50 protein-coding genes and 1 pseudogene (1 of these 51 running past the window's edge) are annotated in these 57,126 nt (G+C 61.4%); 32 read left to right on the top strand and 19 right to left on the bottom strand.

Annotated features, from left to right (window positions below; translation table 11 throughout):
* From E1K68_RS24065 to E1K68_RS24055, 3 genes are all read left to right on the top strand, one after another.
* A protein-coding gene (locus E1K68_RS24065; protein WP_014720044.1) for a GNAT family N-acetyltransferase crosses the window boundary here: on the top strand, positions 1-42 show its 3' end. 528 nt of this gene lie to the left of the window's left edge; the window shows 42 of its 570 coding nt (coding positions 529-570); the start codon falls outside the window, past its left edge; its stop codon occupies positions 40-42.
* A 159-nt stretch (positions 43-201) separates the two neighbouring features.
* Entirely contained in the window at positions 202-1,071 is an 870-nt protein-coding gene (tesB, locus tag E1K68_RS24060; protein WP_003194379.1) for an acyl-CoA thioesterase II, read from the top strand.
* Positions 1,068-1,655 (top strand): HAD family hydrolase, encoded by a 588-nt coding sequence (locus tag E1K68_RS24055; RefSeq protein WP_003194377.1) that lies wholly within the window; start codon positions 1,068-1,070, stop codon positions 1,653-1,655. Before tesB ends, E1K68_RS24055 begins: the two co-directional genes overlap by 4 nt.
* A 133-nt stretch (positions 1,656-1,788) precedes the next feature.
* Here E1K68_RS24055 and E1K68_RS24050 read toward each other — a convergent pair whose 3' ends face one another.
* The 3 genes from E1K68_RS24050 to E1K68_RS24040 are packed head-to-tail and all read right to left on the bottom strand — an operon-like array spanning position 1,789 to position 4,110.
* Positions 1,789-2,763, bottom strand: a complete 975-nt coding sequence (locus E1K68_RS24050; protein WP_169900184.1) for an alpha/beta hydrolase — start codon at positions 2,761-2,763, stop codon at positions 1,789-1,791.
* Positions 2,764-3,651 (bottom strand): neutral zinc metallopeptidase, encoded by an 888-nt coding sequence (locus tag E1K68_RS24045; protein WP_003194372.1) that lies wholly within the window; start codon positions 3,649-3,651, stop codon positions 2,764-2,766. It lies immediately after the preceding gene.
* A gap of 45 nt (positions 3,652-3,696) precedes the next feature.
* Positions 3,697-4,110, bottom strand: a complete 414-nt coding sequence (locus E1K68_RS24040; RefSeq protein ID WP_003194371.1) for a lipoprotein — start codon at positions 4,108-4,110, stop codon at positions 3,697-3,699.
* A gap of 199 nt (positions 4,111-4,309) precedes the next feature.
* Here E1K68_RS24040 and E1K68_RS24035 point away from each other — a divergent pair, with 199 nt between their 5' ends.
* Positions 4,310-5,188 carry a DMT family transporter gene (locus tag E1K68_RS24035; RefSeq protein ID WP_003194370.1) on the top strand — a complete coding sequence of 293 codons (879 nt, stop codon included), beginning with the start codon at positions 4,310-4,312 and terminating at the stop codon, positions 5,186-5,188.
* On the opposite strand, the gene E1K68_RS24030 is transcribed toward E1K68_RS24035, so the two are convergent.
* A complete protein-coding gene (locus tag E1K68_RS24030) occupies positions 5,189-6,523 on the bottom strand; it encodes an MFS transporter (protein WP_003194368.1) in 1,335 nt (444 codons plus the stop codon).
* 226 nt (positions 6,524-6,749) lie between these two features.
* Here E1K68_RS24030 and quiC point away from each other — a divergent pair, with 226 nt between their 5' ends.
* Entirely contained in the window at positions 6,750-8,651 is a 1,902-nt protein-coding gene (gene quiC, locus E1K68_RS24025; RefSeq protein WP_003194367.1) for a 3-dehydroshikimate dehydratase QuiC, read from the top strand.
* Between the two features lie 77 nt (positions 8,652-8,728).
* Positions 8,729-9,394, top strand: coding sequence for a TetR/AcrR family transcriptional regulator (locus E1K68_RS24020; RefSeq protein WP_003194364.1), 666 nt, complete (start codon positions 8,729-8,731; stop codon positions 9,392-9,394).
* Positions 9,395-9,529: 135 nt separating this feature from the next.
* On the opposite strand, the gene E1K68_RS24015 is transcribed toward E1K68_RS24020, so the two are convergent.
* Positions 9,530-10,381, bottom strand: a complete 852-nt coding sequence (locus E1K68_RS24015; protein WP_212614926.1) for a shikimate dehydrogenase — start codon at positions 10,379-10,381, stop codon at positions 9,530-9,532.
* Positions 10,378-10,824: a type II 3-dehydroquinate dehydratase gene (gene aroQ / locus E1K68_RS24010; protein ID WP_003194361.1), complete on the bottom strand. Its 447-nt coding sequence runs from the start codon at positions 10,822-10,824 to the stop codon at positions 10,378-10,380. The genes E1K68_RS24015 and aroQ overlap by 4 nt, the downstream gene beginning before the upstream one ends.
* Positions 10,825-11,030: 206 nt before the next feature.
* Here aroQ and E1K68_RS24005 point away from each other — a divergent pair, with 206 nt between their 5' ends.
* The 9 genes from E1K68_RS24005 to E1K68_RS23965 all read left to right on the top strand — a co-directional run bounded on the left by E1K68_RS24005 (position 11,031) and on the right by E1K68_RS23965 (position 21,758).
* On the top strand, positions 11,031-11,552 hold the full coding sequence (locus tag E1K68_RS24005; RefSeq protein WP_003194359.1) for an RNA polymerase sigma factor: 522 nt from the start codon (positions 11,031-11,033) through the stop codon (positions 11,550-11,552).
* Positions 11,553-11,615: 63 nt separating this feature from the next.
* Positions 11,616-12,614 carry a FecR family protein gene (locus tag E1K68_RS24000; RefSeq protein ID WP_212614753.1) on the top strand — a complete coding sequence of 333 codons (999 nt, stop codon included), beginning with the start codon at positions 11,616-11,618 and terminating at the stop codon, positions 12,612-12,614.
* A gap of 200 nt (positions 12,615-12,814) precedes the next feature.
* The gene (locus E1K68_RS23995) at positions 12,815-15,469 is read left to right on the top strand and encodes a TonB-dependent receptor (protein ID WP_120248799.1); all 2,655 of its coding nucleotides are present in this window, start codon (positions 12,815-12,817) and stop codon (positions 15,467-15,469) included.
* An 81-nt stretch (positions 15,470-15,550) separates the two neighbouring features.
* Positions 15,551-16,171 carry a heme acquisition protein HasA gene (locus E1K68_RS23990; RefSeq protein ID WP_003194354.1) on the top strand — a complete coding sequence of 207 codons (621 nt, stop codon included), beginning with the start codon at positions 15,551-15,553 and terminating at the stop codon, positions 16,169-16,171.
* Positions 16,172-16,341: 170 nt separating this feature from the next.
* Positions 16,342-18,090 (top strand): type I secretion system permease/ATPase, encoded by a 1,749-nt coding sequence (locus tag E1K68_RS23985; protein ID WP_120248840.1) that lies wholly within the window; start codon positions 16,342-16,344, stop codon positions 18,088-18,090.
* Entirely contained in the window at positions 18,087-19,409 is a 1,323-nt protein-coding gene (locus E1K68_RS23980) for an HlyD family type I secretion periplasmic adaptor subunit (RefSeq protein ID WP_094774570.1), read from the top strand. The genes E1K68_RS23985 and E1K68_RS23980 overlap by 4 nt, the downstream gene beginning before the upstream one ends.
* Positions 19,406-20,734, top strand: a complete 1,329-nt coding sequence (locus E1K68_RS23975; protein WP_003194347.1) for a TolC family outer membrane protein — start codon at positions 19,406-19,408, stop codon at positions 20,732-20,734. The genes E1K68_RS23980 and E1K68_RS23975 overlap by 4 nt, the downstream gene beginning before the upstream one ends.
* Before the next feature lie 134 nt (positions 20,735-20,868).
* On the top strand, positions 20,869-21,297 hold the full coding sequence (locus E1K68_RS23970) for a DUF4160 domain-containing protein (RefSeq protein WP_032900884.1): 429 nt from the start codon (positions 20,869-20,871) through the stop codon (positions 21,295-21,297).
* Positions 21,294-21,758, top strand: a complete 465-nt coding sequence (locus E1K68_RS23965) for a DUF2442 domain-containing protein (protein WP_120248800.1) — start codon at positions 21,294-21,296, stop codon at positions 21,756-21,758. Before E1K68_RS23970 ends, E1K68_RS23965 begins: the two co-directional genes overlap by 4 nt.
* 114 nt (positions 21,759-21,872) lie before the next feature.
* On the opposite strand, the gene trmA is transcribed toward E1K68_RS23965, so the two are convergent.
* Together trmA and E1K68_RS23955 are read right to left on the bottom strand one after the other, a co-directional pair.
* A complete protein-coding gene (trmA, locus tag E1K68_RS23960; protein ID WP_212614752.1) occupies positions 21,873-22,952 on the bottom strand; it encodes a tRNA (uridine(54)-C5)-methyltransferase TrmA in 1,080 nt (359 codons plus the stop codon).
* Positions 22,949-24,244, bottom strand: coding sequence for an NCS2 family permease (locus tag E1K68_RS23955; RefSeq protein ID WP_003194342.1), 1,296 nt, complete (start codon positions 24,242-24,244; stop codon positions 22,949-22,951). The genes trmA and E1K68_RS23955 overlap by 4 nt, the downstream gene beginning before the upstream one ends.
* A 188-nt stretch (positions 24,245-24,432) precedes the next feature.
* Between E1K68_RS23955 and E1K68_RS23950 the strand changes: the two genes are divergently transcribed.
* The 4 genes from E1K68_RS23950 (at position 24,433) to E1K68_RS23935 (ending at position 28,666) form a co-directional block, all read left to right on the top strand.
* Positions 24,433-24,879 (top strand): DUF4879 domain-containing protein, encoded by a 447-nt coding sequence (locus E1K68_RS23950; protein WP_003194340.1) that lies wholly within the window; start codon positions 24,433-24,435, stop codon positions 24,877-24,879.
* Positions 24,880-24,975: 96 nt separating this feature from the next.
* Entirely contained in the window at positions 24,976-25,500 is a 525-nt protein-coding gene (locus tag E1K68_RS23945) for a (2Fe-2S)-binding protein (RefSeq protein WP_003194338.1), read from the top strand.
* Entirely contained in the window at positions 25,497-26,486 is a 990-nt protein-coding gene (locus tag E1K68_RS23940; protein ID WP_212614751.1) for a xanthine dehydrogenase family protein subunit M, read from the top strand. The genes E1K68_RS23945 and E1K68_RS23940 overlap by 4 nt, the downstream gene beginning before the upstream one ends.
* Positions 26,483-28,666: a xanthine dehydrogenase family protein molybdopterin-binding subunit gene (locus E1K68_RS23935; protein ID WP_212614750.1), complete on the top strand. Its 2,184-nt coding sequence runs from the start codon at positions 26,483-26,485 to the stop codon at positions 28,664-28,666. Before E1K68_RS23940 ends, E1K68_RS23935 begins: the two co-directional genes overlap by 4 nt.
* Positions 28,667-28,802: 136 nt before the next feature.
* Here E1K68_RS23935 and E1K68_RS23930 read toward each other — a convergent pair whose 3' ends face one another.
* Positions 28,803-30,041: an MFS transporter gene (locus tag E1K68_RS23930; RefSeq protein WP_034133747.1), complete on the bottom strand. Its 1,239-nt coding sequence runs from the start codon at positions 30,039-30,041 to the stop codon at positions 28,803-28,805.
* A gap of 316 nt (positions 30,042-30,357) precedes the next feature.
* Between E1K68_RS23930 and E1K68_RS23925 the strand changes: the two genes are divergently transcribed.
* Genes E1K68_RS23925 through E1K68_RS23915 form a run of 3 tightly spaced genes read left to right on the top strand, consistent with a single transcriptional unit; the run spans position 30,358 to position 32,983 of the window.
* The gene (locus E1K68_RS23925) at positions 30,358-31,797 is read left to right on the top strand and encodes a cytochrome ubiquinol oxidase subunit I (protein ID WP_034133746.1); all 1,440 of its coding nucleotides are present in this window, start codon (positions 30,358-30,360) and stop codon (positions 31,795-31,797) included.
* A 1-nt stretch (position 31,798) separates the two neighbouring features.
* A complete protein-coding gene (cydB, locus tag E1K68_RS23920; RefSeq protein WP_003194329.1) occupies positions 31,799-32,806 on the top strand; it encodes a cytochrome d ubiquinol oxidase subunit II in 1,008 nt (335 codons plus the stop codon).
* Positions 32,807-32,818: 12 nt separating this feature from the next.
* Positions 32,819-32,983, top strand: coding sequence for a DUF2474 domain-containing protein (locus tag E1K68_RS23915; RefSeq protein WP_003194328.1), 165 nt, complete (start codon positions 32,819-32,821; stop codon positions 32,981-32,983).
* 3 nt (positions 32,984-32,986) lie between these two features.
* Here the strand turns inward: E1K68_RS23915 and E1K68_RS27960 are convergent.
* The 3 genes and pseudogenes from E1K68_RS27960 to E1K68_RS23905 all read right to left on the bottom strand — a co-directional run.
* Positions 32,987-33,079, bottom strand: a pseudogene (locus tag E1K68_RS27960) (outer membrane lipoprotein carrier protein LolA); the annotation flags it as partial.
* 29 nt (positions 33,080-33,108) lie between these two features.
* A complete protein-coding gene (locus E1K68_RS23910) occupies positions 33,109-34,233 on the bottom strand; it encodes a class I SAM-dependent methyltransferase (RefSeq protein WP_212614749.1) in 1,125 nt (374 codons plus the stop codon).
* A 140-nt stretch (positions 34,234-34,373) separates the two neighbouring features.
* The gene (locus E1K68_RS23905) at positions 34,374-35,084 is read right to left on the bottom strand and encodes a LuxR family transcriptional regulator (protein ID WP_003194324.1); all 711 of its coding nucleotides are present in this window, start codon (positions 35,082-35,084) and stop codon (positions 34,374-34,376) included.
* Between the two features lie 445 nt (positions 35,085-35,529).
* Here E1K68_RS23905 and E1K68_RS23900 point away from each other — a divergent pair, with 445 nt between their 5' ends.
* Complete coding sequence (locus E1K68_RS23900; RefSeq protein ID WP_003194322.1) at positions 35,530-36,306, top strand: ferredoxin--NADP reductase; 777 nt, start codon at positions 35,530-35,532, stop codon at positions 36,304-36,306.
* 43 nt (positions 36,307-36,349) lie between these two features.
* On the opposite strand, the gene mscL is transcribed toward E1K68_RS23900, so the two are convergent.
* The gene (mscL, locus tag E1K68_RS23895; RefSeq protein WP_003194320.1) at positions 36,350-36,766 is read right to left on the bottom strand and encodes a large-conductance mechanosensitive channel protein MscL; all 417 of its coding nucleotides are present in this window, start codon (positions 36,764-36,766) and stop codon (positions 36,350-36,352) included.
* Positions 36,767-37,053: 287 nt separating this feature from the next.
* On the opposite strand from mscL, the gene katB reads away from it, so the two are divergent.
* Genes katB through radA form a run of 3 tightly spaced genes read left to right on the top strand, consistent with a single transcriptional unit; the run spans position 37,054 to position 40,595 of the window.
* Positions 37,054-38,595: a catalase KatB gene (gene katB, locus E1K68_RS23890; protein ID WP_169913685.1), complete on the top strand. Its 1,542-nt coding sequence runs from the start codon at positions 37,054-37,056 to the stop codon at positions 38,593-38,595.
* 57 nt (positions 38,596-38,652) lie between these two features.
* Positions 38,653-39,192 carry an ankyrin repeat domain-containing protein gene (locus tag E1K68_RS23885; RefSeq protein WP_034133741.1) on the top strand — a complete coding sequence of 180 codons (540 nt, stop codon included), beginning with the start codon at positions 38,653-38,655 and terminating at the stop codon, positions 39,190-39,192.
* Positions 39,193-39,227: 35 nt separating this feature from the next.
* Positions 39,228-40,595 (top strand): DNA repair protein RadA, encoded by a 1,368-nt coding sequence (gene radA, locus E1K68_RS23880; RefSeq protein ID WP_003194313.1) that lies wholly within the window; start codon positions 39,228-39,230, stop codon positions 40,593-40,595.
* Positions 40,596-40,723: 128 nt separating this feature from the next.
* On the opposite strand, the gene E1K68_RS23875 is transcribed toward radA, so the two are convergent.
* Positions 40,724-41,092 (bottom strand): PilZ domain-containing protein, encoded by a 369-nt coding sequence (locus E1K68_RS23875; protein ID WP_212614748.1) that lies wholly within the window; start codon positions 41,090-41,092, stop codon positions 40,724-40,726.
* 174 nt (positions 41,093-41,266) lie between these two features.
* On the opposite strand from E1K68_RS23875, the gene E1K68_RS23870 reads away from it, so the two are divergent.
* The 3 genes from E1K68_RS23870 (at position 41,267) to yjiA (ending at position 44,686) form a co-directional block, all read left to right on the top strand.
* Positions 41,267-43,333 carry a carbon starvation CstA family protein gene (locus E1K68_RS23870; protein ID WP_003194310.1) on the top strand — a complete coding sequence of 689 codons (2,067 nt, stop codon included), beginning with the start codon at positions 41,267-41,269 and terminating at the stop codon, positions 43,331-43,333.
* Between the two features lie 15 nt (positions 43,334-43,348).
* Positions 43,349-43,546 (top strand): YbdD/YjiX family protein, encoded by a 198-nt coding sequence (locus E1K68_RS23865; protein WP_003194308.1) that lies wholly within the window; start codon positions 43,349-43,351, stop codon positions 43,544-43,546.
* A gap of 183 nt (positions 43,547-43,729) precedes the next feature.
* The gene (yjiA, locus tag E1K68_RS23860) at positions 43,730-44,686 is read left to right on the top strand and encodes a GTPase (RefSeq protein ID WP_003194306.1); all 957 of its coding nucleotides are present in this window, start codon (positions 43,730-43,732) and stop codon (positions 44,684-44,686) included.
* A gap of 189 nt (positions 44,687-44,875) precedes the next feature.
* Here yjiA and glyA read toward each other — a convergent pair whose 3' ends face one another.
* Together glyA and E1K68_RS23850 are read right to left on the bottom strand one after the other, a co-directional pair.
* Positions 44,876-46,129 (bottom strand): serine hydroxymethyltransferase, encoded by a 1,254-nt coding sequence (gene glyA, locus E1K68_RS23855; RefSeq protein ID WP_003194304.1) that lies wholly within the window; start codon positions 46,127-46,129, stop codon positions 44,876-44,878.
* A gap of 235 nt (positions 46,130-46,364) precedes the next feature.
* On the bottom strand, positions 46,365-50,216 hold the full coding sequence (locus E1K68_RS23850; RefSeq protein WP_169856634.1) for a bifunctional diguanylate cyclase/phosphodiesterase: 3,852 nt from the start codon (positions 50,214-50,216) through the stop codon (positions 46,365-46,367).
* A 285-nt stretch (positions 50,217-50,501) separates the two neighbouring features.
* On the opposite strand from E1K68_RS23850, the gene ettA reads away from it, so the two are divergent.
* Positions 50,502-52,166: an energy-dependent translational throttle protein EttA gene (gene ettA, locus E1K68_RS23845; protein ID WP_003194297.1), complete on the top strand. Its 1,665-nt coding sequence runs from the start codon at positions 50,502-50,504 to the stop codon at positions 52,164-52,166.
* Positions 52,167-52,232: 66 nt separating this feature from the next.
* Here ettA and E1K68_RS23840 read toward each other — a convergent pair whose 3' ends face one another.
* Positions 52,233-53,162, bottom strand: coding sequence for a LysR family transcriptional regulator (locus E1K68_RS23840; protein ID WP_212614747.1), 930 nt, complete (start codon positions 53,160-53,162; stop codon positions 52,233-52,235).
* Positions 53,163-53,257: 95 nt separating this feature from the next.
* On the opposite strand from E1K68_RS23840, the gene E1K68_RS23835 reads away from it, so the two are divergent.
* Together E1K68_RS23835 and gdhA are read left to right on the top strand one after the other, a co-directional pair.
* Positions 53,258-54,451, top strand: a complete 1,194-nt coding sequence (locus tag E1K68_RS23835; RefSeq protein WP_212614746.1) for an MFS transporter — start codon at positions 53,258-53,260, stop codon at positions 54,449-54,451.
* A 303-nt stretch (positions 54,452-54,754) separates the two neighbouring features.
* Positions 54,755-56,092, top strand: a complete 1,338-nt coding sequence (gene gdhA / locus E1K68_RS23830; RefSeq protein ID WP_003194280.1) for an NADP-specific glutamate dehydrogenase — start codon at positions 54,755-54,757, stop codon at positions 56,090-56,092.
* Here the strand turns inward: gdhA and E1K68_RS23825 are convergent.
* Together E1K68_RS23825 and E1K68_RS23820 are read right to left on the bottom strand one after the other, a co-directional pair.
* Positions 56,089-56,586 carry a GreA/GreB family elongation factor gene (locus tag E1K68_RS23825; RefSeq protein WP_212614745.1) on the bottom strand — a complete coding sequence of 166 codons (498 nt, stop codon included), beginning with the start codon at positions 56,584-56,586 and terminating at the stop codon, positions 56,089-56,091. The genes gdhA and E1K68_RS23825 overlap by 4 nt on opposite strands.
* A gap of 163 nt (positions 56,587-56,749) precedes the next feature.
* On the bottom strand, positions 56,750-57,106 hold the full coding sequence (locus E1K68_RS23820; RefSeq protein WP_003194277.1) for a hypothetical protein: 357 nt from the start codon (positions 57,104-57,106) through the stop codon (positions 56,750-56,752).
* Positions 57,107-57,126: the final 20 nt, after the last annotated feature.

Below are 57,126 nucleotides of genomic sequence, written 5' to 3'. Positions count from 1 at the left end.
CGCATCACCCGCGCCCAATGGTTGGACACGCTGCACGGATAAGCAGGCGGTCATGCTCAACAGAAACCTGTAGGAGCGAGCTTGCTCGCGAAGAACGCAAGAGCGCTGCGGTAAACCAGAAGCGCTGCGTCATCGTTAACGACCTTCGCGAGCAAGCTCGCTCCTACCGGTAGATACCGTTTTGCTTTGAGGAGAGTTTCAATGAGCCAAGTATTGGAAGATCTGGTGGACTTGCTGACCCTGGAGCCGATCGAGGAAAACCTCTTTCGCGGCCGCAGCCAGGACCTGGGCTTTCGCCAGCTGTTCGGCGGCCAAGTGCTCGGCCAGTCGTTGTCGGCGGCCAGCCAGACCGTAGAAGAAGCGCGGCATGTGCATTCCCTGCACGGCTATTTCCTGCGCCCTGGCGATGCCGCGTTGCCGGTGGTGTATTCGGTGGACCGCGTGCGCGATGGTGGCAGTTTCAGCACGCGTCGTGTCACCGCGATTCAAAAGGGCAATCCGATCTTTACCTGTACGACCTCGTTCCAGTACGACGAAGAAGGTTTCGAGCACCAGACCACCATGCCGGTGGTGGTAGGCCCGGAAAACCTGCCGTCGGAGCTGGAGCTGACCCAGCAACGTGCGCACCTGATCCCCGAGCACATGCGCGACAAGCTGCTGTGCCCCAAGCCCATCGAAGTGCGCCCGGTCACCGAAAAAGACCCGTTCAACCCCCAGCCATCCGACCCGGTCAAGTACGTGTGGTTTCGTGCCGACGGTGCGTTGGCGGACACGCCGGCGCTGCATAAATACCTGCTGGCCTATGCCTCGGACTTTGGCCTGTTGACCACCTCGCTGCTGCCCCATGGCAAGACCGTGTGGCAGAAAGACATGCAGGTCGCCAGCCTCGATCACGCGCTGTGGTTCCACGCTGACCTGCGTGCCGATGACTGGTTGCTGTACGCCATGGACAGCCCGTGGGCCGGCAACTCCCGGGGTTTCTCCCGGGGCAGCGTGTACAACCGCGCCGGGCAACTGGTGGCGTCGGTGACCCAGGAAGGTTTGATTCGCCATCGCAAGGATTGGGCATGAGCCTTTGCGACGTTAAGCACTGGGTGTTCGACATGGACGGCACCCTCACGGTGGCGGTGCATGACTTTGCTGCCATCCGCGAGGCGCTGGACATTCCACCCGAAGACGACATCCTCACGCATCTGGCGGCCTTGCCGGCGCCGGTTGCAGCGGCCAAGCACGCCTGGTTGCTGGAGCACGAGCGCGAGCTGGCCCTGGGTTCGGTGGCGGCGCAGGGCGCGGTGGAGCTGGTACAGGAATTGGCCGCTCGCGGTTATCGCCTGGGCATCCTGACCCGCAATGCGCGGGAGCTGGCCCATATCACCCTGGAGGCGATAGGCCTGGCGGACTGCTTTGCCATTGAGGATGTGCTGGGGCGCGATGATGCGCCGCACAAGCCGGATCCGGGTGGGTTACTGAAGCTGGCGGCGGCTTGGGACATATCACCCAACGAAATGGTGATGGTGGGGGATTATCGCTTTGACCTGGATTGTGGTCGGGCAGCGGGGGCCAAGACGGTGTTGGTGAACTTGCCGGAGAACCCGTGGCCGGAGTTGGCGGATTGGCATGCCGAGGATTGTGCGGCGCTGCGCCGAATGATCTAACCCAGGCGACAGAGATCAAATGTGGGAGCTGGCTTGCCTACGATGACGGACTGTCAGTTGATAAAGTGTCAGCTGACCCACCGCTATCGCAGGCAAGCCAGCTCCCACATTTTGATTGGGTTTCCTTCAGGCGCTACTGGGCAAACAGCACCTTTTCTCCCTCTGGCGAGGTAAACATCTTGTCCCCGTCATGCCCCACCCCCGGCACTTCCACCAGCCTGTGACCCAACTGCGGATGCCGCTGCTTGAGGTAATCAAAGTAGTTGTGCCCACGTATCAGCCGATACGCGCCCTGGGCCTCGGCCTCGCAGCTTTTATCCAGCGCCGGGTGGTTGGGGTCGGTGTCCTGCTGGCCCAGCAGGTAAGTGATATCCCGTGACACGTAGGCCTGTTCCAGTTGCTGGGCGCCTCGGTCACCCACGTAATCCGGCAGGTTTTGCATGCCGTACTTCCAGTCGTTGAAGCCTGGGCAACTGGTCGCATCGAACTTCACCGGGCGTTGCGGGCTGAAATACGCATAGGACGACGGGTTAGCCACCACATACCGCAGGCGGATGCCTTCGGTGTTCAGCAGCGGGTGGTCGTGGCCGGTGAGGGCGAAGCGCTGCACCACTTGGCCGCCACCGGAATGCCCGGCGACCACGATTTCTTTCAGCGCCGGGAACAGTTTGCGGTTGCCCAAGTGCTTGATGATCTGGTCCAGAGCGCCATAAGAGCTGATCTGCCCTGGGCCGGTGGACGCTTCGCCGGCCATCCAGTCGTTGCCCTTCCAGCGCAAAACCTGATCGTCCAGGTGGTTACGCTTCACGTCCGTTTGATTGAGAAACTGCGGTGCGATCACCAGCGTACTGCCGCCCACCCCGGCATGCTCGGCGGCATTGATGCCGCTGTGCAGGTAGGTTTGCGCATTACGCAGGCGCCCATGCACGATGATCAATGCACGTGTGACCTTGGGCAGCGGTTGGCGCCAATCCTGGCTCAGGCCCAGGCTGAGTTCGCCGGCCTCCAGATGAAAGCGATCGGGGCTGACCACCTTGACGCCGTGTTCGGCCGCGAAGGTGCAACAGGACACGAGCACACCCAGCAGTAACCCCAATCGTTTGATCATTTAGAGACTCTTGGCCGCGAAGGTATCGCATTGAGTGATCTGGCCCTGGGCGAAGCCGGTCTTGAACCAGCGCACGCGTTGGGCCGAGGTGCCGTGGGTAAAGGAGTCCGGTACCACGCGCCCCTGGCCCTGCTGCTGCAAACGGTCGTCGCCGATGGCATTGGCTGCGTTCAGGGCTTCTTCGATATCGCCGGGTTCCAGCCAGTTCAGGCGCTTTTGCGCATGGTTGGCCCACACGCCGGCAAAGCAGTCGGCTTGCAGTTCCTGGCGAACCAGCAGGCCACCGTCGCCTTCCATCTGCCGACCCTGTTGGCGCGCCGCCTGGATCTTGGACGAGATGCCCAGCAACGTTTGTACGTGGTGCCCGATTTCGTGGGCGATCACGTAAGCCTGGGCGAAGTCACCGGCGGCCTGGAAGCGTTGCGACATTTCCCGGAAGAAGTCCAGGTCCAGGTACACCTGCTGGTCAGCCGGGCAGTAGAACGGGCCGCTGGCTGAGGTGGCGCCACCACAGGCTGAATTTACCCGGCCACGGAACAGGATCAGTTTCGGGTTCTTATACGCCAGCCCATTTTGCTGGAACACTTGGCCCCAAGTGTCTTCGGTATCGCCCAGCACAGCGCGCACAAAGTCGGCTTGCTCATCGTTGGCCGGCGGTGCCTGACGCGGCTGAGTGCTGACCGACGGCGCCTGCTCCATCTGCCCGGTCAATTGGCCGAGGATCTGCATCGGGTCCTGGCCGGTCAGCCAGCCAATGCCGACGATCAGCACGATGGCCGTGAGGCTCAGGCCCTTGCCGCCGCCGAAGCGCATACCGCCACCGCCGCCGCCACTGTCATTACGGGCATCCACCACGTTGTCGCTGCGTCGGCCTTTTTTCCATAGCATGGGAGCAATCCTCTGTGTGCTAACCGTGATTGATTATGGTCGGTATTAACGGCAATAGCCTTCGCCAGTGGCAACGACCAGGCAGTCTTTTTTATCTGCCAGCCACTTCAAACCGGTGGCGGCGCCATCGCCAGCGCGCAACAGCTGCGGGCCGTCGGGGCGGGTGAAGGCGATGCCGTCGTCAGTGGCCTCACCTTTGAACGTACCGGTGTCATCGGCGTCGAGGCCGTATTGCATGGTCAGCAGATAGTGGCCGCGGCCAATGCTGTCGTCTTTGGCGATGGTCAGGTGCAAGCCTTCGACACCGATCCACTTGCCGACCCATTTATCGGTGGGCGGGGTCTCGGGCACCAGGGTCGCTTGCACGGAAGCGGGCGCGGGCTTGGGGGCTTCTTTCGGGGCTTTATCGCAGGCAGCGAGCAGGGCGAGGGCAGACAGGGCAAAGAGGATTTTTTTCATAGCGGCAAGGCCTTGGTTAAAAAGTGTGCAACGCCGGGGCGAGCGTGCAGCGTTGGACTCGGATCCATCGATTTAGTGCGCTGTTCGCCCGGTGTTTGGTTATGCTCTTGGGGCAGACTCCGGCCCGGCTGCTAGATTACCGGGTTGAGCGCTACTTGGTTCAGTGCTCAGCGTCCCGCTCGCCACACAAGAGAATTCAATGACTGTCAGTACCCCGCTCTCCGGCGTCAACCATCCGTTCAAAGGCATCCTGCTGATTGTGCTGGCGACGTTTCTGTTCTCCAGCCACGACGCCTTGTCCAAATACCTGGCCGGGTTTTACCCGATCGTGATGGTGGTGTGGGCGCGTTACATGGTGCACACCTTGCTGATGGCCGGGATCTTCCTGCCGCAATCGGGCCTGCGCGTGTTGCGCAGCAAGCGGCCGGGCATGCAGGTGGTGCGGGCGTTATGCCTGTTGGGCACCAGCCTGTTCTTCACCACGGCGCTGCATTACATCCCCTTGGCCGAAGCCACGGCGGTGAACTTCCTGGCGCCGATCCTGGTGACGGCGCTGTCGGTACCGTTGCTGGGTGAGCACGTGACCCGTGGCCAGTGGCTGGCGGTGATCTGCGGGTTTATCGGCGTGGTGATCATCATCCACCCCGGCGGCGAGTTGTTTACCCCGGCGGTATTGCTGCCGCTGTGCTCGGCGTTGTTCTTCTGTTTCTACCAGTTGCTCACGCGCATCCTCAGCCAATACGACAGCCCGACCACCAGCAATTTCTTCGCCGGCCTGTGCAACACCCTGGTGATGAGTGCAATGGTGCCGTTCTTCTGGCAAGTGCCGACGCTGTGGCATGCGGTGATGATGCTGGCGCTGGGCACCTGCGGGATGACCGCGCACTTGATGCTCACCCAGGCGTTCCGCTTCGCGGCGCCGGCCTTGCTGGCGCCGTTTGGCTATTGCCAGATCGTGTTCGCGGGGTTGTTGGGCTGGCTGGTGTTCAGCCATACCCCCGATATGACCACGGTGGTGGGTATCGGGGTGATCTGCATGAGCGGGTTGGCCGCTGCCTGGCAGCAGCGGCGGCGTTAGTTAAACGTCTACGGTGGGGATCTTGCGCGGCGCCATGAAGTACATCCACACCAGGGCGATGAAGTACATCGCCGGGATCAGGGTGAACAAGATCGTGTAGTTGTTGTTGGTCACCGTGAGGATGTGGCCGACGATCTGGGTCATGAACATGCCGCCGATGGCCGCGCACATGCCGCCAAAGCCGAATACCGTGCTCATCATGTGCTTGGGCGTGTAGTCCATCACCAGGCTCCAGATGTTGGCGGTCCAGGCCTGGTGCGCGCCGATGGCCAGGGAGATGGCAAACACCGCGACCCACAGCTGGCTGGAGCCGGCCGCCATGATCACGCCGACGATGCAGCAGGCGAACAGCAGCATCGACAACAGCCGCGCCTTGATCGAATTCATGCCACGGCCAATCAGGAACGACGACAGGATCCCACCGCCCACGCTGCCAAAGTCGGCGGTGAGGTAAATGATGATCAGCGGAATGCCCATCTGCGTCACGTTGATGCCCAGGTTGTATTGCTGGTTCAAGAACGGCGGCAGCCAATACAGGTAGAACCAGAACACCGGCGCGGTGAGCGAGTAGGCGAGGGCGAAGGCCCAGGTGCCACGCATGCGCAGGATGCGGCTGAACGGCACACGGGGTTGTTCCGGTTCGACTTCCTGTTGCACGTAGTCCAATTCGGATTGTTTAACGGTGGGGTGGTCTTCCGGGTTGTAGTACTTCAAGCCCCAGAGCACCAGCCAAATACCGCCAAGTGCCGACATGCACAGGAACGCCGCCTGCCAGCCCCACACGTGCAGGATCAACGGCAGCAGCATCGGCGTCATCATTGCGCCGACGTTGGTGCCAGCGTTGAAGATGCCGGTGGCCACTGCACGTTCACCCGCTGGGAACCACAAGCGTGTGGTCTTGACGCAGGCCGGGTAGTTGGCGGCTTCGGTCAGCCCGAGAATAAACCGGCAGACCATAAAGCCGACTGCCGAAGTGGCCAGGCCATGGGCGCCGGTGGCTAGGCTCCACAGCAGCACGGCGCAGAAGAACACGCGCTTGACGCCAACCCGGTCGATCAGGCGGCCTTGCAGCACAAAGCCGATGGCGTAGCCGACCTGGAACCAGAAGTTGATGTTGGCGTAGTCCATCGCCGTCCAGCTCATTTCCTTGGCGAGGATCGGTTGCATCACGCCCAGGGCGGCGCGGTCGATGTAGTTCAAGGTGGTGGCGAAGAACACCAGGGCCAGCATGCCCCAGCGCGTTTTACCCACGGCCAGGGCACCGCGGATCTTGTCGCCGATACCGGCGTGCGGGTTGCCCGGGCGCGCGGCCAGGGCTGGATTTTGCAGAGGCATGAGGTTTGTACCCGTTTTTTGAAATTCTTATGGTGTGTTCTGGGTCTTTGTTACGTGAACGAATTGCCCGGTCGATGGTGCGCAGTGGTTAAAAAGTCGTCAATTCGCCAAAGGGGCTTAGTGTTCGATAATCGCACCAAAAACTAACCGGTTCGTACATTTTAATTGCTGCCTGTAGGCTGGGGGCGAATAATTTGCCACAAACAACAATTGCCGGGAGTCTTCCATGCAACGTTCTATTGCCACTGTGTCCTTGAGCGGCACCCTGCCGGAAAAACTCGAAGCCATTGCCGCCGCCGGGTTTGATGGGGTGGAGATCTTTGAGAACGACTTGTTGTATTACGACGGCAGCCCGCGCGAGGTTAGGCAGATGTGCGCCGACCTGGGCATCGCCATCACTCTGTTCCAGCCGTTTCGCGATTTCGAAGGCTGCCGCCGCGATCGCCTGGCGCGCAACCTGGAGCGCGCCGAACGCAAATTCGATTTGATGCAAGAGCTAGGCACCGACCTGGTGCTGGTGTGCAGTAACGCCTCGGCCGACAGCGTGGGCGACGAACGTATTCTGCTCGATGACCTGAGCCTGCTGGCCGAACACGCGGGCAAGCGCGGCCTGCGCATCGGCTATGAAGCCCTGGCCTGGGGCAAGCATGTGAACACCTGGCAGCAGGTGTGGAACCTGGTGCGCCAAGTCGACCACCCAAGCCTCGGTGTGTTGCTCGACAGCTTCCACACCTTGTCGCTCAAGGGCGACCCGAGTGCCATCGCCCAGATCCCGGGCGACAAGATTTTCTTCGTGCAGATGGCCGACGCGCCGATCCTGGCCATGGATGTGCTGGAGTGGAGCCGGCATTTCCGTTGCTTCCCAGGCCAGGGCGAATTTGACCTGGCGGGCTTTCTTGCGCCGATCATCAAAAGTGGCTACAGCGGGCCCTTGTCCCTGGAAATTTTCAACGATGGTTTCCGCGCCGCGCCCACCCGCGCGAATGCGGCGGATGGCTTGCGCTCGTTGCTGTACCTGGAAGAGAAAACCCGCCAGCGCCTGGCGCAAGAAGCGCCCGCTGCGCCAGTGGACATTCTGTTTGAAACCCCGGCGGCCAGCGAGTACGACGGTATCGAGTTCCTGGAGTTTGCCGTGGATGAAAGCCTCGGTGCCAAGCTGAGCAATTGGCTGGAGCGCCTGGGTTTCGCCAAGGCCGGCCAGCATCGCTCGAAGAATGTGAGCCTGTTGCGCCAGGGCGATATCAACCTGATCCTCAACTGCGAACCCTATTCCTTTGCCCATAACTTTTTCGAGGCCCATGGCCCGTCGTTGTGTGCCACGGCGGTGCGGGTCAAGGACAGTGCCAAGGCCCTGGAGCGGGCGGTGGCTTATAAAGGCCAGCCTTACCGCGGCCTGGTCGGCCCCAACGAGCTGGAATTGGCCGCCGTGCGGGCGCCGGATGGCAGCCTGATTTACCTGGTCGATCCCAGCGAAGGCGGGCTTTACGACACCGATTTCAACCTGCAAACGGCCGCACTCGCCAGCGGCGGCTTGCTGCGCATCGACCATATGGCCATGGCGCTGCCGGCCGACAGCCTCGACAGTTGGGTGTTGTTCTACAAAAGCCTGCTGGATTTCGAAGCCGATGACGAAGTGGTGCTGCCCGACCCTTACGGCCTGGTGAAAAGCCGGGCGTTGCGCAGCCGTTGCAGCTCGATCCGCCTGCCGCTGAATATCTCCGAAAACCGCAACACCGCGATTTCCCACGCGCTCTCCAGCTATCGCGGTTCGGGCGTGCACCATATTGCGTTTGATTGCGCGGACATTTTTGCTGAAGTACGCCGGGCCAAGGAAGCCGGTGTGCCGCTGCTGGATATCCCACTCAACTACTACGACGACCTGGCGGCGCGCTTCGATTTTGACGATGAGTTCCTCAGCGAGCTGGCGTACTACAACGTGCTGTACGACCGCGACGCCCAGGGCGGTGAGCTGTTTCATGTGTACACCGAACCGTTCGAAGGGCGGTTTTTCTTCGAGATCATCCAGCGTAAGCACGGCTATGCCGGCTACGGCGCAGCCAACGTGGCGGTGCGTCTGGCGGCGATGGCCAAGTCACGCAGCGGTGCGGCGCGCCAGGCCCGTTTATAAGGGCAGGGCGGGTGCTTCCTTCGGGGAGCGCCTCGGCCCATAATCGGGCCTGCCCAAGCAATCGCCGTGAGCGCAACATGACCCTGACCCCTGACCTCTGCGCTGTGTCAGACACACCGCGCAAGAGTCGCAAGAACAATCCGGAAAAGACCCGCGAAAATATTCTGCAAGAAGCTATTGTCGAGTTTGTTCAGCAGGGCCTGGCCGGCGCACGCGTGGACGCCATCGCCGAGCGCATCCATACCTCCAAGCGCATGATCTATTACTACTTCGGCAGCAAGGAGCAGCTATACGTCGAGGTGCTGGAGAAGCTCTACGGCGATATCCGCAACACCGAAACGCGCATGAACCTCACGGCTCTGGAGCCGCGTGAGGCGATTCGCCGGTTGGTGGAGTTCACCTTCGATCACCACGACCAGAACGTGGATTTCGTGCGCATCGTCAGCATCGAAAATATCCACAACGCCGAGTACGTCAAGCGCACCGAGACCATCAAGGCGATGAACAGCAAAATCCTCGAAGGGCTGGGGGAGACCTTGCGCCGCGGGGCTGAGTTGGGGCTGTTTCGCGAAGGGCTGGAGCCGCTGGATGTGCACTTGCTGATCAACTCGTTCAGCTTTTATCGGGTGTCCAACCGGCACACCTTCAGCGAGATTTTCCAGATCGAGCTGTCGGATGAGGCGATCAAGCAGCGCCATCGGGAGATGATTTGCGAGTCGGTGTTGCGCTACCTGCAAGCCTGAGAACTGATCGTTCCCACGCTCTGCGTGGGAATGCCGACATGGACGCTCTGCGTCTGCTGTCAAAGTCGTGACGCGGAGCGTCACGGGAGGCGTTTCCACGCAGAGCGTGGGAACGATCATGATGGGGTTGCATCCCTAGGTATTCATGCTCTGGAAATGCGCCAGCATCCTGTTTGCATCCGCCACTTCGCCGCTGAACAACTCAAACGCCTTCACCGCCTGAAACACCGCCATATTGCCGCCGTCCAGGGTACGGCAACCCAAGGCGCGAGCGTCACGCAGCAGTTGGGTTTCCAGTGGGAAGTACACGATTTCCGCTACCCACAATTCGGCCCGCAATAACTGCGCTGGCACCGGCGTGCCAGGCAACTTGGCCATGCCCATCGGCGTGGTGTTCACCAGGCCATCGGCCTCGGCCATGGCGTTTTCCAAGTGGCTGCCAACCTGAGCGCGACCGATGCCGAAATGCTCGGTGAGGTTATCCACCAGGTCCTGGGCACGGGCGCTGTCGACGTCGAAGAGGCTCAGTTGCTCCACACCCTCGGCCAGCAGTGCATGGGCCACCGCCGCACCCGCGCCACCGGTACCCATCTGTACCACGCGGTGGCGTGGCACGTTGTGCAAGTTGCGTCGAAAACCTTCGGCGAACCCCAGGCAGTCGGTGTTATGGCCGATGCGCTTGCCGTCCTTGAACACCACGGTATTGACCGCGCCAATGCCCCGGGCCTCATCGGAGAGTTCATCGAGCAGCGGCAGGATCGCCTGCTTGCACGGGTAGGTAATGTTCAGCCCAGTGAAGTGCATCAGCTCGGCGGCCCGCAGGAGTTCCGGCAGGGCGCTGAGGTCCAGATGCAGCGGCTCCAGGTCGATCAGGCGATACAGGTAGCGCAAGCCCTGGGCGTCGCCTTCCTGTTCGTGCAGTGCCGGGGTGCGTGAGGCCTGGATACCGGCTCCGATCAGGCCGGCGAGAATGCGTGGTTTCATCAGGTGCGTCCCTTCAGCGTATGGCTGAAATGTTCCAGGGCCAGGTGGTAGCCATGGCTGCCAAACCCGGCCAACACGGCCTTGGCGATTGGCGACACAAACGAGTGATGACGAAAGGCTTCACGGGCGTGCACGTTGGATAAATGCACTTCGATCACCGGCACTTCACTGGCCACCAGGGCATCGCGGATCGCGACCGAGGTGTGGGTCCAGGCCGCCGGGTTGATCACGATACCGGCGCAGCGGTTGCGGGCGGCGTGGATCCAGTCGAGCAATTCGCCCTCGTGGTTGGTCTGGCGAAATTCGATGGTCAGCCCGAGTTTGTCGGCGCTGCGCCCACACAGGGCGGCAATGTCGGCCAGGGTTTCATGGCCATAAGTGGCAGGCTCGCGGGTGCCGAGCAGGTTGAGGTTGGGGCCGTTGAGCACCAGCACGATGGGCGGCATAGAGGCTTCTCCACAGTTCTTATTGGTTGTGGAGTCAAAATGTACTGGTTGGTTAATTTGGTCAATGGATGGCTGCGGATCTGTTCGGTGATCGAACGTTTAATCAAGGCAAACGCTAGGCTCAATCGGATTAGATATCAATTGAAAATCATTCTCGACAACGCTTAAGATGCCCGCCTGTTTCCTCAACATTCCAGGGAGTCGGTTTGTCGGACGTGGATCTCAAGGGCCTGTTTCTCAAGCACGCCGATACGCTGCGCGGGTATCTGGCCCGCAGAGTACGGGACCCGCAATTGGCCGCAGACCTGGTGCAGGAGAGCTTCCTGCGCCTGGCAGAAAAACCGGCCGGTGAGCGTATCGACAACTCCCAGGGTTATCTCTATCGAACGGCGAGCAATCTGCTGATCGACCATATTCGCCAGGAAGCACGGCGCAAGACCGACACCGTGCCCCACGAGGCGCTGGCCGAGATTGAAGATGACGTGGCCGGGTTGGAGGCTCAGGCAATGGCGCAGCAACAGCGGCAGGCATTGAAGCAGGCGCTTTCGGAATTGCCGGCGCGCACCCAGCAGATTTTCCGCTTGAACCGTATCGAAGGCATGACCCACGCTCAGGTCGCCCGGCATCTGGACATCAGCGACAGCAGCGTGCAAAAGCATCTGGCCAAGGCCCTGGCCTATGTGATGCAGCGCTTGCAGGAAGGCGAGGTGACGCCATCCGACGAATGAATTACCGAAAAACGCCAGGCCAGACGTCACAGCGTCTATATAACGAGAATTCGAGATTCACACGTGAATAGCCAGGGACCGCAACAGCACAGCATTACCGAGGCGGCCGCCGAGTGGGCGGTGCGCCTGCACGCCGGTGCCTTGAGCGAACAGGAACAAGCCGAACTGCGCCAGTGGATCGCCCGCGACAGCCGCCACGAAGCGGCCCTGCGGTTTGCCGAGCAGACCTGGGCGGCGCTGGGCGAGGTGCACACGGACGAGGCTGTACACCGACAGCGCCCGCCCGCGCCCGCTATACCCTTGCGCCGCGCCAAACGTCGAAGGCCGTGGCAACGTGCGGCCGCCGTGGCGCTGGTGCTGGTGGCGGCGGGCATCGGCTGGGTACGCGGGCCGGATGCCTTGCTGCGCTTGCAGGCCGACTACGTCACCCACAAAGGCGAAGTGCGCACGGTGCACCTGGCCGATGGCAGCGTGGTGGAGCTGGATTCCGATAGCGCCATTCGCCTTGAGTACGACGGCGTACAGCGCGGCGTCAGCCTGCTCCAGGGCGCGGCGATTTTTCAGGTGGCACCGATGGCCGGCGAAGAAACCCGACCGTTCGTGGTGCACAGTGCCGGCGGCCAGACCCGGGCGCTGGGCACACGGTTTGTGGTCGAACGTGAACGCGAGAGCCAGGCCTGGGTCGGTGTGCTGCAACACAGCGTCGAAGTCTCAGTGCCGGCGTCACTCAGAAACGGCCCTGCCGAGCAGGTCCTGCAACCGGGCCAGGCTGCGCGCTACAGCCCCCAGGATGGGGTGGTCAGCCTGGATCAGTTTGATGTGGATCGCGCCACCAGTTGGCGCCGTGGTGTGTTGATCTTCGACCGGCAGCCGCTGGCCAAGGTCATCGAGCAACTCAACCGTTACCGCCCCGGGCGGGTGGTGTTGGCCAACGCAGACCTGGGCGAGCGCGAAGTCAGCGGCGTCTTCCGCCTGGACATGCTCGACAGCGCCCTGGCCACCCTGACCCAAGAGCTTCAAGTGCAACGCCTGGAGCTGGCTGGCCTCAGCCTGATCTACTGACCTTCCCCCGTTAAAAACCGATGCCCCTGTAGGCGCGAGCTCGCTCGCGAAAATACCCAGGGCACCGCGTTTTCGTTGACGTTCTTCGCGAGCAAGCTCGCTCCTGCAAAAAATATTACTGACTTCCCGCGCCTCGCACGTCTTGCTAGGTGAGAAGTATTCGCATAAACAAAAAATGCTCAGCGCAGGGATCACCACCAATGTCAGCACTCACCAAGGGGCGTACCACCGGCAGCCGCTTAGCCCTGGCCATTCACCTGGGGTTGTCCGCCGTGGCCGTACCGGCCTATGCGCAGCCTCCAGCTGCCACGGCTCAGTCCGCCGTGTTGACGTTCGATATCCCTGCGCAATCCCTCGGCAGTGCGGTGCTGGCCTTCGCTGACCAGGCCGGCCTGCAAGTGTTGTTCGACAGCCAGCGCCTGCACGGGCTGAGCAGCACCGCGCTCAAGGGGCGCTTTGACGTGCAGGAAGGCTTGGGCCGCCTGCTGGGTGCCGCCCCGGTGGAGTATCGCTTTACCGGCGATCGCCAGGTCACCCTGACTCGGGTGGAACAACAAGCCGGTGCCCTGGCCTTGGCCACCACCACGGTCACCGGCCTGCACCCGCAGGATTGGGTGTATTCAACGCCGCGCGCGGTGAGTGTGGTGGGGCGCGAACAGCTGGATCGCAACCCGCCGCGTCATGCCGCCGAGATGCTGGAAGAGGCGCCGGGCGTCTACTCCGCCGTCAGCCAGCAAGACCCAGGGTTGTCGGTGAATATCCGCGGTATCCAGGACTATGGCCGGGTCAATATGTCGGTCGATGGCATGCGCCAGAATTACCAGCAAAGTGGTCACCAGCAACGCAATGGCACGCTGTATGTCGACCCGGAGTTGCTGTCCGAGGTGGTGATCGAAAAGGGCGCGACCTCCACCCAGGGCGGTGCGGGGGTGATTGGCGGGGTGGCCAATTTCCGCACCCTGGAAGCCGCTGACCTGCTCAAGGATGGCAAGCAAATCGGCGGGCGCATTCGGCTCACCTCGGGGCTGGGTGGGCGCAGCAACGGCACGCACTTTATCGGCAGTTCGGCGTTTGCCGTGGGCACCGATGTCTGGGACATGCTGGTGGCCGCCAGCGAGCGTCACCTCGGCGACTACAACCCCGGCACCCGGGGCAGCATTGGCGAGTTGCGTAGCGGCGCGGCGTACATGCCGGCCAGTGAGGAGCGGATCAAGAACACCACCGTTGCCTATTCGGGCTCGGTGATGCGTTCACGCTTGCTCAAGCTGGGGCTCAATCTTCCGGTTGAGCAGCGCCTGCAACTGAGCTACCTGGTCACCGAGGTCGACTACGACGACGTCAATATGATGACCGCCGAAAAGCCCCAGTTATGGGAAAAGCTCGGCAGCAGCAACGTCAAGGCGCAGAACTTCGCGCTCGATTACAGCTATGCGCCAGACAACCCGCTGATCGACTTCAAGGCCAAGCTCTACCATGTAGATACCCGCAACGACCAATCCACCCTGGCCCGGGGTATCAGCAAGGCGTACGACGTCACCTATCAAACCAATACCTACGGCGCGCAGGCGCAGAACATCTCGACCTTTGCCCTGACGGAACTGGCCACCCTCAAGGCCAATTATGGGTTGGAGTTTTTCTACGACAAGGTCCGGCCGGACTCCAACCAGGGGGTAGAGGCGGGCTCGGCGCTGACGGCCTCGGCGGCGGAGAGCATCACGCCCAAAGGTGATCGCGCCATGGGCAGCCTGTTCGGGCGCCTGGACTTCGACTACGACGGTTGGCTGAACCTTAACGCCGGCTTGCGTTATGACCGTTATCGGCTGCGCGGCGATACCGGTTTGAACACCCGTACCTTCATCATCGGCACCACTCGCCAGATCAGTGTGCCCACCACTTATGATGTGGATCGCGAGGAGGGCCGTTTTTCGCCGACGTTTGGCTTGTCGGTCAAGCCGGGTGTGGACTGGCTGCAACTCTTCGCCACCTATGGCAAGGGTTGGCGCCCGCCGGCAGTGACCGAAACCATGGTCAGCGGCCGGCCCCACGGCGGCGGTTCGGAGTCGATTTTCCCCAACCCTTACCTGAAGCCGGAGCGGTCCACGGCGTGGGAAGTCGGCTTCAATGTGCTCAAGGAAGACCTGCTGTTTTCCGATGATCGCATGGGCATGAAGGTGTCCTACTTCAACACCCGGGTCGATGACTTTTCCTATATGGCCCTGGGCGTGCAGCCGCCGGGTTATGGCAACGTCAATATCGGCAGTGCGGCCTATGTGAACAACCTGGAGACCACGCGTTTTCGGGGGCTTGAATACCAACTCGATTACGACGCCGGTTTTGCCTACGGCCAGTTCAACTACACGCGCATGCTTGGCAGCAATCAGTTCTGCAGCAAAACCGCGTGGCTGGGTGGCGTGACCAAGACCCAGAAACGCCCGGGTAACCGTGCCCCGGTGGACGCGATGGTGCCGGACGACGCAGCCAATGCCGGCGTGGGTTGCAGCGCGATCCTCGGCTCCTCCGAACACATGCCCATGGACCGCGGCACCGCCACGCTGGGCGCGCGGTTCTTTGAGCGCAAGCTGGACGTGGGTGTGCGTGCCCGCTACAGCGCCGGCTACTACGTCAAGGGCGCCGCCGGGGTAACCACCTCGCAAACCGGCGTCTACCCCGCTGACTGGAAGCCCTACACCGTCTACGACCTGTATGGCAGCTACCGCGCCACCGACCAATTGACCCTGCGCCTGGCCATGGAAAACGTCACCGACCGCGCCTACCTGGTGCCGCTCGGGGATGTGCTGGCCTTCACCCTGGGCCGTGGGCGCACCGTGCAGGGCACCGTTGAATATCAGTTCTGACCGCTTTTGCCCTGTGACGGGCAAAACCACAGCAGGCACCGGCTTGCTGGGGAGTGACCACCCAATGACTTGGAGTTTTGCATGAGCATTTCTATTTCATACAGCACGACCTACGCCGCCAGCACCGTCGCCCAATACCTGAACGACTGGTCGGCTTACTTTGGTGATCTCAACCACCGTGAAGGTTCGGTGAAAGAGGGTGTGAACACCGGTGGTTTCAACCCGGGGCCGTTCGACGGCACCCAATATGGCGTGACAAGCAGCGTCAGCGATGCGGCGGTGGTGGCTGAAGGCAGCCTGCATTACACCCTGTTCAATCCGCCGACCCACACGCTGTGGGGTTCGCTCGACGGCCTGACCCTGGGCGATACCCTCGCCGGCGGCGCGAGCAGCGGTGGCTACACCATCGCCAACCAGGAAGTCAGCTTCACCAACCTGGGCCTGTCGAGCCTGCAATCCGAAGGCCGCGATGGCCAGGTGCACAAAATCGTGTACGGCCTGATGAGTGGCGACAGTTCGGCGCTGGCCTCGGCCATCGACACCCTGCTCAAGGGCATCGACCCAAGCCTGTCGGTCAACTCCACCTTCGATCAACTGGCCGCTGCCGGTGTGGCCCATCAGGAGCCCGCTGCATTTGCAGCTGCCGATGTGGGGCTGGTGGGTATTCAGGACGCGCCGCACGACTTCGCCCTGGCCGCCTGATGCAAAAAAGCCGATGAAAGATCGCTCTTTCATCGGCCTTGCTCGAACACCGTCGCCGCCCGAGTGCTTGCAGGCCAGGGCGGCGGCGGCTGCAAATTCTGTGGGCGCGCCACAGGTGCTGTCAACGCACCGGGCGGGCCCTTGCTTGACTCTTCAATGGGATGCCCTTCATGACTCGGCCCGGTGCCAAGCGCGCGAATGAGATGCTGGCTGCACTCACCGCCTATAAAAGCGCCTTCTTTAACATTGGCCTGTTCTCGGCGGTGATCAACCTGCTGATGCTGGCCCCGGCGCTGTACATGTTGCAGGTGTACGACCGCGTATTGGCCTCGGGCAACCAGATGACCCTGCTGATGCTGACGCTGATGATCCTCGGCCTCTTCGGCTTGATGGGCGCGCTGGAGTGGGTGCGCAGCCAGGTGGTGATTCGCCTCGGCACGCAGATGGACATGTGCTTGAACCAGCGTGTATTCGACGCCGCCTATGAAGCCCAACTCAAGGGTGGCACCCAAGCGGCGGGCCAGGCCCTGCACGACCTGACCACCTTGCGCCAGTTCGCCACCGGCCAGGCGTTGTTCGCCTTTTTCGATGCGCCGTGGTTTCCGGTGTACCTGCTGGTGATCTTCCTGTTCCACCCCTGGCTGGGCCTGCTGGCATTGGGTGGGGCGTTGCTTCTGATCGCATTGGCCTGGGCTAATCATTATGTCAGCCAGGCACCGATGGCCCTGGCCAGCCAACTGTCGATCAGCGCCAGCCAGCAGGCCACGGCCAACCTGCGCAATGCCGACACCATTGAAGCCATGGGCATGCTCGCTACCTTGCGCGGCCGTTGGTTCAGCCAGCATCAGGCGTTTCTGGTGCAGCAGAACCTGGCGAGTGAAAAGACCGCGATGGTCACCGCGTGGTCCAAGGGCGTGCGCCTGGCTCTGCAATCACTGGTGCTGGGCTTGGGCGCATGGCTGGCGGTGCAGGGCGATATCACCCCGGGGATGATGATTGCCGGCTCGATCCTGATGGGACGTGTGCTCAGCCCCATCGACCAGTTGATCGGCGTGTGGAAACAATGGGGTTCGGCGCGCCTGGCCTATGAGCGCTTGTCGCTGATGCTGCAGGACAACCCGGCGCGGCCGGTGCGCATGAGCCTGCCCGTGCCCAAGGGCCAGGTGAGCGTGGAGCAGATCAGCGCCTGCGCGCCCGGCAGCCGACGTCCGGCGTTGGCAAACCTGGGTTTCAGCCTGCCGGCGGGGGATGTACTCGGTGTTATCGGCCCGTCGGGGTGCGGCAAGTCCACCCTGGCCAGGGTGCTGGTGGGGGCCTGGGCACCCTTGGCCGGCAAGGTGCGCCTTGATGGCGCCGACCTGGCCCTGTGGGACAAGCAACAACTCGGCCCGCATATCGGTTACCTGCCTCAGGACATCCAGTTATTCGCCGGCAGCATCGCGCAGAACATCGCGCGTTTTGAAGCGGTGGAGGCCGATACCGTCCTCGCCGCCGCGCAGATGGCTGGCGTGCATGAGTTGATCCTGCAACTGCCCCAGGGCTACGACACGCAACTGGGGGAGGGCGGCGCGGGCTTGTCCGGCGGGCAAAAGCAACGGGTGGCCCTGGCGCGTGCGCTGTATGGGTTACCGGCACTGATCGTGCTGGACGAACCGAACGCCAACCTCGACGAAGTGGGCGAACAGGCGTTGTTGCAGGCCATTGCCCAGCTCAAGCAGCAGCGCCGCACCTTGATCCTGATTACCCACAAACCCAACGTGCTGAGCCTCACCGACCAGTTGCTGATCCTCAAGGACGGCCAGATGCAGGCCTTCGGCCCCACGGCGCGAGTGCTGGAGGCGCGGCAAAAAACTGCGGCAAACAAACCGGTCTCGACCATGAGCATGAGCTACCGCCTCGGTGCAGGAAAACCCGCATGAGCCAGAGCAAGCCCATTTTGCTCAGTGACCCGTCTAACGTGCTGGCGCTGGATGACAAAAAATACTCACGCCTGGGTTGGTGGCTGGTGCTCGGCGGCTTTGCCGGGTTCCTCGGCTGGGCGGCATTGGCTCCGCTGGACAAGGGCGTGGCGGTGCCGGGCAAGGTCATGGTGTCGGGGCATCGCAAGACGGTGCAGCACCCGGCGGGCGGGATCATCGAGCGTATCCAGGTGCGTGACGGTGACCGGGTCAGCGCGGGCCAGGTGCTGTTGCGTTTGAAGCAAACCCCGTTGCGCGGGCAGATGCAGTCATTGCGCAGCCAATACCTGGCGTCGCTGGCCAGCGAAGCGCGCTTGAGTGCCGAGAGTGAAGGCTTGCAGACCATTGTGTTTAGCCCCGAGCTGCTGGCCGATCCCGACGCCGCGAACACCCTGAGCCTGCAACGCCAGCTATTCAACAGCCGTGCCCAGGCACTGGCTACCGAACAGGCGGGCCTGCGTGAAACTATCGCTGGCTTTGAAGCGCAGTTGCGCGGCACGCGGGCCTCCCAGGCAAGCAAGGTTTTGCAGCGCGCGGCGTTGAATGAGCAGCTTCAGGGGCTGCGCGAGTTGGCGCGTGAGGGTTATATCCCGCGCAATCGCCTGCTCGACAGCGAGCGGCTGTACGCGCAAATCGACGGTGCCATCGCTGAGGATTTTGGCCGTATCGGCCAGTTGCAGCGCCAGGTACTGGAACTGCGCCTGCGCATCCGTCAGTTGGGTGAAGATTTTCAGAAGGACCTGCGCAGCCAGTTGGCCGAGACCCGCACCCGCAGCGACGACTTGCGCAATCGCCTGGCCTCTGCCGAATTCGAACTTGCCAACAGCCTGGTCCGCGCACCGGCGTCCGGCGTGGTGGTGGGGCTGCAGGTGTACACCGAAGGCGGGGTGATTCAACCCGGCCAGACGCTGATGGACATCGTGCCCGAAGGCGAGCCACTGCTGGTGGAAGCACGGGTGCCGGTGCAGATGATCGACAAGGTGCACCCAGGCTTGCCGGTTGAATTGATGTTCTCGGCGTTCAACCAGTCCACTACGCCACGGGTGGCGGGCGAAGTCACCTTGGTCTCGGCCGATCGCCAGGTCGATGAGCGCACCGATGAACCGTATTACACGCTACGGGCCCAGGTCAGTGCGGCGGGCATGCAGCAACTGCACGGCGTGCAGATCCGCCCGGGCATGCCAGTGGAAACCTTCGTCAAGACCGGTGAGCGTTCGATGCTCAACTACCTGTTCAAACCCTTGCTGGATCGCACCCATATGGCCCTGGTGGAAGAATGAAGGCGTTGTTGTTCACCCTCTGTTTAAGCTGTACACCGGCGGCGCACGCCCTGGGGTTGTTGGATGTGTATGACTTGGCGCTGCGCAACGATCCAACCTTTCAAGCGGCGATTCAGGAGCGGGAGGCCGGGCAAGAAAACCGCGTGATCGGGCGGGCGGCATTGCTGCCGAACCTGTCATGGAGCTACAACAACTCGCGCAATGAGTCCGAAGTCACCCAGAGCACGGCGCTGGGTAACGTTACCAGCGACCGCAATTACCGCAGCTACGCCTCGGCCCTGACCTTGCAGCAACCGCTGCTCGATTACGAAGCCTATGCGCGTTTTCGCCAAGGCACCGCCCAGGCGTTGATGGCCGATGAGCGTTTTCGCGGCAAGAGCCAGGAGCTGGCCGTGCGGGTGCTGGGCGCCTACAGCCAGGCATTGCTGGCACAAGAGCGCATCGAATTGAGCCGTGCCCAGAAACGAGCGTTTGCCGAGCGCCTGCAACTCAATGACCGCTTGCTCAAAGGCGGTGAAGGCACGCGTACCGATGTGCTCGAAACCCAGGCGCGACTGAGCCTGGCCCAGGCCGAAGAGATCGAAGCCGTGGATGCCCAGGACAGTGCCTTGCGTGAGTTGGAAGCCATTGTTGGCCAGCCGCTGCAAATCGAAGAACTGGCGCCCCTGGCGCGCCCATTCGAGATCGCGCCGCTTGAGCCCAACCGATTCGAAACCTGGCGTGAACTGGCCATGGCCAACAACCCTGAACTCAAGTCCCAGCACCACGCGCTCGACGTGGCCTCTTATGAAGTGGAGCGCAAGCGCGCCGGGCATTTGCCCAAGGTCAGCCTGTACGCCACCAGCCGCAAGACCCATTCCGATTCAGAAAGCAGCTACAACCAGAAGTACGACACCAACAGCGTCGGCATCCAGGTCAGCCTGCCGCTGTTTGCCGGTGGCTCGGTCTCGGCCTCCACCCGTCAGGCGGCCAACCAACTGTCCCAGGCCCAATACGAGCTGGACGCGCAAACCGCTGCCACGTTGGTGGAGTTGCGCAAGCAATTCAACCTCAACACCAGCGGCGCAGCCAAGGTGCGGGCCTATGAAATGGCAGTCAGATCCGCCACGGCACTGGTCACCGCCACCCAAAAAAGCGTCAGTGGCGGCGAGCGGGTCAACCTCGACGTCCTCGACGCCGAACAACAGCTGTTCACCGCCCGGCGTGATCTGGCCAATGCCCGGCATGCCTACCTGCTGGCGCGTATTCAGTTGAAGTATTACGCGGGGTTGCTGAGCGAGCAGGACTTGCGGGCGCTGGCCGGGTATTTCCAACCCTCGGCATGAGTGGTTACAACCCGGCATTCGCCGGGTTTTTTGTGGTGACTAATCTGTGAAACAGCTTCGGGAATAGGAGCCGGTTGTCGGGTGGCAGAGGGAAATTGTTACCTGGCGGAAAATAACCTAACGGATGGGTTACGATGAGAGTAGGCGCTTACAAAGGCTATGTCATTTCGGTGTTTATCAGGGATGAGCATTGCCCGCCCCATGTGCATGTCAGGGGCAAGGGATGGGATGCGCGGTTTCGTTTCAGTTTCCTGGATGGGGAAGTTGAGTTGTGGGACGTAGAGCCTGAACGGAGGCGGCCGCCCATAGCACTTCTGAAGGAGATACACGGGGCGATCATGCAGCGGCACTACTTGGCGCGGGCACGCAGGATCTGGTGGGAAAAACTGCAGACGGTTTGCCTGGAGAATCATTCCTGGAATTGGGACGCTGGCGAGTTGGTCCCGGGGTTGGTCATTCGACAAGGTGTCTACGTCATCGCGAGCGCCAGGCACGACGTCGTAGCGCAACGGACAATTTTGAATCTGGTAAGAGCGCCAGATTGCGTGGGGATTAATTTATGAAAATCATAAAAGCCAAAGTCACACCTTATGTACCTCTCACTGAAGCCGACGTTGACAAGGCAATCGCCCGTGGGCGCAAGTTGAAACGCCTGTACGCCAACGCCAGCAACGTACGTTATGAAAACGACTGCCTCTCCATTGGCTTCAGCGATGGCAGCCGCGTCGTGTTGCCGGTGGCTGGCCTGCCGGAGTTCGAAGGGTTTTCAGCGAAGGATTTCCAGCAGTTGGAAGTGACGTTCGGTGGCAAGGCGATTAGCTGTGAGGCGCAGGACCTGGATGTTTCGATCACAGGGTTGATCGCTACAAGCCAGCCGCTGATGGACCTGGCAACCAGCCTGGTGGCATCGCGCAATGGCCGCAAAAGCAGCGCGGCCAAATCCGCAGCGGCTCGCGCCAATGGCAAGAAGGGTGGCCGGCCACGCAAGGAAGCCCCGCAGCCCCCAGAGACAACAGACACTTGAATAAACTGCAGGAGCGAGCTTGCTCGCGAAAAACCCACAGGCACCGCGTTCATCCAGGAAGCACGCGTTATCGTTGACGTTTTTCGCGAGCAAGCTCGCGCCTACCTTGCAGGTTTATCGGCGGGTCAGCAACACACCCGATTCCATATGGTGCGTCCACGGGAACTGGTCAAACATTGCGCACTGGGTAATCCGGTGCGTGTCGTGCAGTTGCGCGATGTTCGCCGCCAGCGTCTCCGGGTTGCAGGAGATGTACAGGATGTTGTCGAAGCGCCGGGTCAGCTCGCAAGTGTCCGGGTCCATGCCAGCGCGGGGCGGGTCGACGAAGACGCTACCGAACTCGTAGCTTTTCAGGTCGATGCCGTGCAGGCGGCGGAACGGGCGCACTTCATTCAGGGCTTGGGTGAGTTCTTCGGCGGAGAGGCGCACCAGGGTGACGTTATCCACGCCATTCTCATCCAGGTTGCTCAGGGCCGCATTCACCGAGGTCTTGCTGATCTCGGTGGCCAGCACCTTGCGCACGCGGGTCGCCAGCGGCAGGGTGAAGTTGCCGTTGCCGCAATACAGCTCCAGCAAATCGTCCGGGCGGTCGCCCAGCGCTTCATAGGCCCAGTTGAGCATCTTCTGGTTCACCGTGCCGTTGGGCTGGGTGAACGCGCCTTCGGGTTGGCGGTAGCTGAAGGTGCGGCCACCGACGTCGAGTTTTTCCACCACATAGTCATGGCCGATCACATCGCGCTTGCCCTTGGAGCGGCCGATGATGCTCACATTCAGCTCAGCGGCCAATTTGTTTGCGGCGCTGTGCCAGTGCTCATCCAGCGGGCGGTGATAACACAGGGTGATCATCGCGTCGCCGGCCAGGGTGGTGAGGAACTCCACCTGGAACAGCTTGTGGCTCAGGGCAGCGCTGGCTTGCCAGGCGGCCTTGAGTTGCGGCATCAACTGGTTGATGCGCTGGCTGGCGATGGGGAATTCTTCGATGAGGATCGGCGTGCGCTTGTCCTCCTGGGAGAACATCGCGTAGTGGCGCTCGCCGCCTTCGCGCCACATGCGGAACTCCGCACGCAGGCGAAAGTGCTGCAGCGGCGAGTCAAAGACCTGCGGTTCGGGCGCGTCGAACGGTGCCAACAGGTCACGCAGGCGCGTGACCTTGTCTTGCAGTTGAGCGGTGTAGCTTGCGGCGTCGAAAGTCATGCGTTGAACCAGCCCAGCTTGATCACAAACAGGATCGACAGGATCACCAGTGCCGGGTTCAGCTCACGGTAGCGGCCCGAAAGCAGCTTGATGGCGGTCCAGGCGATGAAACCGAAGGCGATGCCGTTGGCGATGGAGTAAGTGAAGGGCATCGCCAGGGCGGTGATCACCACCGGCGCTGCCACCGTAATGTCGTCCCAGTCGATTTCGGCCAGGCCCTGGCTCATCAGCACCGCCACAAACAGCAAGGCTGGCGCGGTGGCATAGGCCGGTACGCTGGCGGCCAATGGCGAGAAGAACAGCGCCAGCAAAAACAGGATCGCGACCACGATGGCGGTCAAGCCGGTACGGCCACCGGCGCTCACGCCTGCGGCCGATTCGATGTAGCTGGTGGTGGTCGAGGTACCCAGCAGGGAACCGGCCATGGCAGCGGTACTGTCGGCAATCAGCGCACGGCCCATTTTCGGCATATGGCCGTCCTTGCCCATCAGGCCGGCGCGCTTGGCGACGCCGATCAGGGTGCCTGAGTTGTCGAACAGGTCCACGAACAGGAAGGCGAAGATCACGCTGACCAGGCCGATGTCCAGCGCGCCCTTGATGTCCAGCTGCAGGAAGGTCGGCGCCAGGGACGGCGGTACCGAGGTCACGCCGATGAACGGCGTGAAGCCCAGGACGATGGAGGCAACGGTCACCGCCAGGATGCCGATCAGCACCGCGCCGCGTACGGCCAGAGCCTCCAGCGCGACGATCAGCACGAAGCCCAGGGTGGCCAGGATCGGCGCCGGTTGTTTCAGGTCGCCCAGGCCGACCATAGTGGCTGGGTTGCTCACCACGATACCGGCGTTATGCAGGGCGATCAGCGCCAGGAACAGGCCGATGCCGGCAGCAATCGCCGAGCGCAGCGGCAGCGGGATGGCATTGATGATCCACTCACGAATGCGGAAGATCGACAGCAGGAAAAACAGCACCGCCGAAATGAATACCGCGCCCAGCGCCACCTGCCAGGTGTGGCCCATGTGCAGAACCACGGTGTAGGTGAAGAAGGCGTTGAGGCCCATGCCCGGTGCCAGGGCAATCGGGTAGTTGGCGATCAGGCCCATCACGGTCGAACCGATGGCCGCCGCCAGGCAGGTGGCAACAAACACCGCGCCCTTGTCCATGCCGGTCTCGCCGAGGATGCTCGGGTTCACGAACAGGATGTAGGCCATGGCCAGAAAGGTGGTGATCCCCGCGAGAATCTCGGTGCGCACATTGGTGTTGTGGGCTTTGAGTTGAAACAGCTTTTCCAGCATGCCGGCTCCCTGTGACGCTAGTGTGCGTCGTGATTTGTTGACCTCTAAGTCAAAGCACAAACTGCGCCAAACGCTTGTGGTTTCAGAGAGGATCGGAAAAAGCGGCGCATCATACCAGCAGCCGAGGCTGTGTGGCGCATGGGCTTGAGGCATACTGCGCCGACGTTCAACAGCCGGTCATCGACAGCATGAAAAAAGCCAACCCGTGGAGTCTAGCTCTGATCGTCAGTATCAGCCTGTGGCTGGGCGCGGCACCGGCATGGGGCGCGGCTGCACCGGCCTTGAGCGAGGTGCGGGTGTTCAAGGTGGAATCGGCCAAGTGCAGCGAAGCGATCCCGGAGCGGGTCAACACTACCCAGATGTGCGAGCACCGCGGGCCCACCCAGGTCTCGGTGATGGAAGTTGGCCTGGGCAACAGCCCCATGGGCCGCTTCAACGGCGCAGAGTTGAATGGGCAACGCACAGCGGTGTGCCAGGTCGGCAACATCAGTGAGGCGTGCAACGGCGTCGGCACCTTGATGGGCTACATCTATGTGTTCGACCTGAACGTCCAGGCCCAGGGCTGGTTCGAATTCACCAATACCTCGATCAACCCGCCGCAAAACACCCTGAAAGCCCAGCTCAATATCCGCTGATCAATCATCTTGAACGCTCAAAAAACCGGGAAGTCGTACCCCTAAGACGGCGATTTTCCAGAACGCCGCGGACGTACACCAACCCGTGAGGTGTTTATGAGCGCGACCCCCAATGGCGCGGCGGCCCAGCCGTTCGTCACCCACCCGATACGCCTGACACTCAACGGCCAGGCTCGCCAACTGAACGTGTTGCCCTGGACCACCTTGCTGGACTTGCTGCGCGAGCAGTTGGACCTGGTGGGCAGCAAAAAAGGCTGCGACCACGGCCAGTGCGGCGCTTGCACCGTGTTGCGTGACGGCAAACGCGTGAATGCCTGCCTGACCCTGGCCGTGATGTGCGACGGCGCCGAATTGATCACCATCGAAGGCCTGGCCGACGGCGACCAACTGCACCCCATGCAACAGGCCTTTATCCAGCACGACGCTTTCCAGTGCGGCTATTGCACCCCCGGCCAGATCTGTTCTGCCGTGGGCCTGGCCAATGAAGGCCGCGCCCACGACCGTGCGCAGATCCAGGAATTGATGAGCGGCAACCTGTGCCGCTGCGGTGCCTACAACAACATCCGCGATGCCATCGAAGACGCGCTGCCGGCCTGCCGTCGCCAGGGAGGTGAGTCATGAATCCCTTCCACTACAGCAGGCCGACCGATGTGCAGCAGGCCGTACAGCTGAGCAGTGCCGCCTCACGCTTTATCGCCGGTGGCACCAACCTGCTGGACCTGATGAAAGAAAACATCAGCCATCCCGAGCACCTGATCGACATCAACGGCTTGCCGCTGCATGACATTCAAGAGACCGCCGAGGGTGGCCTGCGTATCGGTGCGCTGGTGAGCAACGCCGACCTGGCCTGGCACCCGCTCATTGAGCAGCGTTACCCGTTGCTGTCCCAGGCCATCCTCGCCGGGGCGTCGCCGCAGTTACGCAACATGGCCAGTACCGGCGGCAACCTGTTGCAGCGCACCCGTTGCTATTACTTCTACGACGCCGCGGTGCCGTGCAACAAGCGCCAGCCCGGCAGTGGCTGCCCGGCGCGCAACGGCTTGAACCGTATCCATGCGATCCTCGGCGCCAGTGAGCAGTGCGTGGCCACCCATCCATCGGACATGTGCGTGGCCCTCGCGGCGCTTGCAGCGCGGGTGCATGTAGAGGGACGTGGCGGTGCGCGGGTGATCGAGTTCGCCGACTTCCATCGCTTGCCAGGCGATGCGCCGCAACGTGACAACCAATTGGCCGACGATGAGCTGATCACGGCCATTGAGCTGCCCGCCGATCACCTGGCCCGCCACAGCCATTACCTGAAAATCCGTGACCGTGCCTCCTATGCCTTCGCCCTGGTTTCGGTGGCCGCCGCCTTGGAGCTGGACGGTGATGAAATCATCGACGCCCGCCTGGCCCTCGGCGGTGTGGCGCATAAACCCTGGCGTGACCGCGCAGTGGAAGCCTTGCTGATCGGCCGCACGGTCAGCCGCGAAACCTTCAGCGCCGCCGCCGACGCCCTGCTGCAAGACGCCGAACCGTTGGAACACAACGGCTTCAAGGTCAAGCTGGCGCGACGCGCAATCATTCGTGCCCTGAGCGACGCCGCCGTCGCAGGAGAACAGCCATGAGCGCCATCGGTAAACCCCTGGACCGTGTCGACGGTCTGCTCAAGGTCACCGGCCAAGCACGCTACGCCGGTGAATTTCCCGAGGACGGCCTGCTGCATGGCAGCGTGGTGTCGAGCACTATCGCCAAAGGCCGAGTGCTGCGCATCGATGCGTCCAAGGCGTTGGCGTTGCCGGGTGTGGTGGACGTGATCCATCACCTCAATCGGCCGAAAATCGCCAGCTATGATGAGGCGTTCGCCGATGCCGATGCGGCCGATGGCTCGCCTTTTCGCCCGCTGTATAACGACCGCGTACTCTACAGTGGCCAGCCCCTGGCCTTGGTGATTGCCGATAACCTCGAACTGGCGCGGCACGCTGGCTCGCTGGTGCAGATCGACTACGCGCCTGAAGCCTTCGAAACCGACCTGCTCACCCAGCAAGCGGCGGCGCACCCGTCGCCCCAGACCCCACCCAAACCGCGAGGCAACTTCGAGGCTGAATGGGCCGGTGCCGCAATCAGTCTGGACTTGCACTACAGCACGCCCATCGAGCACCACAACCCGATGGAGCCCCACGCCAGCACCGTGCTGTATCAGCCCGACGGCACCCTGCATATTCACGACAAGACCCAGGGCCCGCAGAACTGCCAGGCCTATGTGCAAAAAGTCTTCGGCCTGGATAAGAACCAGGTGCGCATCTTCGCTGCCTTTGTCGGGGGCGCCTTCGGTTCGGGCTTGCGCCCGCAATACCAATTGCCGCTCGCGGTGATGGCGGCCATGGCGCTCAAGCGTTCGGTGCGGGTCACCCTGACGCGCCAGCAGATGTTCACCTTCGGCTATCGTCCGCGCACCTTGCAGCGTTTGCAGATGGGCGCCGCCGCCAATGGGCGCTTGCTGGCGCTGGGGCATACCGCGATTGGCCAGACGTCGCGCTTCGAAGATTTCAGCGAGCACGTGGTGGAGTGGAGCGGCATGCTCTATCACTGCGACAACGTGCAGCTGACCTACAAGCTGGCGCCGTTGGATGTGTTTACCCCGCTGGATATGCGTGCTCCCGGTGCAGCACTTGGCGTGCTTGGCCTGGAGTGCGCCATGGACGAACTGGCCTGCGCCCTGGCCATCGATCCGGTGCAATTGCGCCTGATCAACTACGCCGAACGTAACCAGAACGAAGACAAACCCTGGTCGAGCAAGGCCCTGCGCGAGTGCTACAGCGAAGGCGCCGAACGCTTCGGCTGGCACCAACGCAACCCGGAACCGCGCAGCATGCGTGACGGCCGCCAGTTGATCGGCTGGGGCATGGCCGGCGGCGTGTGGGAAGCCATGCAGATGAAAGCCAGCGCCAAGGCGCGCCTCGACGCGGACGGCAAGCTCACCGTCAGCAGCGCCACCACCGACATTGGCACCGGCACCTACACCGTGATGACCCAGATTGCCTCCCAGGCCAGTGGCGTGGCGATGGCTGACGTGCGCTTTGTGCTGGGCGATTCGTCGTTGCCCACTGCGCCGTTGCAGGGCGGCTCGTTTACCGTCTCGTCCGTCGGCACTGCCGTGCAGCAAGCGTGCGAAGCGCTGAATGCCAGGTTACTGAAGATCGCCCGCCAGACTTACCCGGTATTCAAGGATGCCGATTCGGTTCGGTTTGAAGACGGCCAGCTACACAGCGGTGATGTGAGCGTGTCGTTGGCGCAATTGGTCAAGGACAGCGGTGAAGACACCCTGGAGGTACAGATCGACAGCCAGCCTGACAAGAAGCGCGAGGGTTATGCCAGCGCTACTCACTCGGCGGTGTTCGTCGAAGTGCGGGTGGACGAAGACCTGGGCACCATCAAGGTCAGCCGTGTGGTCAGCGCCATTGCCGCTGGGCGCGTGGTCAACCCCAAGATGGCCCGCAGCCAGATCCTCGGCGGCGTGGTGTGGGGCATTGGCATGGCCCTGCATGAAGAGACCCAGGTGGACCATGAGCTGGGGCGCTACATGAACCACAGCCTGGCCGAGTACCACATCCCGGTGAACGCCGATATTGGCGAGATTGACGTGCTGTTTGTCGAAGAGCACGACGAGATCGTCAATGCGCTCGGGTCCAAGGGCGTGGGGGAAATCGGCATTGTCGGGGTGGCGGCGGCGGTGGCGAATGCGGTTTACCACGCCACCGGCAAGCGGGTGCGGGAGTTTCCGATTACCTTGGATAAGGTGTTGTAGCGCAAACCGTCAGGTCAATGAAGTTCCAATGTGGGAGCTGGCTTGCCCGCGATAGCGGTGTATCAGCCACCAGAAAGTTGCCTGATACACCGCTATCGCGGGCAAGCCCGGCTCCCACAGGGTATGGCGGTGACGCCTATAACTTGGTTTCTTCCACCGGCACATGCATGCGATCCCGGTTAGCCAGGGTCGGGAACAGCTTGATCCACACCCCGGTCACCACCAGCGTACCAACCCCGCCCATCACCACCGCAGGCACGGTCCCAAACCAGTGGGCGGTTATCCCGGATTCGAACTCGCCCAATTGATTTGAGGCGCCGATAAACAGGCCATTGACCGCACTCACCCGCCCGCGCATTTCATCTGGGGTTTCCAACTGCACGAACGACGCACGGATCACCATGCTGATCATGTCCGCCGCGCCCAGTACCACCAGCACCGCCAGGGAAAACCAGAACGAGGTCGACAGGCCGAAGGCAATGGTTGCCACCCCGAACACGCCGACGGCAGTGAACATCACGCGGCCCACCTGGCGGTCGACCGAAAAGCGCGCCAGCCATAGTGACATCAGCAACGCGCCCACGGCCGGTGCCGACCGCAGCAGGCCCAGGCCCCAGGCGCCGGTCAGCAGGATGTCCTTGGCGAACACCGGCAACAGCGCGGTGGCGCCGCCCAGCAGCACGGCAAACAGGTCCAGGGAGATGGCGCCGAGAATGTCCGGGCGGCTGCGGATAAAACGAATGCCGGCCAGCAGCGAGTCCAGGGTGGCCTTGGCTTTGTTCAGCGGAGTCTGGCGCGCGGGCAAGTTCAGGGTCAGCACGCAGGCGATCAGGTACAGCGCCACGGTGGGGCCGTACACCCACACGCTGCCAAACGCGTAAAGCAAACCGCCCACGGCCGGTGCGACGATGGTCGCCAGTTGCTGGGCCGATTGCGAGGCGGCCACCGCGCGGGGGAACAGCGCGCTGGGCACGATGCTGGGCAAGAGCGCCTGGGTGGTGGGCATTTCAAACGAGCGCGCGGCGCCCAGCAGGAAGGCGAGGATAAAGATCATCTCGCGGGTCACGTTGCCGGTCAGGCCACCGATGGCCAGGGACAAGGCAATCAGCGCCTGCAAGGTCTGGCAGATAGCGGCGACCCTGCGGCGTTCATAGCGATCAGCCACGTGCCCGGTGTGCAGCATGAACAGCACGCGCGGTATGAATTCCACCAGGCCGACCAGGCCCAGGTCCAAGACGTTGCCGGTCAGCTGGTAGAGGTTCCAGCCGATCGCCACGGTGAGCATCTGGAAGCCGCTGGCGGTAAAGATCCGCGCCAGCCAGAACGCGATAAAAGGGCGGTGGTGACGTAACAGCAACGCAGGTTCAATGGGCATCGGCAATCAGGTCGGCAACGGGAGAAGGGCGAGATTAGCATCAAGCTGTAACAAATAGTTGCAAGAACTGAGCTGAGGCAAGCTGTCACGCGGCAAAAGACCACACAGTCCTACCGCAAAAATGGGACTACTCTTTCAACGATGCTTGATCCAGATCAAAACCTGCCCCGGGATTGTTCTGGTGGCCGAAAGGCCAGATTCCCCACGCGATGGGTAATAAAAGAAACGAATTGAAATTCGCCACACTCCATATCCGTGGGGGCAGTGGGTGCAGGCTCCCAGCCAGCAGCCGGTATTACCTGACAGAGGAAGACTTATGTTCGGTTTGGAGGCGCTAGATCTCGCCCGAATTCAATTCGCGTTCACCATCTCATTCCACATCCTGTTCCCGGCGATCACCATCGGCCTGGCCAGTTACCTTGCGGTGCTGGAGGGCTTGTGGCTCAAGACTCATAACGATACCTACCGTGACCTCTACCATTTCTGGTCGAAGATCTTTGCCGTCAACTTCGGCATGGGCGTGGTATCGGGCCTGGTCATGGCCTACCAGTTCGGCACCAACTGGAGCCGCTTCTCGGACTTCGCCGGCGCCGTCACCGGGCCGTTGCTGACGTACGAAGTGCTCACGGCCTTCTTCCTCGAGGCCGGTTTCCTGGGTGTGATGTTGTTTGGCTGGAACAAGGTGGGGCGCAAGCTGCACTTCTTCGCCACGGTGATGGTCGCCGTGGGTACGCTGATCTCCACATTCTGGATTCTCGCCTCCAACAGCTGGATGCAGACGCCCCAGGGCTTTGAAATCATCGATGGCCGCGTGATACCGACTGACTGGCTGGCGGTGATCTTCAACCCGTCGTTCCCCTACCGCCTGATGCACATGGCCACGGCTGCTTTTGTTGCCACGGCGTTCTTCGTCGGCTCGTCGGCGGCCTGGCATTTGCTGCGCGGCAAGGACAACCCAGCGATCCGCAAAATGCTTTCGATGGCGATGTGGATGGCGCTGATCGTTGCGCCCATCCAGGCGGTGATCGGCGACTTCCATGGCCTTAATACCCTCAAGCATCAGCCGGCCAAAATCGCCGCGATTGAAGGTCACTGGGAAAATATCGGCAACGAGCCCACGCCGCTGATCCTGTTCGGCTGGCCGGACATGAAAGCCGAGAAAACCAAGTACGCGGTCGAGATTCCGTACCTGGGCAGCCTGATCCTGACTCACTCCCTGGACAAGCAGGTGCCGGCGCTCAAGGAGTTTCCGCCTGAAGACCGCCCCAACTCGACCATTGTGTTCTGGTCGTTCCGGGTCATGGTCGGCCTGGGGTTCCTGATGATCTTCACCGGTCTGTTCAGCCTGTGGCTGCGCCGGGGCGACAAGATGTACACGTCCAAGCCGTTCCTGTACCTGGCGTTGTGGATGGGCCCATCTGGCCTGATTGCGATTCTTGCCGGTTGGTTCACCACCGAAATCGGTCGCCAGCCCTGGGTGGTCTACGGCTTGATGCGCACGGCGGATGCCTCCTCCGGGCATAGCCTGACGCAGATGACCATTACCCTGGTGTTGTTCGTGGTGGTGTACTTCGCGCTGTTCGGCGCGGGCCTGGGCTACATGATGCGCCTGGTGCGCAAAGGCCCCGTGACCCACGACAGTACCGAGCCGACCCATGGCGGCCCTGGCCAGAAACGCACGCCGGCGCGTCCATTGTCTGCTGCCGACGATGGCAGTGATAACGACCACGACCACATCCAGCACAAGGGGAATTGAGATGGGTATTGATCTTCCGCTGATCTGGGCCGTGATCATCATCTTCGGCATCATGATGTACGTGGTCATGGACGGCTTCGACCTGGGGATCGGCATTCTTTTCCCGTTTATCCCGGGCAAAGTCGACCGTGACGTGATGATGAACACCGTGGCGCCCGTATGGGACGGCAACGAAACCTGGCTGGTACTTGGCGGCGCGGCGTTGTTCGGCGCGTTCCCGCTGGCCTATTCGGTGGTGTTGTCGGCGCTGTACCTGCCGCTGATCCTGATGCTGATCGGGCTGATCTTCCGCGGCGTGGCCTTTGAGTTTCGCTTCAAGGCCAAGGACCACAAGCGTCACCTGTGGGACAAGGCGTTTATTGGCGGCTCGCTGGCGGCGACCTTCTTCCAGGGCGTGGCGCTGGGTGCCTTTATCGACGGCATCCCCGTGGTGGACCGCCAGTTCGCCGGCGGCTCACTGGACTGGCTCACGCCGTTCACGATGTTCTGCGGTGTGGCGCTAATCGTGGCGTATGCCTTGCTCGGCTGCACCTGGCTGATCATGAAGACCGAAGGCAAGTTGCAGGAGCAGATGCACAACCTGGCGCGGCCTTTGGCGTTTGTCGTGTTGGCGGTGATCGGCGTCGTCAGCATCTGGACGCCGCTGACCCACCCGGAAATCGCGTCGCGCTGGTTTACCCTGCCGAACCTGTTCTGGTTCCTGCCGGTGCCGATCCTGGTGCTGGTCACCATGTACGGGCTGATCCGCGCTGTGGCACGTAATGCGCACTACACGCCGTTCCTGTTGACGCTGGTGCTGATCTTCCTCGGCTACAGCGGCCTGGGGATCAGCCTGTGGCCGAACATCATCCCGCCGTCCGTATCGATCTGGGATGCCGCCGCGCCGCCGCAAAGCCAGGGCTTCATGCTGGTGGGCACGCTGTTCATCATCCCGTTCATCCTGGGCTACACCTTCTGGAGCTACTACGTGTTCCGCGGCAAGGTCACCCACGAAGACGGCTATCACTAGGAGGGTTGAAACATGTCCAAACCTTCGTTGCACGAGATTGAACAGGCCGAGAAGCAGCCGTTGTGGCGGCGCCTGGGGTGGCTGGCGATGATCTGGACCGGCAGCGTGCTGGCCCTGTTCGTGGTGGCCAGCCTGATGCGCATGTTCATGAATGCGGCAGGCCTGAGCACGCACTGACACCAATAATGTAGGAGCGAGCTTGCTCGCAAAAAAACTGAGAACACCGCGGGGCGTCAGGTACCCCGCGTTATCGTTGACGTTTTTCGCGAGCAAGCTCGCTCCTACAAATAAGCAGGGGTTTTTTATTTACGCGCTTTGAGGATGACAAACTTGGGCGTGGCCGCTACTTGCTCGACGCCACGGAACAGCCGCGCCAGCTTGCTGTGGTAGCCCAGGTGACGATTGCCGACGATGTACAAGGCGCCGCCGACCACCAGCGCTTCGCGTGCCTGCTGGAACATGCGCCAGGCCAGGAAGTCGCCCACCACTTGCTGTTGGTGAAACGGTGGGTTGCACAGCACCACGTCCAGCGACTGCGGCTCCTGGCCGGCCAGGCCGTCGCCGGCATGCACGGTGACGTCCCGTTCACCCAAGGCGGCTTGCCAGTTTTCGGCGGCCGATTGCACCGCCATGTACGACTCATCCACCAAGGTGTAATGCGCATCGGGGTTGTGCAGGGCGCTGGCAATCGCCAGTACGCCGTTGCCGCAACCCAGGTCCGCCACGCGGGCACTGCCCAGGTTTTTTGGCAGATGCGGCAGGAAGGCGCGGGTGCCGATGTCCAGGCCTTCGCGGCAAAACACGTTGGCGTGGTTACACAACTCGATGACCGGCGCATCCAGGGTATAGCGGGTCGGGTAGGGCGAGACCGCGGCAGGGCGCTGCTCGACGCTGGCGATCAGCAACCGTGCCTTTTTGACCGCCAATGAGGCGTGCATGGGGCCGATGTAACGCTCCAGCAATTCGCCCGCAGCCCGGGGCAAGTGCTTGACCATTGCACCTGCGATCACCTCGGCGCCGGGCGCCAGTTGCCCTTGCAGGCGGATCAGTTGTTCTTCCAGCAACGCCAGGGTTTTCGGCACGCGGATCAATACGCGATCAAACGGCCCGGTCGCAAGCTGGCTGGCCGGTATGATGGGCACGGCATCAAAGGGTTTGCCGTTGCGCACCAGGTTTTTTTCCAGGCCCTGGGCCGCGAGGAACGAGTCACCGCTGGAGGTCACCTGCACCTGGCCTTGAAGGCTGGCCGCCAGTGCGCCGAAGCTGTCATTGAGGACCAGCACGCGGGTGGCGGCAGTAGGCTGCTGCGCGGCGAGGTGGCTGAGCAGGTATTCGTCGGCGGCATCGAAGGCTTGCAGCGGATCATTGTGTTGCTCTGGCTGACGAATCAGGTCGAGCTGGGCGAAAGGGCTGTCAAGCAGGGGCATGGCGGGGCAAGGCTCTGGGTAATCGACGGACCGTCTGAGTGAACGGCGGGGCAACCATGGGAAGCGCACCCTCAACACTCAGAATTGGCCGTAAATGTTACGTTTTTTTCAACGCGATGACATGCGGTGTTTTGCGTGGGCTAAAACAGCCCGGCTTTAGCGGCGCGCAGCACGGCCTGGATCTTGTTGTGCACGCCCAGCTTCTTGAAGGTACTGCTGATATGAAAGCCCACGGTGCGTTCGGACAGGCAAAGAATCGCGGCGATCTCGGAAGCAGTCTTGCCCATCGCAGACCACTTGAGGATTTCCGTTTCCCGGGCGGTCAATTTGCTGGGCGCTTTGATCTCGGGCGCGTCGGCGTACTTCTGCGCGACGACCGCATGCATTGCATGGCAAAGCCACAACACCTGGCCGGCTTTTTCGTAAAGCTCTTGCGGGCTGACCTCGCCCTTGCTGCGAACCAGGGTCAGCATGCTGAATACACCCTGGAAATCATGCACGGCTTGGGTCCAGCCTAAATGCACCCCGCAGGACTGGGCCAGCTCCCACAACTGGGGGGTGTTGGCAAAGGTTTTTTGCTCCCAGAGAATGGGCAGTACCGAACTTTTGCAGTGGGTTACAACGGGGTCTACATCGAAGTAGTGTGCTTGTTTATAAATGTGGCTCCATTCGTTTGGATAGTTACTAAATAGAATGGGTTTTGTTTGAGTGTCTTGTGACTGGGAGCTCATCGTAAAAGAGCAATATTCGAAACCCAGCTCATAGGTGTGGTTAATCACCATCTCAAACACACTGGTGATTTCACTCTCGCCTTCCAGCTTGGGCAGCCGGGTGTTATGCCAATTGACCATCGGTGACTCTCCATAGGTTTCTGTGTGACTTGGGTACGTCCTGATCTCCCAATGCAACTCGAAAACAAGTGTAGGGGAAGTCCTACAACTGAGTCTGAAAAATATTTTACTTACAGGGTTTGTTTCGCACGCCGGTTTTGTATAAGGCTTGGAGTTTTGTATAAGGGCACTTGGCAGCGAAAGTTTTTTCAACGTTTTTAATGTCTTAAAAACAGTATCAAAATGATGTCGTTGTAAGTGCTGTTTCATCTAGTGAGGTGTTCGGGTGCATTAATAGCCAAATAATTAGTTCCACTGAGGCGCCCATGGTGTAGCCCCTGGCTGGCTCAAAAACGCGCGCGCCAGCTGCGCGAGCCTTCAGCGATTGCAAAGCCAGTATCAATCATCGGTGTTTGCGCGGTCTGTTTTGAGGGACACTAACGGCCTGTGCAAAACGGAGCCCCCCATGACGGCCAGTGCTGAGAAATTTACCCGCCAGACCCTGCTCGATGTGCAATCGCTGACCCCCAGCCTGTTCACCTTGCGCACCACCCGCGATGCCGGTTTTCGTTTTACCGCCGGCCAGTTCGTGCGCCTGGGCGTTACCAAGGCGGATGGCAGTACCGTCTGGCGTGCCTATTCCATCGTGTCTTCGCCGTTTGACGAGCATCTGGATTTTTTTTCCATCGTGGTCCCCGGCGGTGAGTTCACCAGTGAACTGAGCCGCCTGAAGGTGGGCGATACCTTGCTGGTAGAGCGCCAGGCCACGGGTTTTCTGACCCTCAACCGCTTTGTCGACGGGCGCGACCTGTGGATGCTGGGAACCGGTACGGGCATTGCGCCGTTCCTGTCGATCCTGCAGGACTTCGAAGCCTGGGAAAAATTCGAGCGCATCATCCTGGTGTACAGCGCCCGGGAAGCCAAGGAACTGGCCTACCAGTCGCTGATCAACACACTGGTTGAGCGTGAGTACCTGGCCGATTACGCCCACAAGCTCACCTACATTCCCATCGTCACCCGCGAGCTGCATCCGGGCGCGTTGAACGGGCGTATTACGGCCCTGATCGAAAATGGCGAATTGGAGCGGGCCGCCGGCGTGGAGCTGACGGCGCAGGATTCGCGCGTACTGATTTGCGGCAACCCGCAGATGGTCGATGACACGCGCCAGTTGCTCAAGCAGCGGGACATGCAACTGAGCCTGAGCCGACGGCCTGGCCAGGTGGCGGTAGAAAACTACTGGTAGAAAAAAGGCGCCTTGCGAGGCGCCTTTTTTTTGCAACCGCGGGTTAAAGCGGCTTGTTGTTCTGTGCCTTGAGCAGATCGCGGATCTCGCCCAGCAGCACTTCTTCCTTGCTCGGCGTCGGCGGCAGGCTTGGGGCCACGGCTTCTTCGCGCTTCAGACGGTTGATCGCCTTCACGCCCATGAAGATTGCAAACGCGACGATCACAAAGTCGATGATGCTCTGGATGAACTTGCCGTACGCCAGCACAACCGCAGGTACATCACCCTGTGCGGCCTTGAGCGTGATGGCCAGATCGGCAAAGTCCACACCACCGATCAGCAGGCCGATGGGAGGCATTATCACGTCGCCTACAAATGAGGAAACAATCTTACCGAAGGCAGCACCGATGATGATACCGACGGCCATGTCGACCACATTACCTTTGACCGCGAAGGCCTTGAACTCACTGATCACGCCCATAGGTTATTCCTTGTTACAGTTGAGGAGGGTGGAGGTCAGTGTAATTCAGTCGAACAGCGCTTGCTCGACACAACTGTTAACACTGTCGGTTTTTATCGACACATCAAATCGCAAATAGTTTGCAAAGTGCCATCAATCGCGCGCGAATTACCGGCTATTTCAGCGAGTTACCAGATTATTTTCTTAATCGGGCCTGTGGTGTTTTTCTATTTATCTTCTGACTCGCAGGTCACTAGCCTCTGACAAGCACAACAGAATGTGCGCTAAAAAAACCAGAGGAAACCTCGATGAACACTCCAATCAGCCGCAGGCCCGTGTCGGCGCGCCATGCGCTGGCACTGGTGACCGCCAGCCTGCTTTCCCTCTCCGTACAAGCCGCGAACCTGACCCGCGATAACGGGGCCAACGTCGGTGATAACCAGAACTCCCAGACCGCCGGCGCCAATGGCCCGGTGCTGCTGCAAGATGTGCAACTGATCCAGAAGCTGCAGCGTTTCGACCGCGAACGCATTCCCGAGCGCGTAGTACACGCGCGCGGCACGGGCGCCCATGGCACCTTCACCGTAACCGACAACCTCAGCGACCTGACCAAGGCCAAAGTATTCGCCGCCGGTGAAACCACACCGGTGTTCGTGCGCTTCTCGGCTGTGGTGCATGGCAACCACTCCCCCGAAACCCTGCGGGACCCACGGGGCTTCGCCACCAAGTTCTATACCGCCGAAGGTAACTGGGACCTGGTCGGCAATAACTTCCCCACGTTCTTTATTCGCGATGCCATCAAGTTCCCGGACATGGTCCATGCCTTTAAACCGGACCCGCGCACTAACCTGGACGATGACTCGCGTCGTTTCGACTTCTTCTCCCATGTTCCAGAGTCCACTCGTACACTGACCGAGTTGTACTCGGACTCCGGCACCCCAGCCAGTTACCGCGAAATGGACGGCAATGGTGTACATGCCTACAAGTTGATTAACACTAAAGGTGAAGTGCACTACGTCAAGTTCCATTGGAAGAGCCTGCAGGGCATCAAGAATTTGGATCCAAAACAAGTCAGCGAAGTGCAAGGCCGTGACTACAGCCATATGACCAATGACTTGGTCACGCACATCAACAAAGGCGACTTCCCCAAGTGGGACTTGTATGTGCAGGTGCTCAAGCCTGAAGACCTGGCCAAGTTTGATTTCGACCCACTGGATGCCACCAAAATCTGGCCGAATGTGCCCGAGCGCAAAGTCGGGCAAATGGTGCTGAACCGCAACCCGGCCAATGTGTTCCAGGAAACCGAGCAAGTGGCGATGGCCCCGGCCAACCTGGTACCGGGTATCGAGCCGTCGGAAGACCGCTTGCTGCAAGGCCGGGTGTTCTCCTACGCCGATACGCAGATGTACCGCCTGGGCGCGAACGCCCTGCAACTGCCGATCAACGCTCCACGGGTCACCGTCAACAACGGCAACCAGGACGGCGCGATGAACTTCGGCAAGACCACCACCGGCGTGAACTACCAGCCAAGCCGCCTGTTGCCACGCGAAGAGCCGCAAACCGCGCGCTACAGCCAGTCGCCGCTGTCGGGCAGCACCCAGCAGGCCAAGATCCAGCGTGAGCAGAACTTCAAGCAGGCCGGTGATCTGTACCGTTCCTACACCAAGAAAGAGCGCGAGGACTTGATCAACAACTTCGGCGGCTCATTGGCCACCACCGATGACGAGAGCAAGCACATCATCCTGTCGTTCCTCTACAAGGCGGATCCGGAATACGGCACCGGCGTGGCCAAGGTCGCCAAGGGCGATCTGGCTCGCGTGAAGGCGCTGGCGGAAAAACTGACTGACTGATTCGTTGGTTGCGGTCGGCGCCTTCACGGGCGTCGACCTTTGGCAGGAGAACACCCTATGCGCATCTCTATCGGTTTACTGATGGCCATGCTGGCCTTCGCTGCCCATGCCGAGTCTCCCGACCCGGTGGCGCTCAAGGCGCAGTTGCAGGACTACTATTTCGACGCCGCCCGTCGTGGCGACCTCGACATGCTCAACACCTTCATAGAGTCCGGTTACGGCCTCAATGCTCAGGATGACAAGGGCTACACCGCGTTGATCCTGGCTGCTTATCACGGCCAGGGCCCGTATGTGGAGCGTCTGCTCGATGCCGGCGCCGACGCCTGTGTGCAGGATAAACGCGGCAACACAGCGTTGATGGGCGCCATCTTCAAAGGCGAGCTGAAAATCGCCCAGCGCCTGTTGGCCACCGACTGCAACCCTGACCAACGCAACGGCGCAGGGCAGACCGCCGCCATGTATGCCGGGCTATTCAAGCGCGTCGAGTTGCTGGGGGCGCTGCAAGCCAAAGGCGCCGATCTGAACGCCGAAGACCCGGTCGGGAACAGCGCTTCACGTTTAGCCAAGGGCGAAATCCGGACCCCAGCGTCGCGCTGAGCTATCATCGCGGTTTTTCGGTTGGAGGTTCTCATATGGCAAAGGCCAAGCGCATGTACGGCTGCACAGAGTGCGGCGCGACCTTTCCCAAATGGGCGGGCCAGTGCTCCGAATGCGGCGCGTGGAACACCCTGACTGAAACCATGATCGAGAGCGGCGGTGCCGCGGCCCCCACCGGCCGTGCCGGCTGGACTGGGCAACAGGCGCAGATCAAGACCCTGGCCGAAGTCAGCGTCGAAGAGATCCCGCGCTTTTCCACCGCCTCCGGCGAACTGGACCGGGTCTTGGGCGGTGGCCTGGTGGACGGCTCGGTGGTATTGATTGGCGGTGACCCTGGCATCGGCAAGTCCACGATCCTGCTGCAAACCCTGTGCAGCATCGCCAGCCGTATGCCAGCGCTGTATGTCACCGGCGAAGAGTCCCAGCAGCAAGTGGCCATGCGCGCCCGGCGCCTGGGCTTGCCTCAGGATCAGTTGCGGGTGATGACCGAAACCTGCATCGAAAGCATCATCGCCACGGCGCGCATCGAAAAACCCAAAGTCATGGTCATTGACTCGATCCAGACGATTTTCACCGAACAGCTGCAGTCGGCACCCGGCGGCGTGTCCCAGGTGCGCGAAAGCGCTGCGCTGCTGGTGCGTTACGCCAAGCAGAGCGGCACGGCGATCTTCCTGGTCGGCCACGTCACCAAGGAAGGCGCACTGGCCGGGCCACGGGTGTTGGAACACATGGTCGACACCGTGCTGTATTTCGAAGGGGAATCCGACGGTCGCCTGCGCCTGCTACGGGCGGTGAAGAACCGCTTTGGCGCCGTCAACGAACTGGGTGTGTTCGCCATGACCGACCGGGGGCTGAAAGAAGTCTCGAACCCCTCGGCGATTTTTCTCACCCGCGCCCAGGAAGAAGTCCCAGGCAGTGTGGTGATGGCGACGTGGGAAGGCACCCGGCCGATGTTGGTGGAAGTCCAGGCGCTGGTGGATGACAGCCATTTGGCCAACCCTCGGCGGGTCACGCTGGGGCTGGACCAGAACCGCCTGGCGATGTTGCTGGCGGTGCTGCACCGGCATGGCGGCATTCCGACCCACGACCAGGATGTGTTCCTTAACGTGGTGGGCGGGGTCAAGGTGTTGGAGACCGCGTCCGACCTGGCGTTGATGGCGGCGGTGATGTCCAGCCTGCGTAACCGGCCGCTGCCCCATGACTTGCTGGTGTTTGGCGAGGTGGGTTTGTCGGGTGAAGTGCGCCCGGTGCCGAGTGGGCAGGAGCGCTTGAAGGAAGCGGCCAAGCATGGCTTCAAACGGGCGATTGTGCCCAAGGGCAATGCCCCGAAGGAGGCGCCGCCGGGGTTACAGATCATTGCTGTGACACGCTTGGAACAGGCGTTGGATGCGCTGTTCGAATAATCCGCAACACTGCTGAACCCCTGTGGGAGCTGGCTTGCCTGCGATAGCGGCGGGTCAGCTTACCCATCCTTGCCTGATACACCGTCATCGCAGGCAAGCCAGCTCCCACCCTTGATTCATGTTGGCAGCTAGATCTCCAGCAGAGCGCCCAGTTCGCGTTCCAGCTCTTGCTCATCACCCAGGTTCAGCTCTACAAAGCGCCGCAAATGGCTGATCGAGTCCAGATCAATGTGCTTGCATACAAAGCCCAATTGACCCTGATCTTCATGGGTCAGCCGCGCTTGCATCTTTATATGCGTCTTCTGGTCCAGGCGTATGTCGACGTCAAAGGGCAGCGCTTTATTTCCCTTCCAGTCGTCAGGCCGTTCCACCAGTAAACCCTTGAGTGATAGATCCAGCAGTTTCACCGGCGATTCGCTGCCGTTTTGCCGAAGTTCGGCCGTGGCATCAAAGGCAATCCGGCGAAAACGGCGACGTTCAGACGCATGCTCGGTCATGGTAAAACCCTCTGTGAATGGGGGGAGTGTAGCCCGGGGCCATCAAGGGGCGATTATTTCGGCTTTTTTTACCGGTTGAAGGCTCTAGACCAACGTAGGGGGCTGGTCTTTAAGGCCAGTAGCGCTAAACTCGGGCTGGCTGTCCTTTCTGTCCACCCTGGCTGGAATATAAAAATGAAAAATAATAATAGCCTGCTACGCCACTTACCCTGGCTGGTGCTGGCAATTGTAGGAGCGTGCGCCCTGGGCGTAGTGGCCTTGCGCCGCGGCGAGGCGATCAACGCCTTGTGGATTGTGGTCGCTGCAGTGGCCATCTACCTGGTTGCGTACCGTTACTACAGTCTGTTCATCGCCAACAACGTGATGCAACTCGACCCTCGGCGGGCAACCCCTGCGGTGGTCAACAACGATGGTCTGGACTATGTACCGACCAACAAACACATTCTTTTCGGTCACCACTTTGCGGCGATTGCCGGTGCAGGCCCGTTGGTCGGCCCGGTGCTGGCGGCGCAAATGGGCTATCTGCCCGGTACCCTGTGGCTGATTGCCGGGGTGGTGCTGGCCGGTGCGGTGCAAGACTTTATGGTCCTGTTCCTGTCCACTCGTCGCAATGGCCGTTCCCTGGGGGACATGGTTCGCGAAGAGATGGGCCGCATTCCCGGAACCATCGCGCTGTTCGGCTGCTTCCTGATCATGATCATCATCCTCGCGGTGCTGGCGCTGATCGTGGTCAAGGCCCTGGCCGAGAGCCCATGGGGCATCTTCACGGTGATGGCGACCATCCCGATCGCGATGTTCATGGGCATCTACATGCGCTACATCCGCCCGGGCCGCATCGGTGAAATCTCGATCATCGGCGTGCTGTTGCTGCTGGGTTCGATCTGGCTGGGCGGGCAGATTGCCGCTGATCCAGTGTGGGCCAAGGCGTTCACTTTCACCGGTATCCAAATCACCTGGATGCTGATCGGCTACGGCTTCGTGGCTGCTGTGCTGCCGGTGTGGCTGATCCTGGCGCCCCGCGACTACCTGTCGACGTTCCTGAAAATCGGCACCATCATCGCCCTGGCGATTGGCATTCTGGTCACCATGCCTGACCTGAAAATGCCGGCACTCACCCAGTTCATCGACGGCACCGGCCCGGTGTGGAAGGGCGGCCTGTTCCCGTTCCTGTTCATCACCATCGCTTGTGGCGCGGTCTCGGGCTTCCACGCGCTGATCTCTTCGGGCACCACGCCCAAGTTGCTCGCCAGTGAAAGCCATGCCCGTTACATCGGTTACGGCGGCATGCTGATGGAGTCGTTCGTGGCCATCATGGCGATGGTTGCCGCCTCGGTGATCGAGCCTGGCGTGTACTTCGCCATGAACAGCCCGGCTGCCATTGTCGGCACCGACGTGGTTACCGTGGCGCAGACGGTCAGCAGTTGGGGCTTTGCCATTACGCCTGAGGCGCTCTCTGCCGTGGCCCACGATATCGGTGAAACCACCATCCTGGCGCGTGCCGGCGGTGCGCCGACGTTGGCGGTGGGTATCGCGCAGATCCTGCACAGTGTGCTGCCGGGTGAAAACACCATGGCGTTCTGGTACCACTTTGCGATCCTGTTCGAAGCGCTGTTCATCCTCACGGCCGTGGACGCCGGCACCCGTGCCGGTCGCTTCATGCTGCAGGACCTGCTGGGTTCGTTCGTGCCGGCGCTCAAACGCACCGAGTCCTGGACCGCCAACCTGATCGCGACGGCCGGTTGTGTGGCGATGTGGGGTTACCTGCTGTACCAAGGTGTGATCGACCCGCTGGGTGGGATCAATACCTTGTGGCCGCTGTTCGGTATCTCCAACCAGATGCTGGCGGGTATCGCGTTGATGCTGGCAACCGTTGTGCTGATCAAAATGAAACGCCAGCGCTACATCTGGGTGACCATGTTGCCGGCGGTGTGGCTGTTGATCTGCACCACCACGGCAGGCTTCATCAAGCTGTTCGACGCCAACCCGGCGATCGGCTTCCTGTCGTTGGCCAAGAAATACAGCGATGCCCTGGCTAACGGCCAGATCCTGGCCCCGGCCAAGAGCATCGACCAGATGCAGCACGTGATCTGGAACGCCTACACCAACGCAACGCTGACGGCGCTGTTCCTGTTCGTGGTGTTCAGCATCCTGTTCTATGCGCTGAAGGTGGGTGTCGCCGCCTGGGGCAACAAAGAGCGTACGGATAAAGAAGCCCCGTTCCAGGCTGTACCGGACGCGTAAACGAGGATTGCAAACATGTTCAATGACATCAGTCGCCTCGGTAAATACCTCGGTCAGGCCGCCCGCCTGATGGTCGGCATGCCCGACTACGACACCTACGTCGAGCATATGCAAACCAAACACCCGGACAAGCCGGTGATGGACTACAAGGCGTTCTTCCGGGAACGCCAGGAAGCCCGTTACGGCGGCAAGGGTGGGCCCAAGTGCTGCTAGCCTGGTAACGCGGGCCAATGCAATATGCCTGTGGGAGCAGGGCTTTCTGTGGGAGCTGGCTTGCCTGCGATAGCATCACCTCGGTCTGACGCAAGCACCGAGTTGTCTGCATCGCAGGCAAGCCAGCTCCCACAGGGGCCTTTGCTCCCACATTTGTTTCTGTTTTTCTTCAAGGAGAATCTCTTGTCCTCTCCCATCCCCGTCACCATCCTCAGTGGCTTTCTCGGCGCCGGCAAGACCACCTTGCTGCGCCACCTGCTCAAAGCCGAGCACGGCTTGAAAATCGCCGTGATCGAAAACGAATTCAGTGACGCCGGTATCGACACCCAACTGCTGGGCGACGAGCCGGTGCAAGTGATGACCCTGTCCAACGGCTGCGTGTGCTGCACCATTCACACCGACCTGACCAAAGCCCTGTACCTGCTGCTGGAACGCCTGGACAGCGGCGAGATCGCCTTCGACCGGCTGGTGATCGAATGCACCGGCCTGGCCGACCCGGCGCCGGTGGCCCAGACCTTCTTCATCGACGAAGAACTGCGCGAGCGCTATATCCTCGACGGCATCATCACCCTGGTGGATGCGGCCCACGCCGAGCATCACCTGACCCAGACCATCGCCCAGGCCCAGATTGGCTTTGCCGACCGCCTGCTGGTGAGCAAGCGCGACCTGGTGGACGATGCCGCCTTCGAGGCCCTCAGCCAGCGCCTCACCCGCATCAACCGCCGTGCGCCGATTCGTGTGGTGGACCACGGCAAGATTGACCTGGCCGAGTTGCTGGATGTGCGCGGCTTCAACCTCAACGCCGGCATGAGCCTGCGCCCGGTGAATGCAGCGCCTTCGGTCGACCGCATTTCCAGCCTGGTACTGCGCACCGACCAGCCGCTGGATATCGACCGCCTCAGCGAGTTCATGAACGAACTGCTGGAAGATCATGGCAAGCAACTGCTGCGCTACAAAGGTGTGTTGAATATTGCCGGGGAAGACCGGCGCATGGTGTTCCAGGGCGTGCTGAAGCTCTATGGCTTCGACTGGGATACCGAATGGGCCGAGGGCGAAGTGCGCGAAAGTGTCATTGTGTTTATTGCCGATGAGTTGCCCGAAGACAAAATTCGCCAAGGCTTTGAGCGGGTCTACCAATAAACCCGGCTTGAAATGCACTCCAATGTGGGAGCTGGCTTGCCTGCGATAGCGGTGGGGCAATCACTGATGGGCTGACTGCAAAACCGCCATCGCAGGCAAAGCCAGCTCCCACAGAAAACCCTGTTTCAAATTGAAATCGGCATAAAAAAGCCCGGCACAAAAGCCGGGCTTTTATTCAAGCAACTGCAGTTACGCGCCGTATACCGGCAGCTTCTTGCAGATGGCCTTGACCTTCTCACGTACCGCGTCGATCACGGCTTCGTTGTTCAGGTCTGCCAGGATGTCGCAGATCCAGCCTGCCAGTTCCTTGCACTCGGCTTCCTTGAAGCCACGGGTGGTCACTGCCGGAGTGCCGAAGCGCAGGCCGGAGGTGACGAACGGCGAACGTGGGTCGTTCGGCACGGAGTTTTTGTTCACGGTGATGAAGGCTTTGCCCAGGGCAGCGTCAGCATCTTTACCGGAAATGTCCTGCTTGATCAGCGACAGCAGGAACAAGTGGTTTTCGGTACCGCCGGACACCACGTCAAAACCGCGCTCGATGAACACGCTGGCCATGGTCTTGGCGTTCTTGACCACTTGCTGCTGGTAGGTCTTGAACTCAGGCTGCAGTGCTTCCTTGAAGCAGATCGCCTTGGCCGCGATCACGTGCTCCAGCGGGCCACCTTGGGCGCCCGGGAAAACGGCGGAGTTGAGCTTCTTCTCGATCTCGGCGTTGGCACGCGCCAGGATCAGGCCGCCACGTGGACCGCGCAGGGTCTTGTGGGTCGTGGTGGTGACCACGTCAGCGTAAGGCACTGGGTTGGGGTAAACGCCCGCAGCCACCAGACCGGCCACGTGGGCCATGTCCACGAACAGGTAGGCACCGACCTTGTCGGCGATTTCACGGAAACGTGGGAAGTCCAGGATCTGCGAGTAGGCAGAGAAACCGGCCACGATCATTTTTGGCTTGTGCTCGACCGCCAGGCGCTCGACTTCGTCGTAGTCGATCAGGCCGTTGGCATCGATACCGTACTGAACGGCGTTGTACAGCTTGCCGGAGGACGAAACCGTGGCGCCGTGGGTCAGGTGACCGCCGTGGGCCAGGCTCATGCCCAGAATGGTGTCGCCGCCTTGCAGCAGGGCCAGGTACACGGCGCTGTTGGCTTGGGAGCCGGCATGTGGCTGGACGTTGGCGTAATCGGCGCCGAACAGCTCTTTTGCACGGTCGATGGCCAACTGCTCAACCACGTCGACGTACTCGCAACCACCGTAGTAGCGCTTGCCTGGGTAGCCTTCGGCGTACTTGTTGGTCAGAACCGAACCTTGAGCCTCCATCACCGCAGGGCTGGTGTAGTTTTCCGAAGCGATCAGCTCAATGTGCTCTTCCTGGCGCACGGCTTCTTGCTCCATGGCGGCGAAGAGATCGGCGTCGTACTTGGCAATAGTCAAATCACGGCTGAACATGGCGGTCCTCAAGGATCGGGGGCAGAAAAGGAGGGCATTCTAACCCAATGGGTTTTAGATGGCATATGAAAGGACATCATGTCGCGGACAAGTGGTTTTCACTCAGCCCCTGATCGTTCCCACGCTCTGCGTGGGAATGCATCCCGTGGCGCTCTGCGTCACATTTAAAAGCGGACGCAGAGCGTCCAGAATTGCGTTCCCACGCGGAGCGTGGGAACGATCAGGGACGGCACTTTCAGTCAAACATGAACAGCGCATCATTACTGAACTGCACCTCAAACCGATTCGCCGGCATTGGCCGCCCGAACAGGTAGCCCTGCACCTCATCACAGCCATGCTCACGCAGGAAGTCCAACTGCTCATGGGTTTCCACCCCTTCGGCAATCACCGCCAGGTTCAGGCTGTGGGCCATGGCAATGATCGCCCGGGCAATCTGCGCGTCCTGCTCACCCGAGGGCAGGCCGTCGACGAAGGTGCGGTCGATCTTCAGCACATCGATGGGGAATTGCTTGAGGTAGTTGAGCGATGAATAGCCGGTGCCAAAGTCATCCACCGCGATGCTCAGGCCCAGGTTTTTCAGGCTGGCGAGGATCTGCAGGGCTTCGTTGACTTCACGCATCAGGATGCTTTCGGTCAGCTCCAGCTCCAGGCACGCCGGCGGCAGGCCGGTGTCCTTGAGGATGGTGGCGATGCGCGTGCCCAACTGGCCGTCGGAGAACTGCCGCGCCGAGATGTTCACTGAGACTTTCGGCACGCGCACCTTGTTCTGGTGCCAGGTCTTGAGCTGTCGACAGGCCTCGCCAATCACCCAGTCGCCCACATCCACCACCAGCCCGAGCTCTTCCAATACGGGGATGAAATCCCCAGGCGGCACCAGCCCGCGACGCGGGTGGCGCCAGCGCAGCAGGGCTTCGGCGCCGGTCAGGCGTTTGCCGTCGCCGCTGAATTGCGGCTGGTAATAGAGCACGAATTCGTTCTGGTCCAAGGCGTGGCGCAGGTCGCTTTCCAGCTCCAGGCGCTCCAGGGCGCTGGCGTTCATGTCGGCCTGGTAGAACTGGAAGTTGTTCTTGCCGCGTTCTTTAGCGTGATACATCGCCGTGTCGGCGTTTTTCATCAATTGGCTCAGCTCGTTGCCGTCTTGCGGGCTCAGGGCGATGCCGATACTGGCGGTCACGAAGAATTCGCGGCCCTCCAGCACAAAGGGTTTGACCAGGCTGGCGAGGATCTGCTCGGCCACATGGATCGCACGGTTCAGCGCCATTTCACGGCTGACTCGCGGTTGCAGGAGCAAAGTGAATTCGTCGCCGCCCATACGCGCCACGGTGTCGTCCTCGGCCACACAGCCGAGCAGGCGCGTGGCCATTTCCTTGAGCATACGGTCGCCGGCGGCGTGGCCGAGGGAGTCGTTGATCGGCTTAAAGCGGTCAAGGTCGAGGAACATCAGCACCACCCACGACTTCTGCCGTTCGGCGGACTGCAACGCGGTGTGCAGGCGGTCCTGGAACAGGGTGCGGTTGGGCAGGTGGGTCAGGGCGTCGTAGTAGGCCAGACGGTGGATGCGCTGCTCACTGGCCTTGCGCTCGCTGATATCGCTGAAGAAACACACGTAGCTGGCCAGGTCGCCTTCATCGTCGAACACCGCGGTAATGCCCACCCAGGCCGGGTAATGCTCGCCATTGCGGCGCTTGAGCCACACTTCACCTTCCCAGGTGCTGTGCTGATGCAGCTGTTTGAGTACATAACGCAGATGGGCTTCCTGCTGCTCGTCGACGGTGAGCATGTTCGGCAATTGGTCGAGCACATCCGCCACTTCATAGCCGCTGACCCGGCTGAACGCCTCGTTGGCCTGCACGATGTAGCCGGCCGGGTCGGTGATCAGGATCGCCGAGGTGGAATGTTCGAACACCGTGGCCGCCATGCGCAGGTCTTTTTCGGCGCGGCGTTGCTGGCTGATATCGCGGCCCACGCCGAGGATGCCTTCAAACCCGCCATGCTCATCCCACACCAGCACCAGGCGCAGTTCTATCGGCACCTTGCGCCCGTCGGCGCGCAGGCAGTCGAACAGAAACAGTTGGGTCTGGACTTCATCGCGCAAGGTGTTCAAGGCGTCGGGGTTGCCGAGGGCGCGGCTGACCTGTTCCATCAGGTTGTAGATGCCGGTCAACTGCTGAGGGTTGGCAACGATCGACTGCCAGCCGTTCTTGAACACCCAGTCCACGTCATAGCCCAGCACGGTGTTGACCGATGGGCTGATGTAGTTGAGGGCCAGTTGGCTGTCGGTGGAGCAGATCACGTCGCTGATGCTTTCGGCCAGCATCCGGTAGCGCTGTTCACTGTCGCGCAGCGATTCACTGGCCTCGATCTGGTCGGTGATGTCCTTGGCCACGCCGATGATACGGGTGACCACTGTGGACGTATCGCGGGCCAGGGCCTGTTCGCGGATATCGAAGCGGCGCCACTGGTTATTGCGGTGACGAAAGCGCAGTTGGCAGTGCAGTTGGGTGGTGTAAGCGGCTTGGCGTTGCTGCTGGCGCAAGTCGTGGTAATGCTCGGCGTCTTCGGGGTGCAGCAGGATTTCCCAGAAGTACTCACCCATCTGCTGCAGTTCGGCCTTGTTGTAGCCCAGGGTGTGGCCCAGATGGTGGTTGCTGAAAATCATGCGCTGGCTGATCACGTCTTGCACATACAGGTGATCGGGCACCGTGCGCACCACATCCGACCAGAAGCTTTCACGCTCCACCAGCGACAGCTCGATCAGCTTGCGGCTGGTGATGTCGCTGATGCTGAGGATCACCGCCTTGACGTCATCTTGCTGCTCCGGCAAACGCATCACCAGCCACAGGTACTGTTCGTTGCCGGCCACGTCGTTGAGCTGGATTTCCAGTTCCAGCTGCTTTTGCCGGGTCAGTACGGCTTCCAGCACCTGATAGCCGATGGACGTGGCATTGCGCGGGCAATCGTCGATCAGGCGTTCCCAGGCCTGCTCGCAGGACGCGACGTTCAGCAGGCGCACGGCCATCTGGTTGACCTCGGTGACGCGCAACTCCTTGAGCAGTTGCTTGCGCTGCGTGGGGTTGGCCTGCAACCAGGCGTGCAACTGCTCGCGGCTTTGCACCTGGGTTTTGTCGCAAAACGCCTTGAGCCCCGACAGGTCCAGCACGCACAAGGCCACGCCGGTGCCTTCGAAGATGTCCTGATAGCGCCGCCGGCCTTCATTCACCTGGCGTTGGCGGCGGCGCATGTTGAGCAGCACGATCACCGGGATCAGCGAAAACGCCAGGCCGAGCAGGCACTTGCCGATAAAGGCCGGCAGCAGTTGCTCCAGCACCGCACTGCGGTCAAACATGCCGCGCAGTTGCCAGTCGCTTTTGCTCAACGGCGTGACCAGCACGCTGCGGTTCAATTCTTCCGGCGTCAGGGCGCCGGACCACTGCGCCGGCATTCCGCTGTCACGGCTGACCACACGATGGTTCAGGCTGTTCTCGATCGCCCACATCGGGCGCTGGCCCTGGACATCCTGGCGCGTGAGGTTGGCCAGATAATTGGGCGCCAGGCGCAAGGCCCAGTACACCTTGGAGCCACCGCTGGGTTGGTGCAGCAACAGATAGATGACCGTGCCGTCATTGTCGTTGCTCAGGTAGTAGGACTGGGCGTGACTGCGCTTGACCAGGTCTTCGAGCAGGGCACTGTCTTGGCTGCCTTCGGCGGTGTCGCTGATCAGTGCGCCGCTGGGGGCGAGCAGGGCGAAGCTGCGCAGGTCTGGCAACGAGCGCTGCAGGGAGCGCATCAAGGCCTGTTGCTGTTCGGAAGTGCGCGGTGGTTCGAGGATGGGCAGCAGGTTCAGGGCGATCTGCGCGCTCAGGGCCATGTTCTGGCTGATCTGCTCAGCCAGGTCGGCGCTGTAGTCGATGGTGTATTGCTGTTGGTTTTTCTGGTTTTGCTGCAATTGGTCAAGCAGTTGCCAGAACAACAAGGCGAGCAACAGCAGGACAAGCGTCGCCAACGCGCCTTTCAAGGTGCCGTGCAGGGGCGCTCCCGGCGCAATATGAGCGGCGCGCAAGGGCGTGGGCGGCGTGACGTTGGACAAACTGTGATCCTGCGGTTTGGCTGGACTGGCGCGCGACGTGCACTATAAGCCGGACGCCCGAAGGGCGGCTAGCATGCCTTGAGTTGTGGCAAAGTGCCAGTCCTGCCTGGCTGGACTGCCCCAGCGCATTCAGGTAGCTTTGCCGGTTACGCGGGGGCGTTCCAGCCCCAGACATTCAGGCTTTTTTTGCTCGCTGGCATTGATGATAGTCAAAGGCCCGCGCGGCGCATGGCCTGGCACGGGCTTCGTCCGCTTAATTCATCAGTCACTGACGCTAGGTTCACCATGGCTCAATACGTCTTCACCATGCATCGGCTGGGAAAAGTTGTTCCGCCGAAGCGGGAAATCCTGAAAAACATTTCGCTGTCCTTCTTCCCTGGCGCCAAGATCGGCGTGCTCGGCCTCAACGGTTCGGGTAAGTCTACCCTGCTGAAAATCATGGCGGGCGTCGACACCGAGTTCGAAGGCGAAGCCCGCCCGATGCCGGAGCTGAACATCGGTTACCTGCCGCAAGAGCCGATCCTGGACCCGACCAAGACCGTGCGTGAAGTGGTCGAAGAAGCCGTCAGCGTGATCAAGGACGCCCAGGCCCGCCTCGATGAGGTGTACGCCGCCTACGCCGAACCGGATGCCGACTTCGACAAACTGGCCGCTGAACAGGCCAAGCTCGAAGCGATCCTGCAGGCGGGCGATGGTCACAACCTGGAGCGCCAACTGGAAGTCGCCGCCGATGCGCTGCGCCTGCCAGCCTGGGACGCCAAGGTCGAGCACCTGTCCGGTGGTGAGAAGCGCCGTGTGGCCCTGTGCCGCCTGCTGCTGTCGGCCCCTGACATGCTGCTGCTCGACGAACCGACCAACCACCTGGACGCCGATTCCGTCGCCTGGCTGGAGCATTTCCTCCACGATTTCCCGGGCACCGTGGTTGCGATCACGCACGACCGTTATTTCCTGGACAACGTCGCCGGCTGGATCCTGGAGCTCGACCGCGGCGCCGGTATCCCTTACGAGGGCAACTACTCCGGTTGGCTGGAAGCCAAGTCCGACCGTCTGGCCGCCGAATCCAAGCAGCAATCGGCCCACGAAAAAGCCATGAAGGAAGAACTGGAGTGGGTGCGCAAAGGCGCCAAGGCCCGCCAGTCCAAATCCAAGGCTCGTCTGCAACGCTTTGAAGAAATGCAGTCGCAGGAATTCCAGAAGCGCAGCGAAACCAACGAGATCTACATCCCGGCCGGCCCGCGCCTGGGTGACAAGGTCATCGAGTTCAAGAACGTGACCAAAGGCTATGGCGACCGTGTGCTGATCGACAACCTGTCGTTCGCCATGCCAAAAGGCGCGATCGTCGGCGTTATCGGTGGTAACGGTGCGGGTAAATCCACGCTGTTCCGCATGCTGATGGGCAAGGAAACCCCGGACTCGGGCAGCATCGAGATCGGCGACACCGTGCAGTTGGCCTGTGTGGACCAGAGCCGCGACGACCTTGACGGCAGCAAGACGGTGTTCCAGCAGATCTCCGACGGTTCCGACCAGATCCGCATCGGCAACTATGAAATCCCGTCGCGCACCTACGTCGGTCGTTTCAATTTCAAGGGCGGCGACCAGCAGAAGTTCGTCAAGGACCTGTCCGGTGGTGAGCGTGGTCGCTTGCACCTGGCCCTGACCCTGAAAGAGGGCGGCAACGTCCTGCTGCTCGACGAACCGTCCAACGACCTCGACGTTGAAACCCTGCGTTCCCTGGAAGAAGCCCTGCTGGACTTCCCGGGCGCCGCCATTGTGATCTCTCACGATCGGTGGTTCCTTGACCGCGTCGCGACCCACATCCTGGCGTACGAAGATGACTCCCAAGCGGTGTTCTTCGAAGGCAACTACACCGAGTACGAAGCCGACCGTAAGAAGCGCTTGGGTGAGGCCGCTGCCCAGCCGCACCGTGTGCGTCACAAAAAGCTGGCCTGATGCTGCAATAGCCGCAGCAGCCTGTTGAAAAAATACCCCTCACGCAGGGGTATTTTTTTGCCCCCGTTATGCCGGAAGCGTCGTGGGCGCCAGGGCCGGGCGGCTGCGCAGCAATTCTTCGACCACCCCCATAAACGCCTCGACCAACAGTGAGCGTGACTGCGAGCGTGTGAGTATCAGCAGGTGTACCCAGGCTTCGGGGTCTGCCAAGGGGCGGTAGACCACGCCTTCCCTGGCCAGGGTGCGGGTGCACTGGGGCACGAGCGAGACACCTTGGCCTGCCGCCACCAGGGCGATGATCGAGGTGATCTGGCGCCCCGCTGGGCCCGGGCGCAGCGCCAGGCCGCGGCGTTGATACAGGTGCTCGATGGAGCCGTTGAGGCCCGAACCGTAATCGCTGGGAAACAGAATCAACGGGTACTCACTGAGCTGGGCGAGGGTGACTTCGCTCTGCTCCGCCAGCGGGTTGTCGCTGCAAAGCGCCGCCACCAGCGGTTCTTGCCCCAACGACAAAGCCTCGACGCCGGTTTGCCCGGCCTCCGGCAGCAGGCGGCTCATGCCGACGTCGATGCGCCCGTCCAGCACGTGCGTGTGCAGGCTGCCGGAAGCGCTCTCTACCAGGGTCAGTTGCACATCGGGAAAACGCTGGGCGAAGGCTTGCAGGGTTTGGCTGAAGAGTTCCGACAACGCGATCGAGCTGGCATAGCCTACGACCAGTTGGCCGGTCGAGCCGGCAGCCAGCTTGGCGGCGATGTCTTGTGCAAGCCTGGCGTGCTCCAGCGCCGCGCGGGCATAGGGCAAAAAGTGCTGGCCCTGGGCAGTCAGTGTGACCGTGCGGCTGGTGCGGTCGAACAGGCGAAAGCCAAGCTCGGTTTCCAGGGCCGAGATCTGCCGCGTCAGGGGCGGCTGGGCAAGGTGCAGGCGCTGGGCCGCACGGCCGAAGTGCAGCTCTTCGGCGACCGTCAGGAAGTAACGTAACTTGCGTAGATCAAGCATTCTGTTTCCTGGGTATTGATCGGTCCGAATTCGGTATTGGTGTTCCCTGCGCTGGGTATTCTATAAACATCCTCGACTATAAGACGAGAGGTCACATGAACCCGCGCATGCATCACGCCCGCTTCGCCGTGTTCCTGTGTGGCTGTGCGGCGTTTCTGAATCTCTATGCGACACAGAGCATCCTGCCTGCGTTTGCCGAAAGCTTCCAGGTGAGCGCCCGGCAGGCAGGGTGGAGCATCACGGTGACCACGCTGGCCGTGGCGCTGACCGCGCCGTTTGTCGGGCGCCTGACCGGACGTTTCGAGCAACGCACCGTGATTGCCGTGGCCGCGTTGCTGCTGGCGCTGCCGACGCTGCTGACCGCCTATGTGGACGGCTTTGCCGAGCTGCTGGTGTGGCGTTTTGTCGAAGGGATGTTGATCCCCGTGGTGTTCGCCACCAGCGTGGCCTACATCGGCGATCGCTGGCGTGCGGCCACCGTCACCGAGATCACCAGTTTGTACGTCGCGGGTACGGTGCTCGGCGGGTTTGCCGGGCGCTTTGTCTCGGGTGTCATGACCCAATATGTGGGCTGGCGCGAAGCCTTCGAACTGTTGGCGGTGATCAGTCTGCTGGTCGGCCTGCTGATTGTGTGGCTGTTGCCGGCCAATCCGGTGGCACGGCCCGGCGTCGCGGCCGTGGGCACGCACGGGGTGCGCCGGCTTCTGCGCAAACCCTTGCTGGCGGCCTATGGCGTCGGTTTCTGCGTGCTGTTCTCGCAAGTCGCAACCTTTACCTATGCCGGCCTGTATCTCAGCCAGGCCCCGTTCAACCTGGGCGCCGCCGCCTTGGGCACTTTGTATGCGGTGTTCCTGCTGGCGCTGGTGGTCATTCCTATTGCGGGGCGCTTGAGCAAATCGCGACCACAATCGCAGTTACTGACCGGCGCTGTGGCGCTCGGCATCTGTGGCTCGGCGCTGACATTGTTGCCGTCCCTGTGGCTGATCGTGCTGGGGCTGGCCCTGAGCTCGACCGGCGTATTCCTGGCGCAGGCATCCGCCAATGCGTATATCGCCACCACGGCAGGCCCTGACAAATCCGGCGCCGTGGGGCTGTACCTGACCGGCTATTACCTGGGCGGCAGCGCTGGCGCCGTGGTCCCGGCCATGCTCTGGAATCAATGGGGCTGGCCGGGCTGCGTGGCGTTGGTCGCAGGTTTTCAGCTGTTGTCGCTGGCGATTGCCCTGCTGGGCTGGAAACCGGTAACGCCCCAGGCCCTGATCGCCGGACAGCGCGGCAAGCCAGCCTGATTTTTCATCCAATAAAGGACTATGCATCTGTAACTGCACCACCGCTATCGCAGGCAAGCCAGCTCCCACATGACCGGTGTACTCGATCAAATGTGTGAGCTGGCTTGCCTGCGATAACGGCCTACCTGTTGGTGCAAAACTCAGAGTGAAATCCCCATTTAAGGGCAGAAAATGGGAGTTATTTATACTTGTTGCACCATTTAATTTCATAAAGGCGACATTTCGCCCTGTCGCGGTGCGAAACGAATTGATAAAGTCCGGCTCATTCTCTGTTTAACAACAATCAATTTGCCGAGACTTTTCATGACCGAATCCGTCGACTCCTTCCTTGCCCGCCTCAAGAAACGCGACCCGGACCAACCGGAATTCCACCAGGCTGTAGAAGAAGTCCTGCGCAGCCTGTGGCCCTTTCTTGAAGCCAACCCCCGTTATCTGACCTCGGGCATCCTGGAGCGCATCTGCGAGCCGGAGCGCGCCATCACCTTCCGGGTATCGTGGGTGGATGATCACGGCAAGGTTCAGGTCAATCGCGGTTTCCGTATCCAGATGAACAGCGCCATTGGGCCCTACAAAGGCGGCTTGCGCTTTCACCCTTCGGTCAACCTGGGCGTGCTGAAATTCCTTGCCTTCGAACAGACCTTCAAGAACTCCCTGACCTCGCTGCCCATGGGCGGCGGCAAAGGCGGCTCGGACTTCGACCCCAAGGGCAAAAGCGACGCCGAAGTGATGCGCTTCTGCCAGGCGTTCATGAGCGAGCTGTACCGCCATATCGGTGCGGACGTGGACGTACCGGCCGGTGATATCGGTGTGGGCGCACGGGAAATCGGCTTCCTGTTCGGCCAGTACAAACGCCTGAGTAACCAATTCACCTCAGTGCTGACCGGCAAGGGCATGACCTACGGCGGCAGCCTGATCCGCCCGGAAGCCACTGGTTTTGGCTGTGTGTATTTCGCCGAGGAAATGCTCAAGCGCCAAGGCCAGCGCGTCGAAGGCAAGCGGGTGGCGGTGTCCGGCTCTGGCAACGTGGCGCAATACGCGGCGCGCAAAGTGATGGACCTGGGCGGCAAGGTGATTTCCCTGTCGGACTCCGAAGGCACCCTGTACGCCGAAAGCGGTTTGACCGAAGAACAATGGTCGGCGCTGCTGGAGTTGAAGAACGTACAGCGCGGGCGTATCAGTGAACTGGCCACACGTTTCGGCCTGGAGTTCCGCAAAGGCCAGACGCCTTGGGAGCTGGCCTGCGATATCGCGCTGCCCTGCGCCACCCAGAACGAACTCGACGCCGACGCTGCACGCACCCTGCTGCGCAACGGCTGCCTCTGCGTGGCCGAAGGCGCGAACATGCCGACCACGTTGGAGGCTGTGGATATCTTTATCGACGCGGGCATTCTGTTTGCGCCGGGCAAGGCGTCCAATGCCGGTGGTGTGGCGGTGAGCGGCCTGGAGATGTCGCAGAACGCCATGCGCCTGCTGTGGACTGCAGGGGAGGTGGACAGCAAGCTGCACAACATCATGCAGTCGATCCACCATGCCTGCGTGCATTACGGTGAAGAAAACGGCCGCATCAACTACGTCAAGGGCGCGAACATCGCGGGCTTCGTGAAAGTGGCTGACGCGATGCTGGCCCAGGGTATCGTCTAGGCCTCGGGTTCGATACGCAGCACTTCGATCAACTGATCGCCGGCGGGGCGCTGCCACAGCACCTCGTCGCCCACCTGGGCTCCCAACAAGGCACGGCCCAGGGGCGAGCCCCAGTTGATCAAGCCTGCGTTGGCATCGGCCTGGTCTTCACCGACCAACTGGATGCGCTGCTGTTCGTCCTGCTCGTTGGCGAACGTGACCCAACTCCCGATCTGTACCTTGTCGGTGGACGTGGCCGGCGCGACTACCTGAGCGCTTTGCACCCGTTGGTTGAAGTAACGCAGATCCCGCTCAAGGTCCGCCTGGCGCTGCTTATCGGCCTGCTCACCCTTGGCGGACTCGGCACTGTACTCAAGCTGCATTTGCGCCACCTTGGCTTGCAACTGTGCCAACCCTTGCGCGGTCAGGCGGTTAGGTTGCGCGCTGACCTGACGCTCCACCGGCTGATCAGCCTGGGCCGCGGCGTTATCTTCATTTACAAAAGCTCGGCTCATGGCGTTCTCCTTCCTATGGAAGTTGGGCCACGTTCGCGGGCTGATCGTTCCCACGCTCCGCGTGGGAACGCATCCTGTGACGCTCCGCGTCACGACCTCGCGAGCGGACGCGGAGCGTCCAGGGCGGCATTCCCACGCGGAGCGTGGGAACGATCAGCGTCGATCAGCGCGAGCGATAGGCTTTGGCAGCGTCGCGATCTTTTTCCTGCTGCCAATCGTGTTCGCGGTCGTCCCTGCGGTTTTCCTCGTAGTCACGCAATTCCTGATTCTCGCGCATGGCCTTGCACTGACGAAACCCGTCTTCCCAACCTTCGGCGTATGGCCGGTCTTTCAGATAGCGCGGCACATTCTTGCGAAACTCTCCGGTAATCACCCCAGCGGCCTGGCGCCCGCTGCTGCAACCGTCGTCAAAACCGTCGGCGAAGGCCGGTGGATAACCTTTGGCCAGTAATTCCTGATGGGTTGACTGGCAACCCGACAACCCCACCACAGCGCACAGCATGACCGCATACCGCCACATGGCGTACTCCCTGGCCGTTT

Source organism: Pseudomonas sp. B2021 (assembly GCF_018135665.1).
Classification (GTDB): Bacteria; Pseudomonadota; Gammaproteobacteria; order Pseudomonadales; family Pseudomonadaceae; genus Aquipseudomonas; species Aquipseudomonas lactis.
The sequence above is the reverse complement of the archived record's forward strand: the minus strand, read 5'-3'. Positions and strand labels throughout refer to the sequence as shown.

Bases quoted from the DNA above. Each gene is read 5' to 3' on its own strand.
- tesB (WP_003194379.1), top strand. From the start codon at position 202: ATGAGCCAAGTATTGGAAGATCTGGTGGACTTGCTGACCCTGGAGCCG.
- E1K68_RS24055 (WP_003194377.1), top strand. From the start codon at position 1,068: ATGAGCCTTTGCGACGTTAAGCACTGGGTGTTCGACATGGACGGCACC.
- E1K68_RS24050 (WP_169900184.1), bottom strand. From the start codon at position 2,763: ATGATCAAACGATTGGGGTTACTGCTGGGTGTGCTCGTGTCCTGTTGC.
- E1K68_RS24045 (WP_003194372.1), bottom strand. From the start codon at position 3,651: ATGCTATGGAAAAAAGGCCGACGCAGCGACAACGTGGTGGATGCCCGT.
- E1K68_RS24040 (WP_003194371.1), bottom strand. From the start codon at position 4,110: ATGAAAAAAATCCTCTTTGCCCTGTCTGCCCTCGCCCTGCTCGCTGCC.
- E1K68_RS24035 (WP_003194370.1), top strand. From the start codon at position 4,310: ATGACTGTCAGTACCCCGCTCTCCGGCGTCAACCATCCGTTCAAAGGC.
- E1K68_RS24030 (WP_003194368.1), bottom strand. From the start codon at position 6,523: ATGCCTCTGCAAAATCCAGCCCTGGCCGCGCGCCCGGGCAACCCGCAC.
- quiC (WP_003194367.1), top strand. From the start codon at position 6,750: ATGCAACGTTCTATTGCCACTGTGTCCTTGAGCGGCACCCTGCCGGAA.
- E1K68_RS24020 (WP_003194364.1), top strand. From the start codon at position 8,729: ATGACCCTGACCCCTGACCTCTGCGCTGTGTCAGACACACCGCGCAAG.
- aroQ (WP_003194361.1), bottom strand. From the start codon at position 10,824: ATGCCGCCCATCGTGCTGGTGCTCAACGGCCCCAACCTCAACCTGCTC.
- E1K68_RS23995 (WP_120248799.1), top strand. From the start codon at position 12,815: ATGTCAGCACTCACCAAGGGGCGTACCACCGGCAGCCGCTTAGCCCTG.
- E1K68_RS23990 (WP_003194354.1), top strand. From the start codon at position 15,551: ATGAGCATTTCTATTTCATACAGCACGACCTACGCCGCCAGCACCGTC.
- E1K68_RS23985 (WP_120248840.1), top strand. From the start codon at position 16,342: ATGACTCGGCCCGGTGCCAAGCGCGCGAATGAGATGCTGGCTGCACTC.
- E1K68_RS23980 (WP_094774570.1), top strand. From the start codon at position 18,087: ATGAGCCAGAGCAAGCCCATTTTGCTCAGTGACCCGTCTAACGTGCTG.
- E1K68_RS23975 (WP_003194347.1), top strand. From the start codon at position 19,406: ATGAAGGCGTTGTTGTTCACCCTCTGTTTAAGCTGTACACCGGCGGCG.
- E1K68_RS23970 (WP_032900884.1), top strand. From the start codon at position 20,869: ATGAGAGTAGGCGCTTACAAAGGCTATGTCATTTCGGTGTTTATCAGG.
- E1K68_RS23965 (WP_120248800.1), top strand. From the start codon at position 21,294: ATGAAAATCATAAAAGCCAAAGTCACACCTTATGTACCTCTCACTGAA.
- trmA (WP_212614752.1), bottom strand. From the start codon at position 22,952: ATGACTTTCGACGCCGCAAGCTACACCGCTCAACTGCAAGACAAGGTC.
- E1K68_RS23955 (WP_003194342.1), bottom strand. From the start codon at position 24,244: ATGCTGGAAAAGCTGTTTCAACTCAAAGCCCACAACACCAATGTGCGC.
- E1K68_RS23950 (WP_003194340.1), top strand. From the start codon at position 24,433: ATGAAAAAAGCCAACCCGTGGAGTCTAGCTCTGATCGTCAGTATCAGC.
- E1K68_RS23945 (WP_003194338.1), top strand. From the start codon at position 24,976: ATGAGCGCGACCCCCAATGGCGCGGCGGCCCAGCCGTTCGTCACCCAC.
- E1K68_RS23940 (WP_212614751.1), top strand. From the start codon at position 25,497: ATGAATCCCTTCCACTACAGCAGGCCGACCGATGTGCAGCAGGCCGTA.
- E1K68_RS23935 (WP_212614750.1), top strand. From the start codon at position 26,483: ATGAGCGCCATCGGTAAACCCCTGGACCGTGTCGACGGTCTGCTCAAG.
- E1K68_RS23930 (WP_034133747.1), bottom strand. From the start codon at position 30,041: ATGCCCATTGAACCTGCGTTGCTGTTACGTCACCACCGCCCTTTTATC.
- E1K68_RS23925 (WP_034133746.1), top strand. From the start codon at position 30,358: ATGTTCGGTTTGGAGGCGCTAGATCTCGCCCGAATTCAATTCGCGTTC.
- cydB (WP_003194329.1), top strand. From the start codon at position 31,799: ATGGGTATTGATCTTCCGCTGATCTGGGCCGTGATCATCATCTTCGGC.
- E1K68_RS23915 (WP_003194328.1), top strand. From the start codon at position 32,819: ATGTCCAAACCTTCGTTGCACGAGATTGAACAGGCCGAGAAGCAGCCG.
- E1K68_RS23910 (WP_212614749.1), bottom strand. From the start codon at position 34,233: ATGCCCCTGCTTGACAGCCCTTTCGCCCAGCTCGACCTGATTCGTCAG.
- E1K68_RS23905 (WP_003194324.1), bottom strand. From the start codon at position 35,084: ATGGTCAATTGGCATAACACCCGGCTGCCCAAGCTGGAAGGCGAGAGT.
- E1K68_RS23900 (WP_003194322.1), top strand. From the start codon at position 35,530: ATGACGGCCAGTGCTGAGAAATTTACCCGCCAGACCCTGCTCGATGTG.
- mscL (WP_003194320.1), bottom strand. From the start codon at position 36,766: ATGGGCGTGATCAGTGAGTTCAAGGCCTTCGCGGTCAAAGGTAATGTG.
- katB (WP_169913685.1), top strand. From the start codon at position 37,054: ATGAACACTCCAATCAGCCGCAGGCCCGTGTCGGCGCGCCATGCGCTG.
- E1K68_RS23885 (WP_034133741.1), top strand. From the start codon at position 38,653: ATGCGCATCTCTATCGGTTTACTGATGGCCATGCTGGCCTTCGCTGCC.
- radA (WP_003194313.1), top strand. From the start codon at position 39,228: ATGGCAAAGGCCAAGCGCATGTACGGCTGCACAGAGTGCGGCGCGACC.
- E1K68_RS23875 (WP_212614748.1), bottom strand. From the start codon at position 41,092: ATGACCGAGCATGCGTCTGAACGTCGCCGTTTTCGCCGGATTGCCTTT.
- E1K68_RS23870 (WP_003194310.1), top strand. From the start codon at position 41,267: ATGAAAAATAATAATAGCCTGCTACGCCACTTACCCTGGCTGGTGCTG.
- E1K68_RS23865 (WP_003194308.1), top strand. From the start codon at position 43,349: ATGTTCAATGACATCAGTCGCCTCGGTAAATACCTCGGTCAGGCCGCC.
- glyA (WP_003194304.1), bottom strand. From the start codon at position 46,129: ATGTTCAGCCGTGATTTGACTATTGCCAAGTACGACGCCGATCTCTTC.
- ettA (WP_003194297.1), top strand. From the start codon at position 50,502: ATGGCTCAATACGTCTTCACCATGCATCGGCTGGGAAAAGTTGTTCCG.
- E1K68_RS23840 (WP_212614747.1), bottom strand. From the start codon at position 53,162: ATGCTTGATCTACGCAAGTTACGTTACTTCCTGACGGTCGCCGAAGAG.
- E1K68_RS23835 (WP_212614746.1), top strand. From the start codon at position 53,258: ATGAACCCGCGCATGCATCACGCCCGCTTCGCCGTGTTCCTGTGTGGC.
- gdhA (WP_003194280.1), top strand. From the start codon at position 54,755: ATGACCGAATCCGTCGACTCCTTCCTTGCCCGCCTCAAGAAACGCGAC.
- E1K68_RS23825 (WP_212614745.1), bottom strand. From the start codon at position 56,586: ATGAGCCGAGCTTTTGTAAATGAAGATAACGCCGCGGCCCAGGCTGAT.
- E1K68_RS23820 (WP_003194277.1), bottom strand. From the start codon at position 57,106: ATGTGGCGGTATGCGGTCATGCTGTGCGCTGTGGTGGGGTTGTCGGGT.